Here is a 57671-nt window from a genome sequence, read left to right on the forward strand (position 1 = left end):
ACAGAATGAATCAGAGCATCCACTAAAAGAAGAACGTCAAACAACCTTGCATTTGAAACGGGTAACACCAAATGGTGGCCCAACCAGCTAAACATCGAATCGTCCTTGTGGAGTGACACGCTTTTTCACGGATAAGCCTCTACTATGGAAGGGATCCAGGAGGAATGCACATCTATCTCTCTGACAAAGAGATTATAGCACGATGTTTAAAAAATTCAATGTCTGGTGTCACTGATTCATCTGAACAATAGATTTAAAGTTGTCAAAGAACATTCGGGTGGGTTTTTGAGCCCTAACCCTATATTTATCTTACAAGGATGAAAGTAAAATTGTTTTTATTAATGGCATTTATAAGCATATTATTCACCCAGAATATTATTTTCCTCTATTGCATGTCCTCTAAGGTATTCATCGACGGTCATCCGCTTGCTGTTTTGAAATTGCACCACCTGAATATTTAACAACTTGTCCCCTGTGCATACAAGCAAACCGTCTTTATTTGCCTTTATAATTTGTCCAGGTTTCCCGTGACAATCCTGGTCTACAATCCTACTCTCCCAAATTTTAAAGTTTTCGCCTTTATAGGTAGTATAGGCAGTGGGCCAGGGGTTTACACCCCGTATAAGATTATAAATATCCATGGCCGACTTATTCCAATCAATTTTCCCCAGATTTTTATCCATAATAGGTGCATAGCTGCTCTCAGAGTCTATTTGGGGTATTCTATGTGCTATGCCCTTTTCAATCAATGATAGAGTCTCGCCTAGTAAATCTGCTCCTAATACTGCCATTTGATCATAGAGTTCTCCAGCTGTCATTTCTCCAATCATCAACTGCTTTTTCAGGATCATATCTCCCGTATCTAACCCCTGATCCATATACATCGTTGTAACACCGCTAATTTTTTCCCCATTGATTATAGCCCAGTTAATAGGCGCTGCCCCTCTGTATTGGGGTAGAAGTGATGCATGGACATTAATACACCCTAAAGGCGGTATTTCTAATATACTTTTCGGCAGTATTTGTCCAAATGCCACAACTACAATACAATCCGGCTTAAGCGCACGCAGCTGCTCTACGATCTCAGGGTCTCTCACTTTTTCAGGTTGAATAACAGGCAGATTATGCCGCAAGGCCAATTCCTTCACTGGCGGTGCAGTTAGTTTTTTTCCTCTTCCCTTTGGACGATCCGGTTGGGTTACAACCATCAGCACCTGATAGCCTCTTTGAATAATTTCCGCTAAACAAGGAACCGCAAAATCTGGTGTTCCCATGAATACTATTTTCATTTTAACCTCCTAATCTATAACCCTGTCCGTAAATAAAACGCCATCCAGATGATCAATCTCATGACATAGAGCCCTTGCCAACAGGTCTGTACCCTCGATTTCTATAGATTCTCCTTTGCGATTTAATCCCCTCACTTTTACACCTTGAGGCCGGCTCACATCCCCTGTAACGCCTGGAATACTCAGGCAGCCTTCAGTATCTATTTGTTCCCCCCAGGAATCTATCAACTCCGGATTAATCAATTCGATAATACCGTCACCTACATCCACTACTATGATTCGCTTCAGTACACCTACCTGGGGTGCCGCTAATCCGACCCCATCAGCTGCATACATCGTATCAATCATATCATCCATCAGGGTTACTATTCTGGTATCTATGTTCTCTACAACCCTGGATTTCTTTCTCAGTGTCGGATCCTCATCCTTTAAAATATTGCGAATAGCCATAAAGTTCCTCCTCATTATAGCATACTATAAGGGTTTATATCGATGCTGATGTTTACTCTTCTTATAATATCCTGTATCTTATTTTCCAATCTTATATTATTTATTATACCCGTTAACCGGCTGTGGTCAACAGCTTTGCTTTTTATTATTAGCTGCCACCGAAAGTTTTGCTTTATCTTAGAGAGATGGGCAGGCGCAGGGCCATAGATCCTTTTGAACGGCTCTATCCCTTCTAAAGAAAGAGAATTGCTAAGAATTGCAGTAAACTCCTGTGAAGCCTTTATCACTTCCCCTTCTTCAGCACCACTAAAGATAATATTAATTAAACGTGAAAAAGGCGGATACAAGAATGCGCTTCGTAATTGGATCTCTTGCTCATAGAAGCCTTTATAATCACTTTTGGTGGCATGCTGAATGGCAAAATGTTTTGGCTCGTAGGTTTGTACAATCACTCTCCCTGGCCGTTCTCCCCTTCCCGCTCTTCCAGAAACCTGTGTAATGAGCTGGAAGGTTTTTTCTGACGCTCTAAAATCCGGTAAATTCAAACTGGTATCCGCTGCAATGATTCCTACCAGCGTTACATTGGGAAAGTCCAGCCCTTTAGCAATCATTTGTGTTCCTATAAGCAAATCAATTTTGCCGGCAGCATAGTCTTTAAGTATTTTTTCCATGGATCCCTTACGACTGGTGGTATCCAGATCCAATCTGGCCACTACAGCCTCTGGAAAACAGTCCTTGGTTATCTTTTCTACTTTCTCGGTACCAATGCCAAAATATTTAATATACTTACTCCCACATTGCATGCAGCTTGTCGGCGGTTTTTGAGCCTGCCCGCAATAATGACAGGTTAGATGATGGGCATTCTTATGATAAGTCAAAGCAATCTCACACTGAGGGCATTTCACAACAAATCCACATTTTCTACAGGAAATAAAAGTAGAATAACCTCTTCGGTTTAAAAACAAAATGGTTTGCTCTTTTCTTTTCAAATTATCTTTGATTGCTTGGTAAAGAGCCTCACTAAATATACTCTTATTGCCCCGCTGTAATTCTTCCCGCATATCAACCACACTCACCGTAGGAAGGGGATTGGAGTTATAACGATTGATCATTTGGATTAATTTATATTCACCGACAAGCGCCTTGTTGTAGCTTTCAACAGAAGGTGTCGCTGATCCTAAAACTAATAAGGCACTGTTTTCCCTGCAACGTACCTCTGCCACTTCCACAGCATGGTACTTGGGACTGTAATCGGATTTATAGGAATGCTCATGCTCCTCATCGATAATAATCATTCCCAGATTGCGAAAGGGTGCAAATATGGCAGAACGGGCTCCAATGGCTATTTTAACCTCTCCATTATAAATTCTTCTCCATTCATCATACCTTTCTCCGAGAGAAAGCCTGCTATGCAATACTGCAATCTGATCACCGAACCTTGCCCGAAACCGCTCAATCATCTGTGTGGTAAGGGAAATCTCCGGTACCAGCAAAATCGCATCTCTTCCCATTCCAATTAATGCTTCTATGAGCTGTAAGTAGATTTCTGTCTTTCCGCTTCCTGTGATTCCATGCAGAAGAAAAGTTTGATGCTGTTGACTTTTTAGATATGGTGTTATTTCTTTCATGGCATGTTCTTGTTCCCTTGTCAGTTTGTAGGCCTGACTGGGCAGTACTTTCAGATCTTTATAGGGCTCTCTTCGCTTCTCTGTTTCATAAATCTCGATGAATCCCTTCTCCTGAAGGCCTCTGAGAGTGGTTAGACTTCCTCCTACGGCCTCTCTTAGCACGGTCCATGATGTAGGACCCTTTTGAAAAAGATAGTCTAATATTGATTTTTGCTTTACCGCTGTTTTTGGAGTGGACTTTATAATTTCTTCATAAGATTTATTTTCAGATAGCTGAATCATCTTTTCTCTTATGGTATTTACATCTTTTTTAAATAATTCTTCTACCCGAATCAATTTATGCTTAAGCAGCTTGCTTAGCTCTTTTAGAGCGTCTTCTACCTGAGATTGGAGCTGGCTTTCACTCAAGCTTCCATATTGGGCAAGAAGCTGCAGGATAGCCTGCTGTCTTTCCGTGGTTTTTTCTATTACAGACAAAAGATTCAAATTATCCTCAAGTCGATACACTTTTTCCTTCTTTAGGATTGATCCTGTAGGCAAAATACATTGAATTGCATCTACAAAACGACATAAATACTGTTGCTGCATCCACCGGGCTAAATGGATTAATTCCTTAGATAAGGTATACTCATCCTCAATAAGAGCATGTATGTTTTTTATGTATCTTAAATCTATATCTGCATGGTTCTTTAAAGCTACTACATAACCTTCAACAAGGTTATTGCTTTTTCCAAAGGGCACCATAACCCTAGAGCCAACACAAACCTTATCTGCAAGTTCTTCCGTAACTGCGTAGGTAAAGGCTCTGTCTGTATGGTTGCTTTTATGATTGATATATACTTCTGAAAAGTGCCCCTGCTTCATAATATTTCCTCCATAACTTTAGCATACTTCCATTATACCAAAAATTGTGTTCTTGTAGAAGAAAGGGGAAAGGAGCAGGTTTCCCTACTCCTTACTATAGATAGTTTTTGCCTTATCTAATATAATATCTGCCAGATCCCTCTTATCCATTTTTTCATAGTGCTGTATATTTCCAGATTTATCAATAATGGTAACGATATTGGTATCCCCTTTGAAACCAGCGCCATCCTTAGTAAGATCATTAGCCACAATAAAATCGAGGTTTTTTCGGTCTACCTTACCTTTTGCATTTTCTATAATGTCTTGGGTTTCTGCCGCAAAGCCTACCAGCACTTGTCCAACCCTTTTCATTTCACCCAGCTTTTTTAGTATATCAGGATTTCGCGTTAGTTGAATTGCAAAATCCGAGTCACCTTTTTTAATTTTATTCTCCGCAACCGTCTCAGGTCTATAATCTGCAACGGCAGCAGATTTTATAATAATATCTGCATCCTCATAGTTTTCCATGACCATACGATACATTTCATTGGTTGTATGTATGTCTAAACGTCGAACACCCTTTGGTGTCGGCAAATTGGTTGGTCCGGAAACCAATAGAACTTCAGCCCCTCTGGCAGCTGCCCTTTCAGCAATAGCATAACCCATTTTACCCGAAGAATGGTTGGTGATAAACCGGACAGGATCTATAGCTTCGCGGGTAGGCCCTGCAGTAACCAGAACCTTCTTTCCTTCTAAATCCCTGCCAGTAGATAAAAGCTTTAATAGTTCTCTTACAATAACTTCCGGCTCTGCCATTTTTCCTTTTCCAAAATCCCCACAGGCCAGTCTTCCTGAAGTGGGTTCAATGAAAAGATACCCCAGACTTCTTAGGGTTTCAATGTTCTTTTGAACAATTGGATTTTCATACATATTGGTGTTCATTGCCGGTGCTATGAATACAGGGGCTTTCGTCGCCAAAACAGTAGTAGTCAGCATATCATCAGCTATGCCTCCTGCAATTTTACCAATCACGTTTGCCGTGGCAGGTGCTATAAGAAATATATCTGCTTTTTGCGCCATAGATATATGCTCTACATCCCACGTCTTCGGCTCGTCAAACATATCCGTCACAACATAGTTCTGTGACAGAGCTTGAAAGGTTAAAGGCTGTACAAATTCTTGAGCAGATTTTGTCATGATGACGTTCACGTTGACACATTGTTTTCTCAATCTGCTTACAATATCAGCCACTTTATAGACTGCGATTCCCCCGGTAACACCAATGACTACGTTTTTACCAGAATACATTGTAACACCTCATTATTTTTCTGATTCTAATCTTCTATAGGTTATTTTATTTTCTGCAATTTCATGGGTAGCAATGGTAACAGGCTTGTTGGATGTAACTTTTGTTAACTTCTCATCTCCATCAATAATCTCCCTTGCTCTTTTTGCAGTAGCTACCACTAATGTATATCGGCTATCAACCTTTTCCATTAATTTATTGATCGGTGGATTTAACATAAACCTTCCTCCTTATATTTTAATATGATTTCTTCTATATCTTTTGTAACTTTACATTTTTCTGCTTTAATAATTGCCCTAACCCTTTCCACCGCTTGATCTAACTGATCGTTTACGACACAATAGTCATACTTCTTCACGTAATTGATTTCTTCAAAAGCACTTTGAAATCTCTTCTCCAGCGAAGCTTCTGTCTCAGAACCACGGTGAATAATTCTTCTTTTCAGTTCCTGCATTGAGGGTGGTAGAATAAAAATAAATACACCTTCAGGATACTTTTCTTTGATCTGAAGTGCACCTTGAATGTCAATTTCCAGAAGAACGTCTTTTCCCTGATTTATGTGATCCATTACGTATTTTCTGGGGGTTCCATAATAATTGTCATAAACCCTTGCATACTCCAGCAGATCATTTTTTTCTATTAATTCTTCGAAAGCGTTCTTTTCGACAAAAAAATAATTTTCTCCTTCAACTTCTCCTGCTCTAGGATTTCTAGTAGTTACCGAAACAGATAGTTTAATTTCAGAGGTTGTGTTCAGCAACTGGCGGCATATGGTTCCTTTCCCTGCACCTGAAGGCCCTGATACAACAATGAGCAGTCCTTTGTTCATCATTAGCTTATCTCCTTCTACTTAGTCATTCTTCAAACTCTCAGCATGGTCCTTTGCACCATCATCCTTAGCGGTCAATCGATGTGCAACGGTTTCCGGTTGTACAGCCGATAGTATAATATGATCACTATCCGTAATAATCACGGCTCTTGTTCTTCTTCCATAGGTTGCATCGATCAGCATACCCCGATCCCGTGCTTCTTGAATAATTCTCTTAATTGGAGCAGATTCAGGACTGACAATTGCTACAAGTCTGTTGGCAGACACAATATTGCCAAAACCGATGTTTATCAATTTAATACTCATTTTTCAACCTCCTACTCAATATTTTGTACTTGCTCTCTAATTTTTTCTAATTCACTTTTCAATTCAACCACATGGTTTACAATTTCTAGATCATTTGATTTGGAACCTATGGTATTTACCTCTCTGTTCATCTCTTGAATTAGAAAATCCAGTTTCCTGCCCACCGGCTGATTTTCTTTTAATGCTTTCTTTAACTGATAAATATGACTGTTCAATCGCACAATTTCTTCTGTTATACTGCTTTTATCTGCATAAATTACTACTTCTGTATTTAGTCTGCTTTCATCTAGTTGTATAGAGTCCTCCAGCAGCTCGTTTATACGCTCTCTTAATTTTTCCTTATATTCAAGTACCACCTGCGGAGCTCTCTTTTCAACTGCTTTTATAATATCGGCTATATAGGCACATCTGTTTTCAATATCCTCAGCCAGCTTTTTTCCTTCGTCACTTCGCATATTCATCAATAATTTAAGTGCCTTCAGAGATGCGTCCTTTAGTCCTAACCACATCTGATCCTCATCTTCTTCTGCTGTCTCTATTTTGATCACGTCTGGAAATTTTGCAAGCAAAGAAACGCTAATATCATCGGTTACCTGAAACTGATTTTGTATTTCCCTCAGACAATTTAGATATTTCTGAGTCAATGGCAAATTAAGTGCAATGTCTGTATCGCCTTCACCGATATTTTCCAAGCTTATATATAGTTCTACCCTGCCTCGCTTAATTTCATCCTTTACCAGTTCCTTTACTTTCTCTTCAAGATAGGATAACCGTTTTGGCATTCTTACTACAATATCATTGTATCGATGATTTACAGATTTCATTTCAACAACAAACTGTCTTACATTATCGCTAGCTTCACCTCTTCCGAAACCAGTCATACTTCTAATCATATGTTTCATCCTTCCGTTTTTGTATTGGTTTGCATATGAAGTACCTTTATATATTCTATAATGAGCCTCGTTCCATAGCTAATAATTATATCATTTTTATTTTAAAATTTTAAGGGTTATTTTCTTTTTTCTTCACCATTATAGGTAAAAAAGACCATCACAAACAAAAACAGCTTTGCCCTTCATCATCACTCGATGCTCATTGTCTATAGAAATTTGAAGTTCTCCACCCGGAACTTTTACATTTACAGCAGATCCGCAAAGTCCTAAGCGATGGGCAATGATCACCGATGCGCATGCACCAGTACCACAAGCCAAGGTTTTTCCTGCGCCTCTTTCCCAAGTATCGACTAAAATATGGCTTTCATTAACGACCTTAACGAAATTAACATTAATTCTCTTTGGAAATAGCTCCATTTTTTCGATAGCTGCACCTAAACGAATAGTTTCTGTTTCTTTGATCTCATCTACAAAAATAACTCCATGGGGCACCCCCATCAACACAGCGGACATCTCTAGGGTTTTACCCTCAACGGATATGGTTTCCTTAATAAATTCGTTTTTGTCTATTTTAACCGGGATTGCAGCGGTTTCATAATTCCAAGATCCCATGTCTACTGCCACTGCTTCAACTTCACCATCAACGAGCGTTAATTCTATTCCTTTTATGCCTGCCAAGGTTTCTACTTTGAAAGAAGGTTTCGTAACAATCCCTTTTTCAAAAACAAATCTAGAAAAACAACGGATCCCATTTCCGCACATTTCCCCTCGAGATCCATCAGAATTGTAATAGATCATTTGTATATCTGCTGTTTCTGAAGGAACTACTACCATCATGCCATCTGCTCCGATGCCAAAATGTCTGTCACATAGTTTTTGGGCCAATTCCGATAGATTTTTGAAAGACTGTTTCAATCCGTTAACTAATATAAAATCATTTCCTGCTCCTTGCATTTTAGAAAATTCCATCATATTGTACTACTCCTTTTCTATCCTGATCATTAGGAACTCACTTTACTCCCGTACCGATTTACAAAAAAAATGCATAAATTTCAATAAATATTATAATATAGGTTATTATACAAAAATATTCTATTCCCTGCTATTCATTTACTATTTTTTGTGATCTTTTTCATAATTATAACAACTTTTAAATGCTATAAAATAGTGATATACTTTACAAATAAGTAATTAGTGTTTGGAGGAATCGTTATGCCCTTTGACGGAATTGTAGTCTCAGCAATTGTTAGCGAGCTCAGACAATCCCTTTTATTTGGAAAAATCGAAAAGGTCTATCAACCAGAATCCGATGAAATTAGTCTTCTCGTAAGAGCAATGGGAAAAAATCAGAAATTGATTCTTTCTGCCAGCAGCAGTCATCCAAGAATCCATCTCACCCATGAGAACAAAATAAACCCGGAAACACCCCCAACGTTTTGTATGCTTCTGCGGAAACATTTGCACGGTGGAAAAATAATGGATATTCGACAAGTGGAATTTGAAAGAATTATTTCCATAATGATAGAGAGCTATGATGAATTAGGTTCACTGGCTAAAAAAGAGCTTTTGATTGAACTAATGGGAAAGCACAGCAACATTATTTTGATTGACCAGGCTCACAATAAGATTATCGACAGTATTAAGCGAATATCCGGTGAAGTAAATCGTCATCGGGAAATATTACCGGGGAAACCCTATATCGCCCCTCCTACCCATGATAAAAGAAATCCCTTAACTATCTCAAGGGAGGATTTCCAACTGCTGATAGAAAGCAACACCATGGGCACTTCAGCGCATAAAATGCTTTACATGAGCCTGCAGGGAATAAGTCCTGTTACGGCCCGTGAAGTCTGCTTTCGGGGAAAAGTAGATAGTGAACTAACCCTTTCTCAAATGAATACTGATCACATTCAAGCCTTGTGGAAAGCCCTAAATGAAATCATCCTTCTCATACAACAGGGCATATACCAACCGAATATCATTGTAACAAAACAGGAAAATCAATTTATTGATTTTACAGTTATTCATCTGCATCAATACATTGAAGTTTATAGTAGGTTATCCTTCGATCAGGTCAGCACGATGCTGGAAACTTATTATCACCATAAGGATCTCTCCGATCGCATCAGACAAAAATCGATGGATTTGAAGAGGTTTGTATCTCAAACCCTTGAACGTCTCTTAAAAAAGTCACAGAAAATCCAAGAGGAATTGCTGGAAGCCCACAATGCAGATCAATATAGAATTTTCGGAGAGCTGCTTACAGCAAATCTCCATCAGATAAAAAAGGGTGCTGTAGAAGCAGTAGTTTCAAATTTTTATGATGAGGCAGGATCCAAGGTTTCAATTCCCTTGGAGCCGAAACTATCCCCCGCTCAAAATGCTCAAAAATATTTTAAACGCTATGCTAAATTTAAAAATGCTGTCAAAGAAAAAAAGCTACAGTTAGAGGACACCGTGTCGGAAATAAGCTATTTTGAAAACCTGCTGCATGCCATAGAAACAACTGCTGAGATACAGGATCTAGAAGAAATTAGAACAGAACTAATCGACGAAGGCTATATTCGAAAGCGAAAAAGTAAAGCCTCCGGTAAATCGAAGACCCCTGCCTCTAACATATTATCCTTTATTTCCAGCGAGGGTTTAAAAATATATGTGGGAAAAAATAACAAGCAAAATGATTTATTAACTTTAAAGCTTGCATCAAAGAAGGACTATTGGTTTCACACGAAGGATATTCCCGGTTCTCATGTAATCTTAGCATGTGAACAAAATGAGCCCTCAGAGACAAGCATTCTTGAAGCAGCTGAGCTAGCAGCCTATTTTAGTAAAGGTCAGTCTTCCGGAAACGTCCCAGTGGACTATACCCGGGTAAAGAATGTAAAAAAGCCTAGTGGTGCGAAGCCTGGTATGGTGATCTATGAGGATTACAGAACCTTATATATTACCCCTCGCTATAATCTGCCTGAAATATTAGGAAAGCCCAAGTCAGAATAGACTTGGGCTTTTTTCATTTCCTGTAAGATCGATTTATTTATCCTTTGGTAGAATTCTATTTGCAATGATTCCAATTACGGCTGCTAAGCTTAAACCTGTCAGCTGGATATCCTCAGTAATTTTAATTCCTACTGGTATGTCTGTAACTACGGAAGCTCCAATTCCAACAACCAGTATCAAAGAAGCGATAATCAGGTTTCTGTTGCTGGTAAAGTCAATGTTACCTTCTGCTACAGTTCTCATCCCTACACTGGTAATCATACCGAATAGAATTAAGCTTATTCCACCCATTACTGCTACTGGTATGGTTTGAAGCATAGCCCCGAATTTTCCAATAAAGCTCAATCCGATTGCAATACATGCTGCGATTCTTAAGATAGAAGGATCATACACCTTAGTCACCGCTAATACACCTGTATTTTCACCGTAGGTAGTATTTGCCGGTCCGCCAATAAACCCTGCAAACATCGTAGCCAATCCATCTCCTAACAGGGTTCTGTGCAATCCTGGATCTTTGAAGAAATCCTTTCCAACTACTGCTCCATTAGTAGTTATATCACCAATATGCTCCATAAATACGACGGCTACAATCGGAGCAACTACTGCAATGGCCCCTAGGCTAAACTTTGGTAGTGTTATAGCTGGCAGAGCCAGAAAATCTGCTTGCTGAATCGCTGTCATATCCACTAATCCTATGCCTAGAGACAAAACATATCCTACAGTTACACCTGCAAGAATAGGAAGCAGCTTAAAGAAGCCTTTTGCGAATATAGAAACACCGATTACTGTCAGTACTACTGTGATTGCTATCGGCCAGTGATTGGCAGCCATACGAATGGCTACCGGGCTAAGGTTCAGGCCGATTACCATAATCATAGGTCCTGTTACGATAGGCGGCAGATAGCTTTTGATCTTCTCAACGCCAAAAACCTTTACAAAAGCTGAAAGTAAAACATACAAAGCACCGGCTACTACAATTCCACCCTGAGCGTAGGCCAAACCGCCATAGGCTTTGTCTACCAGCTGAATAACGGGAATAAATGCAAAACTTGACCCTAGGAAAACTGGTACTTTTCCCTCAGTAACATAGTGAAACAGCAGTGTTCCACATCCGGCTGCCAACAGCGCAACTGCCGGGTTCAGTCCTGTTAAGATCGGTACCAGTACTGTTGCACCAAACATGGCCAGTACATGCTGCATACCCAATACGAGTTTTTTCTCTAATCGTACACCTTCAAACTGATTCATGCCGCTTCTCAGCTCCATTGTTCTATCCGTCATAAAAATTCCTCCTTTAATTTAGTAAGGAGGGAGATAAGTATTGCTATCTCCCTTTTCAGCCTCGCCGGACTGAATTAAAAGGTTGATGCCTTTTAAATATGTTTTTCATTTATTGTAACATCATTGATGTTATCAATCTCATCAAAATGTACACAAATTATTTCTTCTTTTGAGGTTGGAACATTTTTACCTACAAAATCAGCACGGATGGGAAGCTCTCTATGTCCCCTGTCAATCAAAACCGCCAGTTGTATAGACCTTGGTCTGCCAATGTCCATGATGGCATCCATGGCTGCCCTTACGGTTCTACCAGTGAACAGAACATCATCTACCAGGACTACTGTTTTGTCCTTTAAATCAAAATCAATGTTTGTATCATTGAGTACAGGATTGTCTCCTAACTTGCTTAGATCATCTCGGTACAAGGTTATGTCTAAAGTACCTACATTTACCTTTACTTTTTCAATGGCTTCAATCTTATCTGCCAACCTAACGGCCAATGGAACACCTCTGGTTTTGATTCCCACTAAAATCACGTCTTCTACACCTTTATTTTTCTCAATAATTTCGTGAGCTATTCTTGTAATCGCTCTCTGTATAGCCTGCTCATCCATAATTTGTGCTTTAAAATTCATAGATCCACCTCGTTTCAAGTCGAATAAAAAAGGCCCACGGTGTGTGCTTCGCTAGGGGAACCTAGTTCCCCTTCGACGACTGCAAGGCAGTCTGAGCACCCCTCTTACTGCGGCAGGGGATTTCATCCCCTACAACCCCTACATTTTTTATTGTCTTAACTTAAAATGTTATAAAATGCCTTAAACTTTGAAATTACTTTTATTGAGGCTCCAGCAAATTTATACTTTCCTAGACAATAAAAAAACTCTCTACCTGTGGGCAGAAAGCTTTATCTACATGGCAAGTTGCCGTTAATACTGTTGTAGAATCCTTCTTAACCTCACAGGGTTACTTTAAAGGTTTACTCTGTATATAAGATTAACATAAATGACTAATTTTGTCTACTGCTATTTTCTATTATTTGCAATAGCTTCTGAAAATAGTCAGGCAAAGGAGATTTAAATTCCATGTATTTACTGGTTGAAGGATGTAGAAATCCTAGTTCTTTCGCATGCAATGCCTGTCCCTGCAGATGGTATTTTTCCTTTTTTAAGCCATACACTGGATCCCCTACAAGGGGATGCTGGATATAGGCCATATGTACCCGTATTTGATGGGTTCTGCCGGTCTCTAGCTTTGCCTCAATAAGGGTATAGTTTCCAAACCTTTGCTGTACTTCAAAGTGTGTAACAGCATTTTTACTGTTTTTGTCAGTCACTGTCATTTTAAGTCTGTCCACAGGGTGCCTGCCGATAGGTGCATCGATAGTCCCTTTTTCCTCTCTTATATTTCCGTGAACGAGGGCAGCATATACCCGATGGATAGAGTGCTCCTTTAGCTGCTCTGCCAAACTTCTATGGGCCTTATCATTCTTCGCTACCATGAGCAGTCCGCTGGTATCCTTGTCGATACGATGAACGATGCCAGGGCGTATAACCCCATTAATAGAGGATAAGGTTTTACAATGGTACAACAACGCATTTACAAGGGTCCCGGAATAATTTCCCGGTGCCGGATGAACCACCATTCCCTGCGGCTTATCAACAATTACCACATCTTCGTCTTCATAAATAATATGGATTGGGATATTTTCCGGTTTTATATCCAGCCTCTCAGGCAGTGGAATTTCTATCTCAACCACATCATTTTCTTTTACCTTGTATTTTTTTAATTTTTCCTGTTTTCCATTAATCTTGATTTTTTCCTGTTCAATCAATTTCTGTATGAAGCTTCTGGAAAGTTGATCTAACTGATTGGATAAGTATAGATCCAGTCTGGTATCTTCCTCCTGATCGTCTACAATGAACACTTGCCTTTCCATATCCGTCTTCCTTTCTTATAAAGAGGGTTCCACAAAAATTAGAAAATAACTGAGTAGACAGGCCCCGATGACAATCGCCATATCTGCAATATTAAAAACAGGCCATATTCTAAAGTCAAAAAAATCGATTACGTATCCGTAAGCCACCCTGTCAATAAGATTTCCCACAGCACCGCCTATAATCAACGATAAGCTCAACTTTACTATAGGATGGAGACTGGATTGCTTTCGAATAAAAATGATTATTCCAATTAATACGACACTCGTCAGGAGAATAAAGAATAGCTTCTGATGCTTTAAGATTCCAAAGGCTGCCCCGAAATTTCTAACATATGTAAGGTGAAAAATATTATCAATGATGGCAATAGACTCATTTAATATAAATCGGCTTTTAACCATATATTTTGTGATTTGATCCAGAACAAGTATTGCAGCGATGATAAAATAATTCATCCAACCCCTCCCTCATATTTATCTATATGATTATAACATAATTCCACTCTTCTTATAAGTAAAACAGCAAAATTGACTTCCTTAATATTATTTCTCCCCCAAAAAAATCCTATGATCCAATTGAAATTTCTTATAAACCAAATAAAAAGTGAAGCAGTGCTCCACTTTTATATTTCTCCACCCTTATCTTGTATTTGTCTTCTCACAGTCTCTTCCTCTCCATCCTCTACCATAACAGAAATCATAATGTTTGCGTCAGCAATTTCAGAAAAACCTGCCATGCCGCTTAATATATAGATTGTAAATACCCTGTCATTCTGATCATTTACTTTCACCTATTTTCACTTCTTTTGATGGTCTGGTATATCCTCACGTTCCAGTCCTGGAATTTGACTCTGATAATATTCTTGAGAAATCTGCTCGACCTCTTGAACAATACCCCGTTCGCCATCATCAAAGTCCCCTATATGATCGCCTGTGTTATGTGAGGGGTCATTGGGGATATCGTTAAATCTAGCTACAGCCTGCCAGCTGTCCTCTCCGTCAAACCCGTTATAGTTTTCGTCTTTATCCTTGTAGCTTCTTCCAAAAGGAGGATACAATACTTCTTCTTCAACAGGTCTTGTATCTACTTCCCGGTGAATAGAAAACCCTTTCTTATCACAATCCATGCATTGAATTGCAGTTGGGAGAATTTCCAGTCTCTCCTCGGGAATTTCTTGTCCACAGGTAATACAATTTCCATAGCTGCCGTCAGCGATCTTATCGAGGGCCCGTTCAATTTCCTCCAGACGCAGTTCCTCATTGTTTTTTAGATTGAAATTCATTTCCATTTCAAAGGTTTCCGTTCCAAGATCTGCAGGATGATTGTCATAAGCCGACAACTCGTCAAAATACTCCCGCTGAGAAGCATTAGGCTCGAACTCATCCATTCGGCGCAATGTATCTTCCACACCTTTTTTTTCACGCACTAGCAGCTCTTTATAATGATCTAGCTTTTTTTTGTCCAAATTCCTGCCTCCTCACCGATAGTTTTCAATAATATCTAACAGATCTGCTATGTACTTTCCAATCAATGGCAGATTGACAGTTTGCCGCATGATATAAAATAGCATGGCAGCCAAAGCAGTAAGCCCGATGGCTGTACCTAGGCCTCTGGCTAATCCTCCAATAAAGTTAGTATACAGCAATTTTCTGGGATTATTTATAATATCCACGTAATCGGCTAACTTCATACGTTCTAAATCTGTAGCAATTTTTTCTAGACGGCGTTCCAGATCTTCTATTTTTTTATGCTCATCCATAAATTCACTCCTCCACAAGCTATTCTTTCTCTATAGCAATTTAATATTGTAGCCAGTATATGATTATATTTTTATCCTGCATAGATTTCCTATACAGCGCTCATTCTTTTATTACCCCGTTTATGTATGGGAAACGACAGAAAAAATAGGATTCCAGTGCAGAATCCTATTTTGATAGATTTGTATGTATTTTTCAAAAAACATGAATTATATGTGCTGTATCATATCTATTACGATTTCACTAGAATGATTCGCTGCATGATGTACAAACTCATTAAAGTTTACATGAGCACTGCCATCGGCCTTATCAGACATAGCCCGGATGATAACAAAAGGCACTTGATTCAGATGGCAGGTATGTCCAATGGCTGCGCCTTCCATTTCTGTACAATAGCCTTGGAACTCTCTCCATAGAAAATCTTTTTTCTCCCGGGATGCTACAAAAACGTCTCCGGATAAAATACGCCCTACCACTGTTTTGTGATTTTTATTTTCTTTCTTGCTGGCATTCATTGCAATTTCTACGATAGTTTTATCTGCCTGGAATATATACTCATCCATTCTAGGAATCTGTCCTAGCTTATACCCTCCAAATCCAGTAACATCAAAGTCATGCTCAATAACATCGGAAGAAACAACTATATCCCCTACCGATAAATCGTCATGAACAGCTCCAGCTACACCCGTGTTGATAATTGCAGAAACTTGAAAATTGCTGATGAGTATTTGGGCACATATAGCAGCATTGACCTTTCCGATACCACTTCTCACCAGAACAACAGTTTTACCCATTAACTGTCCCTTATGAAATTTCATCCCCGCAAGCTCGATCGTTTCCGTTAACTCCATTCTGCCTTTTAAAATATGTATCTCCTCATCCATCGCACCAATAATACCAATAATACCCATATGTTACGCCTCCTTTATTCTATTTCAATGATTGCTCTGCACCATAGATTAGCTTTGTAATGATTGTTTAAAGATGAAATCCTCGTTCCATAATAAACGAGGACGTATTGTTATTCTATTTCTTCACTGTCATTTATAATCTCGGCACAGCTGGTAGTAACTGCTTCTAACTGAGCTTCCAATAATGTTTTAAATCTCGTCCTGAAAATTTGCATTTGCTTCTTAACTTCCTCATGCTCTCTTCGTGCTTTCATAATTTCCTGATTCGCCTGCTCGATAATTCTGCTGGCTCGATCTTCCGCTTCTTGAACAATCAATTCGGCTTTCCGGTGTGCATTGGTTGCTACTTCTTCTGCAGTGCTTTGTGCTACAATCAATGTATTGTTTAGGGTTTTCTCCAGGTTAGAATATCGCTCAATCTGTTCATTTAATAGGGTGATTTTATCTTTTAACTCTATATTTTCCTTATACAGCTTTTCATAGTCGATAATGACGCGATCTAGAAACTCATCTACTTCGCTTTCCTTGTAGCCTCTCATTACCTTTTTAAATTCTTTATTTTGTATCTCCAATGGTGTAATCATACGAATCCCTCCCCTAAATCAGCCTCTTGATTACAATTTTTATTCTATCCTTTTTGGTTTTATTTCCAATCTCTTCTAATATGATTCTTCCTTTTCCTTTTAAGGAGATCATATCTCCTTCTTTCACTTCATAGGATAATTGATTGACTGCCCGCCAGTTCACTTTTACATTATCATGGTGTATCCATTTCGAAATACTATTTCTTGATTCCCCGAAGCCTAGGGCCAATATACTATCTAGCCGCAAGGAACTAACTGTTCCACAAATGGTTTTGGATTGCTCATATGGCTTTTCAAGTTTATCAAAAGCAATGGACTCTAAACTGACCTTGTATTTTGATATCTTTTCTAAGCCTATATAAAGAAAACAGCAAATATCTTTGAAGCCGATAAAATCAATTTTTCCTTCCCCAACCAAAATATCTCCAATTTTCTCTCTTTTAATTCCTAATCCCAGCACTGCCCCCAAAACATCTCTGTGGGTAATCTCTGTTTGTGAAAAATTACCGGTAATTCGGAGTGCCTCTAGAGGGTTTTCGAGGTCATAACCAGACATACTCTCAGGATAGATGGCTAAAACATTTCGTTCCGCATTCTCTATTCCTCCAAAAGTGCAATAAGCGACCTCAGGAATATTGGCCAAAACACCTTTGCAAAGGGAAAGCTGGCAGGGATCTAAAAAGTCCGTATAATGGGGTACATACTGTCGTTCTGCTCTTTCTGCCTTATCTAATAATCTTAAAACCAATAGCTTGTCTTGAGCATGAATTAAATGTCTTGTCAGCTTTTCCTTATCCATGAGCCGGTATCCTCTACAGCAAAGTAATAATAATGTTTCGCAAAATGCCTAGCGTAAATACAGCCAAGATTGGAGAAAAATCAATAAAACCCCCACCAACCCCTAATCGGATCAAAAAGTTTCTAAAAGGCGCTAAAATGGGTTCTGTCAACTGATAAATCAGCTTATAGATGGTACCATATGGATTCAAGTTAATCCATGACATAATAATCCTTGCTATGATTAAAAAATCTAATACTCTAAAGAAATAATCTACAGACTGTCTTAAAAGCCACATCAACTTCACCGCCTAAAGTCTATTTTTGCCAAGGAAATAACCCCTTATTTCTCAATTCTTCCCTTAGGTTTCCAGAAATATCCACATTGTTTGGTGCTAATATAAAAATCCCCTTAGATACTTTTTGAATGTTTCCATCCAATGCGTAAACTGCACCATTTAGAAAATCAAATATCTTTTTTGCTATTTCCTGATCTAAGTTCTCCAGATTAATAATTACAGGTTTGCGATTCTTCAGATTATCTACTATACTGGGCGCTTCTTCGAATTCGCTGGGTTCATAAATCACTACCTTCATCTGTGTCGTTGTATGTATATTTACAATTTTATTTTTTTTACTGCTCAGAGGAACGATCTCTTCCTCTTCTTCCATAGAAGTTTCTATAAAATCCTCGTCATCCTCCTGATAATCATCTAAGCCCATAAAGTACTTTACTTTATTGAGAAATTTATTCGACATATACCTTCTCCTTTCATCAACGATAAATTCTACTTCCAAATATTGCTGTTCCTATTCGAATCATATTTGCACCTTCTTCAATGGCCACCTTATAATCATTCGTCATCCCCATTGATAGGTATTTCATTTCTATACCTGACAGCTTTTTAGCACGAATCTTTTCAAATATTTCCCGCATTGCCTTGAAGTAGATTCTAACCTTCTCCGGATCCTCTTCATAGGGGGCAACAGTCATAAGCCCTTTCACCCGAATATGAGAGAAGGTTTGTAATGCTTCGATAAAATTATGTACAGATTCAGGCTCAATTCCAGACTTGGTTTCCTCTTGACCTATATTAACCTGTATCAACACATCAATGGAACGATTGATTCGTTCAGCCCGTTTCTGTATCTCTTCCGCAAGACTTATGCGGTCTAATGAATGTATTAATTTTACCTTATCAATAATATATTTTACTTTATTCGTCTGCAAATGTCCAATCATATGCCAGTTTACCGGGGAAACAAGGTCATACTTATTTATTACTTCCTGAACCTTATTTTCACCTATATCCGTAATGCCGCAAGCAATAGCTTCATTGATTCGTTCTGGCTCAATTGTCTTTGTAACCGCAATCAAATGTACTTCTTCCGTTTTTTTTCCTAGCTTCATGCATGTTTTAGTTATTTCCTGTCTTATATTACTGATATTATCTGCAATCTGGGACATGACCTGCCTCCTTGTAGTGTTAATAAATCATCTGTCCTTCCTTCACACGTGAAGGATTCTTTACAATCTCATCATAAAGCTTAATGGTATCTACTGCTTTCTGCTGGTCACCTTCTTTTTCATAAAAGATATTACTATGCACTATGGCTGATGTCTCATCATAACCCTTTACCTTTACCGGTTTAAAGGTAGCATATCTGTTGATATCCAATACCAGAACTCCTTTTTTTCCATCCTTCTCCAATATACTATCCTTAGGCACTTTAAGCCCCTCATAGTTTAATACAATTGCCTCTAGATCTACACTTCTCAATTTCTGGAAATCGTCAATGTGTTCATCCATTTTAAAAAGAATGGCCACGTTATTATCATTTTCAATGATCTTAAATATCTGTCCCTTAACTTGTCCTTGTGGAAACTTGAATTCAACACTTCTACCCACTTTATATTGGTCCAGCAATCCCTTGTCCAGCCATGTAACCATATACCAGGTATTATTGTCCACTATTTTAAATAGGGGCTGGCCTCGAATGACCTTCTGCACCCTCAGATCTGTTATTTGGGGCTCTATTTTACGAATCTTTTCATATTCCAGTGTTGCCATATTGGATGAATTTAATATCGATTCATAACCATCAATCTGATAGCTGACAATCCCAGGCTCAGGACTGATCATCCAACTGATGGAGTTATTGATTTTTTTTTCTAACTGCTGCTGTTCTTGCTTCAATGCTTCCAGGTTTTTGCCTGCGAAGCTCTTATCACCTGCAATAATACGCTTTTTATCTAATTTGTTCGTTAGTTCCCGCTTCAGTTCCTCTACCTTTAGCAGGTCGCCTTTCTCATTATATTCTTTCAACTGGGATATGGTTTTATGAATTTCCCCATCCAGCTTTTCAATATCCCGCTCGAAAAGTGTCTCTTTATTCTCATTGAGATTCTCAATTCTTTGATTAATGACCTCCAGCTTTTTTCTGGTTGCATCATCTACAGCATCTTTGTAAATTTCAGCTATTTTGTAGCCTTTTTTAACCCGTTCTCCCTCCTGGGCAAAGTACTTGATTTCGCCTTCTTGGTTGGATTTTACCAATTTCTCGTTTCGTATAATATAACAAGTCATTGGATGAAGGATTTGTATGCTGCCGTATCTCACCACTTCCGTTTCTGCAGCAGAAGACATTACCATGGGCGCAAATCGGATCAATAGGTACAGCACAATAGTTCCAAAGAAAAAGTAACGAAAAAAAACTACTTTTCCTTTCTTCTGACTCTTTTTTTGACTCACTCGCTTCACCTACATTAAATTTGATTGGTTTCTATCACTGTATAATTCTTCATTTTCACATTTTTTCCTGCATATAACATGTATAAATTTTAATTAGTGACAAAGTCCTAAAGAATTAATGTCTTGTGTATTCAAAAAAAAATAGACATCCTCAGATGTCTAAATCATTTTGAAAAACTTCCCATATTTGCTGATAACTTTAAAATTTTTAATATCCTTAATAGATATGGCTTCAACTCTCTGGTGATCAGTAATGATTATAATACTGTTATCGGTCATCTTTGCTCCTAGAATCGTCCCTTGAAGTTTATGATTCTCACGAATACAAATTTTCATCTCATCACCCGCCATAATCTCTGCATTTCCCAGTTTAAAGTGCTTTAATTCCACCTCGTCTAAATCCTCTTGGGTTACGCCTTTGCAGTCAATCATAATTATATTATTCATCAAATAGTATTTTTCTTTAACTGTAACCATAAAATATCCTGATAGAGAAACAAAAAACAACATGCACAGTGAAAGCAGCAAATATTGTGTATACATGTCTACTCTCCTTTTAAAATTGATATAATAACTATATACTACACTTACCAGCCTAGATAATCAATACCTTTTCATAAACTTAAAGAGGAAAAAGGAAAATAAAAAACATTAAAGCTTCAAAAGCTTTAATGTTTTTTTATGGTCTGAGTGCCGGGACTTGAACCCGGGGCCTCTAGAACCCCATTCTAGCGCGCTACCAAACTGCGCTACACCCAGATGATCATATTGTCCTAAAGAAAATTTGTAATCTACAACTTTATTCTTGTGTCTTTCATGTATTTAATATTATAAATCAGAGATGTAAAAGATGCAATAGATTTTTCAATTTTATAAAATTCAGAATCAATGTCCACCGCCCCCCTGATCCATCCTTTTTATAGGATATACAACAACCTTGGATATTATTCGCCATATCTCCAAATTTTAGTAGAATATGCTTAAAAGAATCCATACACCCTAACATAAAATATAAAATAGATAGGTCTCCCTATCTATTTTACGTGCTTATAGGATAATACAGATGAGCCCTCCGCTCCCCTCATTGATTACCTTTTGCAAGGTTCTCTGCAGCTTGCTGCGTGCGTCTTCAGGCATCATGAACAGTTTATTTTGCAGCTGCTCTTTAACCATATCATGAAGAGACTTTCCAAACATATTGGTTTGCCAAATTTTCGTTGGATCAGCTTCAAACTCATTCAATAGATATTTTAACAGTTCCTCACTTTGCTTTTCAGTTCCAACCACTGGGGATACCTCTGTGGCGATATCAGCGCGAATTAAATGTAAAGAAGGAGCATTAGCTCTTAGTTTTACACCGAATCGATTGCCCTGCTTGAAGATTTCCGGTTCCTCCAGCTCTAATTCTTCTAATCTTGGAGGCACTAGTCCGTATCCGGTTTCTTTAACATCTTTTAATGCTTGCTCAACCCTGTCGTATTCCCGCTTAGCTTTTGAGAATTCTCGTATAAGCCCTAAAAGTTGATGATCTCCCTCTATTTTGTAACCAGTAACCTCTTCTAATATATTATAGAATAATCCTTCATTGGTTTTCATCCGAATATGAACGATACCATTACCTAACTGAATATCGCTAAGCAATGCTTCAGAAATTACATCGATTTCCATAAACTTGCTTGCCACTTCTCTAACATCATTAATTTTTGATACATCTTTTGCCCATTGTTTAACAGACTGCACGATCTTGCTCTTAAGCCAGTGACTGTTTTCAAGACCTTCTACCCAACCTGGCAAGGTAATGTTAATTTCCTTAATCGGGAATTCAAATAATACATTTTCTAGGATGTCGTTAATATGCTCCATGCTCATTCTTGCGCAGTCAGCTGCCAATACAGGAACTGAGTACTTCTCTTCCAATTGATCTCTCAATAAAAGGGTATCTTCCTGATTGGGTCGGGTGGAATTCAATAGAATGACAAAAGGCTTTTTCAGTTCCTTTAACTCCCTGATTACCCTTTCTTCTGCTTCAACATAGTTTTCTCTTTCTATATCAGTGATACTTCCATCTGTAGTTACTACAAGCCCGATGGTAGAATGATCGGTAATAACCTTCTTGGTTCCGATTTCTGCCGCTTCTTCAAAAGGAATCTCCTTTTCGAACCATGGAGTGGTAACCATTCTTGCCTTGCCATTTTCCTGATGGCCCATAGCTCCGTTTACTAAATAACCTACACAATCCACCATTCTAACTTTAAATTTAGCATTATCTTTCAAAGTCAATTCAATGGCTTCATTAGGCACAAACTTGGGTTCTGTTGTCATGATGGTTCTTCCACCGCCGCTTTGGGGCAATTCGTCCTTTGCCCTTTCCTTCCTGTAAGAGTTTTCGATATTGGGTAACACCAATAAGTCCATAAATCTTTTTATAAATGTTGATTTTCCTGTTCTTACCGGTCCTACAACCCCGATATAGATATCCCCCTGCGTTCTTTCAGCAATATCTTTGTATATATCGAACTTCTCCAAAATTTTCCCCTCCCTTATGGATTGAATTTTCATGTATTATTAATATTTATGTTTTTCACCTCAAAAAATGCTCACCCTTGCAGGGTTTGTTTAACAATATATATATATGACAAGGTACTTTCCATTATTCCAATGATTCAAATTGAAAAAATGAAAAAGATACCTCAAAATACGAGGTATCTCTTTGATTATGTATACTCTTACCACTCTATTTGCTGATTTCCTACAACTTCTTCCAGTTCGTGGGTTCTGCTTCTTAGCATAAGATTTATAACTGCTTCCCTTGCATCACTTTCCTGATATAAAATTTTATAGATCTCTGTGGTAATCGGCATCTCTACCTGAAACTGCTGCGACAATTCATAGGCAACCTTAGTAGTTACTACTCCTTCTACAACCATTCCAATAGATGCAATAGCTTCATGTGCTTTTTTTCCTTGTCCAATCTGTATACCGCACCTGCGGTTTCTGCTATGCATACTGGTGCAGGTTACAATTAAATCTCCTATTCCAGTTAACCCAGAAAAAGTGCTTATATCGGCACCCATTACTGCGCCTAATCGGGCAATCTCCCTGATTCCCCTTGTCATCAGCGCAGCTTTTGCATTATCACCAAACCCAAGTCCGTCACAAATTCCGGCCCCTAAGGCAATTACATTCTTCAATGCTCCGCCAAGCTCTATGCCAATAACATCTGGATTTGTATAGATTCTTAATTTCGGTGTTATAAAAATATCCTGTATAAACTCAGCAATATTTCTTTTATTTGCACCTACGACTAAAGTAGTAGGCATATCTCTGCAAACCTCTTCTGCATGGGACGGTCCCGATAAAACAGCAAAGGAGTTTTCCGGCAATTCTTCTTTAACTACCTGGGAAATCGTTAAATGGCTATCATTTTCTAATCCCTTGGCTGCATTGACAATGATCTGATCCGCTTTAATCACATCTCTAATGCTGTGGATCACCTGTCGGACCGCCTGGGACGCTACGGTTAACAAAAGTACTTCAGAACCTTGAACAGCTTCTTTTAAATCTCCATAGAGCCTAATATTCTCCGGCAGGATTACACCTGGCAGATATCTTAGGTTTTCTCTTGATAAGCGTATTTGTTCCAACTGAGCCTCATCACGCATCCACAATCGCACTTCATGCCCCTTCTTAGATAGCGAAATAGAAAGGGCAGTACCCCAGCTTCCTGCCCCAATTACACAAATAGTATTTTTCATTCCTCCAGCACCTCATCTATCTTGTTCTTGATTTTTGCCCTATTTTCGATTCTGTACCCTTCAGAAGCCTCTGTATGTTCTGTCTATGCTGAAATATGGCCATCAATGCCAATACCAATCCAAATAAAAAGTACTTAAAGCCAGAGAATATAAATAGTATAGGAAGCAAACTAATAGCTGTAATTGAACCAAGAGATACATATTTTGTTTTTACAACAATCATGATTCCTAAAGCAATACATATAAAAGCGACGATTTGATTTACTGCAAGGCCTACTCCGATGCTGGTTGCAATCCCCTTTCCGCCTTTGAAACCAAACAGCACTGGCCAGTTATGACCTATAATAGCAGCAATTCCGCATAAGAGAGCCGTATCTGTCCCTCCAAGCTTTCCTCCAATCCATACTGCAAGAATTCCCTTTAATGCATCTCCGATAAAGGTAACCAGAGCTGGTTTAAACCCTAGGGTTCTTAATACATTGGTAGAACCGGCATTACCGCTGCCATATTTTCGAATGTCAATATTTGCCCACAGCTTTGACACAATCATGGAGGTAGAAAAATTTCCAATAAAATAGCTCAGTAAAACAGCAATACTCTTCATAAACATCATTCATCCCCACCCTTTTCTCTATATTCAATAAAAATAGGTGTTCCTTCAAAACCAAAGGCATCTCGGATTTTGTTTTCCAGGTATCTGGTATATGAAAAGTGCGTTAACTCCCTGTCATTAATGAAAAACACAAACTTAGGCGGCTTAACAGCAACCTGAGTTCCGTAGAATATTTTCAATCGTTTTCCTTTATCAGATGGCGGCTGATTCAATAGAATAGCCTCACCAATGATATCGTTCAGTACTCCAGTCTGAACCCGTAATGCATGCTGATTCGATACGAATTTGATCATCTCTAGGATTTGTGGAATTCTTTGCTTTGTTTTTGCAGATACAAAGAGAATAGGCGCATAGGGCATGAAAGATAATTGATTTCGTATTCCTTTTGTATATGCATTCATTGTATTGGTTTCTTTTTCTATAGCATCCCATTTGTTTACAACGATAATACTGGCCTTACCTTGTTCATGGGCATAACCGGCTACCTTTGTATCCTGTTCTGTGACGCCTTCAGCCGCATCAATAACGATTAAACAAACATCAGCCCGTTCAATGGCTGTTAGTGATCTTATAACACTATATTTTTCGATATTTTCATTTATTCTACTTTTTCGTCTTATTCCAGCCGTATCGATGAAAACGTATTTATCATCACCCTGGGTGAAAGGTGTATCAATAGCATCCCGGGTTGTACCGGCAATATTACTGACAATCACCCGTTCCTCTCCCAGAATCGTATTGATAATGGAAGACTTACCTACATTGGGTTTACCAATCACTGCAACCTTTATCCTATCCTCTTCGTAGTCTGCATCATCATCATCTGGAAACCGCTCTACGATTTCATCCAACAGATCTCCCAAACCTAGTCCATTTACAGATGAGATCGCCATAGGATCCCCCAAACCTAACTGGTAAAAATCATAAATGTTTCCGATAAAATGATGAGCATCTATTTTATTGACTACAAGAAGCACAGGTTTATTCGTCTTCCGAAGCATATTGGCCACGTCTTGATCGGAGGCCGTTAGCCCCTCTTTTCCGTCCACCATAAAAACAATTACATCTGCAGTTTCAATTGCGATTTGAGCCTGCCTCTTCATTTGAGACAAAATAACATCATCGGATTTCGGCTCAATTCCGCCTGTATCGATCAATGTAAATTGGGTATTTAGCCACTCTACCTCTGTATAAATTCTATCTCTTGTTACTCCAGGCTGATCCTCTACAATGGATATCCTTTTTCCTGCTATTTTATTAAAAAAAGTTGATTTGCCTACATTTGGTCTGCCTACTACTGCTACTACTGGTTTAGGCATATCTACACCTCCATATTTCTTTCATCTATAATTTTTCTTAGAAAGTCCCGGCCATTGACTGCTGAAACAATTACAGGCACCTGCAACATCTGTTCTAAATCATCGGTGCTTTTATCATCCAAAAAAATATTTTCACCTGATTTGAGCATGCTTTCCGGGAGGATCAGCTTTTCTCCTAATGACATATACTGCAGGGCTTCTATGATATCACTTCCTGTGATTAAACCAGATACCGTTATGGTTTCCCCAAAAAAGCGGTTTGGTACGACACAGACCTGAATATGAATAAGCTTAAGATGCGCTTCTATTTCTTGACAAAGCTTTTTCATAAAGTCTCCTGCTGAACTACCAGTTACAACACTTAAGTTTTGTTCTTTCACGTTCTGTTTTTTCACGAAAGGCAAATAATCCTGTACCTCACGGTAAAATTTGGCCATAAGTCCTACGCCGTTTTCCAGCTGTGGAAAGCCCTCATATTCCTCAAAGGCTGGAATCTCTAATTTTGCCATAACATAAAACTCATCGGAAAGAAATACAAATCGAGACCCCTTATCTGATAATAACTTTTTTTGCCATTTCCCCACCTGGTCAATCACATTTCTGGCTTCTTCTGTATCAAAGCATCTTAGCGGATACAGATTTTCCCTAAAACCAGTAATTCCTACCGGTACTATGGCAATGCTCTCCATTTGCGGATATAAAAGAGAGAGATCCTCAATTGTTTTGTCCAAATTTCTCCCGTCATTAATCTCCGGGCATAGAACAACTTGTCCATTCATTCTTATCCCTGCATCTGCCAATCTTTCCAAGCGGTCCAGAATATTACCGGCTGTTTTATTGTTTAACATCCTCTTTCTCAAGTCCGGATCGGTTGTATGTATAGAAATATTGATAGGACTAATGCGATAGCGAATAATTTTTTCTATATCTTCATCAGACATGTTCGTCAATGTAATAAAATTCCCTTGCAAAAAGGACAACCGAGAATCATCATCTTTAAAATACAGCGTCTTTCTCATATTTTTTGGCAGTTGATCAATAAAACAGAAAATACATTTGTTTTGACAGCTTTTTGCCTCATCAATAATAGGATTTTCAAAAACAATTCCCAGATCTTCATCATATTCCTTCTTTATGCGGTAAACCTTCAAACTTCCATCTTCTTTTTCAATTTGAATTTCCAATTCTTCCTCAGCCAAAAGATACATATATTCAATAATATCTTCTATCGATTGATTATTGATTTTTAATAGCTTGTCACCTTCTTTAATGCCTAGTTTTGCTGCAATGCTGTGTTCCATTACTTCACAAATAAAATTTCCCCGTCCAGCCTCCTGCATTCATCCACCTACTTAATATCTAGTTTTAGTACCTGGTACTATATATTATATCATAAAATAAGATTTTTTTCACTGCTTCGTAATATTATCATCTCATACCTGCCTTTGTAAAGTCAATGTTTATCCGTCAATGTTTTACGACTACATAGCATCCATTTCCTAAATCATGAACCATGCCTGTAGTAACCTTTGATAAATAAAAAGCAATTGCTTCTTGCTGCTGTTCCGTTTTTGCATAAAATGTAGGAACCGTAGCTACTGATACTGCTTTTTCGTCTCTTGTTATAACTGCGATCACATTATCTTTAATTCCAAAGTCCATCAGGTTACTCCTCTCTTTTTACTGTCTTCGATCCTACTTTTGATTGCAGCGGCTTTCTCTTTGTGGTTTCTAAAACCGGTGTTCGTTTTACTGCTTCTATCAATAGGCCCATGTCTCTTTCCATGGGTACAATGCTCATAACAATATTTCCATTATCAAGATTTCTTCTAGCCATAGGTGTAAAATCCGGTTCTCCTATATCAAGCCTTATTCCTAGTTGAGCGGATACATTATGGATAATTGCCTGTCTCTGACCAATAGTAGCTAAAGTAGCAGAAGCATTGGGATCCTTAGGAATGATCTCTACCCCCATTCCCTTATCTAAGTAAAGCTGCCTTGACTGTTTAAGCCCTACGTTCATCAGCACAGTACCGTTTGCCTTAAGGAGGGGTCCGTCAAAATCAATCTCTGCAGGTATAACATCTGCGATTTCCGCAATATTTTGCCTTCCTAGCAGACCTTTTAATAGAAATAAACAAATAAATCCTACCAAAATACTGCCCCCATATACAACAAGCTTTGGAATATTCATTGAACCTAGGCTATGGATGGTAATGCTGCTGAACAAGGCCGTGATAATGACCATATAGTTTCTTGCCTCAAAGGCCTTCGCAATGTCTTCGATATATGCAGTTCCCCTCGGCACCAGCTCAGTGGGCTCAATATTATCCAGACTCTGTCTTTCCATATTTCTTACATCCCTAAACTGTTGTGCTGCCAGAGCTAAGAAAGTAACTGCAGCATATTCCTTTTTAATCAAGGCTGGTATAGCAACAGATCCTAATGCCGCTGCTATGACACCTAAGGTTAAATGGGAAACCAGACCTTGAGGATAACTGGGATACTGTCTAAAATCAATCCGCATCATATAAAGACGGGCAATAATTCCCATCATTAAAGGTATCAATATTGTCAATGTATATTCCTTCATAAATTTCCTCCTAAATCTTTTTTTGCCCTTTTTAATATTATTTACTTTCCAAAGTCTTTTATAAACATTTGAAAAATAAAAGACAGCCTTATCTTATAAAGCTGTCTGTCAACAGAATTATGCTGTTAATCCTACTTCATCCAATAGTCTCCTGTTTGAATATAAACTACTTTTTCACAAACATTTTTTGCATAATCGGCAATTCTTTCAATATGGGCACAGATAAACAAAAAGCTGGTAGATTGGGTTATTTTTCTTGGGTCCTCAATCATATAAGTTAGCAGCTCCCTATATACCTGGCTATAGATTTGATCAATTGTTATATCTAATGACCAGGTTTCCTTAGCCAGCTCAATATCCTTTTTAACAAAGGCGTCTAAAGATTTTTTCACCATATCTGCGGCCAGATCAGCCATTCTTGGTATATCAATCAATGCCTTCATATATTTCTCGTTAGCCAGTTCAATTGTAATTTTCGCAATATCAACAGAATGGTCTGCCATTCTTTCCAGGTCTACGATTAATCGTAGAATAGAGCAAATCTCCCTTAAATCAATAGCCATTGGCTGCTGTGTAGCAATCAGTTTTATACACTTATCTTCTATGTCTTCTTCGATTTGATTAATATACTTGTCGTATTCAATCACTTTATTGGCTAGTTTAACATCCTGATCCTTCAAGGATTTAATTGAATCTAAAATAGCTTCTTCTACCATACTTCCCATTTTCAATAAATCATTGTGCAATTTTTCCAGTTCATTGGTTAATTGTGATCTAGGCACTATCAACGACCTCCACTTATATTTTAGCCAAATCTTCCAGTGATATAGTCCTCTGTTCTCTTATCTCTTGGCTTAGAAAAAATGTTATCTGTCAAATCCGTTTCAACAACCTCTCCATTTAGAAAGAAGGATGTATAATCAGATACCCGTCCTGCCTGCTGCATGTTATGGGTTACGATTACGATAGTATATTCCTTTTTCAGATCTTCCAGCAAGTCTTCAATTTTCAATGTTGAAATAGGATCTAATGCAGAAGTGGGTTCATCCATCAACAGAACATCCGGTTCAACGGCCAGACATCTGGCTATACATAAACGCTGCTGCTGACCGCCGGAAAGACCTAGGGCAGGTTTATCTAAGCGGTTTTTTACTTCCTCCCACAATGCTGCTCCCCGTAAACTCTTTTCCACAATTTCATCTAGTTTATGCTTATCCTTGATGCCATGAATCTTAGGGCCATAAGCAATATTTTCGTAGACAGTTTTAGGAAAAGGATTCGGCTTTTGGAATACCATTCCTACATTCTTGCGAAGTTGAATCAAATCGCTTTTCTCACTATAGATGTTTATACCATCTAACAATATTTCTCCCTCAATACGTACGTTGTCAATTAAATCATTCATACGGTTTAATGTACGCAGAAAGGTTGACTTTCCACATCCAGAGGGTCCAATTAAAGCTGTAACCTTATTTTTACGAATAGGGATGTTTATATCTATTAAGGCTTGAAAATCCCCGTAATATAGATTTAAATGATTTACCTCAATTTTAGTCATACGAAAAAGCTCCTTTCCCATCTTCCGGGCAATGATTTATCCGATCTGTTGCAAACCTATGCTTTGGTTTAACTCTACTCAATAATTTTATTTTGATTTTTTTATATCCTGATTAAAAACGTGTTAAATCCATGTTAATTTTTTTAGTTATACATTTTGTCAGTTATAATCCAGCTCGTAAGAATGATAACAAGAGGATCAGATGAGATGCTTGCCTAATAACTTGAATTTTCTCGTCAAAAAAGACGGTGTATCCCCGTCTTTCAAAGCATTTGGTTACTTACTATAAAGGAATCCTGATGATAAACTCAGAGCCTTTGCCCAGTTCACTGTTGACTTTTATTTCTCCATCAAAGGACAGTACAATATGCTTTACAATCGCTAAACCTAAGCCGGTTCCGCCTGCTTTCTTTGAACGGGCCTTATCTACCCTATAAAAGCGTTCAAATAATCTGGGTATATCCTCTTTCGGTATACCAATTCCTGTATCTTTTACAACAATAAAAATATTTTCATATCGTTTGTAGGCCAAAACCTTAACAGAACCCCCATGCAGGGTATACTTGATGGCATTATCCACTAGGTTAATCATCATCTGCTTAAACCAATCAGGATTACCATAGATTTCAGGCAGCGATCCATCCAGCTCAAAGACAAGCTTAATTTCCTTTTGCGCCGCCAGCCCTTCTACTATATCCCCAATTTCTCTAATGGCCTCATTTACTTTAATCTTTTTTTTCGTAAAATGAAGACGGTCATGTTCTATAGCAGACAAACTTAATAAATCATCGATGAGCCGTGAAAGCCTCTCGGTTTCGATTTCTATAATATCTAAAAAGCGATTACGAACCTTTTCATTCTCAATAGCCCCATTCTTTAAGGTTTCAATGAACCCTGTAATAGAGGTAAGGGGTGTTTTCAATTCATGAGATACATTGGCAACAAAGTCCGAACGCATTTTTTCAAGCTTTCTCATTTCTGTTACATCCTGTATCAGCGCCATAACTCCAATAATTCGATTAGGATCCATATCCAACCGGATAAAATTGGTGTAAATCTTTAAAATTTTTTGTTCGGGATAATCAATGGTAATTTCCGTCTGTCCCACATTATTGCTGTTCAATATGTCTTTTAGCACATCATGAAGTCTATTGTTTCGTATGACTTCAAGAATGTGTCTACCCATTACCTGCTCGTCTTCGATCTTGAACAACGTTTTTGCTACAGGGTTCATCAGCATGATTTTATAAGATTTATCCACTGCAAACAGCGCTTCATTCATACTTGTAAGTGTTGACTGCAGCTTAGTATTTTTATCCCATAGTTCTGATATGGTAGCATTTAATTTTTCTGTCATAATGTTAAAGGTATCTGCCAGTATCTTTATTTCATCACTGGTATTTACATATACCCGGTTATTTAGTGAACCATTGGCAATGCTCTGGGCAGTCTTTGTAATTTCTTTAATCGGTTTGGTAACACTGTTTACATACCGATATCCTAAGATAGTAGCTACAATCATTCCACACAATGCAGCAATCATGACATTTTGCATAAGCATAAAATTGATACGATTGATTTCAGTAAGGGGAAACGCCAGCCTTGTAATTAAGTCTATCCTCTCGCCCATGATCAATGGAACAGCTACATAGATATAATTTACATCCGTTGTACTGCTCACCCGCTTACTTTTCCCTATTCTTCCACTTAGGGCCTCTTGAATTTCAGGCCGATGTAAATGGTTCTCCATTTTATAGAGATTTTCAGCGTTGACTTCCGAGTCGCCAATTACTTGACCACCGGGATTAATAAAGGTTACCCTAGCGCTGATTTTTTCACTGTATTCATGGGCTAATTTAGTAAAATCAATGGATTGGAGATCATCCTTCTTTATTCTCTCTTGCAAAAATAAATTAACGAGATTTCCATTTGCTATTAATTTCTCTTCTGTGTTTTCCATATAACTCTTTTGCATAAAGCCCAACGAAAGCAATCCCGTAATAATAATACCCACTAAAAACAAAAGGGTATAAGTTAAAAAAATTCTCCTTTGCATTGATTTCACCTATTTCATTTTATATCCGATTCCCCGAATTGTTTCAATATATACCGGATGCCGGTCATTATCCTCAATTTTCTTTCGTAAATGGCGGATATGCACATCAACTGTTCTAGTTTCTCCAAAATAGTCATAGCCCCAGACTTCATCCAGTAAAAAATTTCTTGAAAGAACTTTCCCTTTATTTTCAGCCAAAATCTTTAATAATTCAAACTCTTTTAAGGTTAACTCAAAAACCTTACCGTTTTTTGTAACTTCATGTTTCTCCGTATCTATGACGATATCATGGCAGCGAATGATTTTTCCTGTTTCCTTAGGTATTTCCTCAAATCGTCTCAATACAGCCTTAATTCTAGCAGTTAGTTCCCTAACACTGAAGGGCTTTGTGAGATAATCATCGGCACCCAGTTCTAAACCCAGCACCTTATCTGTTTCCTCCCCTTTGGCAGTGAGCATGATAATGGGAATTTTGCTGGTTTTACTATTTAGTCTTATCTTCTTGCAGGCTTCAAAACCATCTATTCCCGGCAGCATTAAATCTAATAATATCACGTCTGGAATCTCTTCATCTGCAATCCGAATGGCTTCCTCTCCATTATCGCTGGTTAATACGTCAAATCCACTACTTTCCAGATTGAACTGGATCAGTTCTATAATGTGCTGTTCATCATCTACGACCAATACTTTTTTCCTAGCCATAAAACCTCTCCCTCCGGTGTTATACTACCTCATTTTAACTGTAAGATTGCAGCCATTCTTCCAGTTAACCCTTTTTCAAAGCGATAGGAATAAAATAGATGATTGTTGCATTGAGTACATAAATTGCTCGTTGTAATACTTCTTTGTAAAACCCCCATTTCCTCCAATTGGTTTTTGTTTGCTTCCCATAAATCCAAATAATACTTGTTCTTTTCCTTGAAAAATACAAATCTATCGAGGTTTGTAAAATTTTGATTAAATTTATCAATTATTGTCTCATCTACTTCATAACAACAATTCCCGATGGATGGTCCAATAGCAGCCAGACAGTCCTTTGGTTTTGTACCAAAAAAATGTTCCATTTGGATGAGTGCTTTTTGTGCGATCCGAAGTACGGTTCCTTTCCAGCCTGCATGGACTAAGCCTATGGCTTGGCGGACCGGATCTAAAATATAGATTGGAACACAGTCTGCATGAAGAGTAACCAGTGCTATACCTCTCTCGTTAGTGATCATCCCATCTACTTCAAAAATATCACTGTCACTTATAATGCCCTTTCCTCTGTCTGCTATTGTGATTCGTTTTATTGTATCCTTATGTACTTGATCTGAAAGAACACCGTTTTCTATAGGGATATTGATAGCGCTAAAAAGCAAATCGTAATTTTTCTCAATATTCTCTTTGCCATCAGCTGTTTTGGTTCCCAGGTTTAAAGACTCATAGGGATTTTCACTGATCCCGCCAATTCGGCTTGTAAAACAGCTGTCTACAAGTCCGGTTTCTTCAAAAGCCTGTATGGTAAAGTAAGTTATACCGCTCACAACTTTTTGCTTAAATCCGCTCATTTCTCTCTCCTTATCACTAACAAAAAATTTTCAGCTTATAAATAATAGCAAGCGGCTTCCCGACTTGCTATTATTCTACCCTTGATTGGTAAGATCTATTTCTTTTATAAAAGTCCCATGGCAAGAGTTATTTTTCATTTAATAATTTTTTTAATTCTTCCATGAATGTATTAATATCCTTAAACTGTCTATATACTGATGCAAATCTTACATAGGCCACCTCGTCCAAATCCTTTAGATGATTCATCACCAATTCGCCAATGAGAATACTTGTAATTTCTTTGTCCATGGTATTATGGAGACTTCTCTCAACTTCATCTATTGTATGCTCAATATCCTTCATTGAAACAGGACGCTTCTCACAGGCACGAATCATTCCATTCAGTACTTTGTTTCTATTATAGGCCTCTCTTGTACCGTCTTTTTTAATCACGATCAACGGAATCTCTTCCACTTTTTCATAGGTTGTAAATCTCTTTCTACACTTGCTGCATTCTCTTCTTCTGCGGATAGCTTGTCCTTCTTCTGTAGGTCTGGAATCTACTACCTTCGTTTCAAAATACTCGCAGTATGGACAGTTCATCGCTTCTCCCCCTAAATGTGACCATGCCCTCACCTATACATATTGTTACTCAAATTATAATATTTCATATAGGGAATGTCTACAATGAATTTTTCTGCTCATAATAGTAAAAACCATAACCGTTTTCATCACTTCCTTCTCTGAAAGGGGTTTCTTATTCCTTTTCTTCTAATTCTTCGGGCAAAATGACATCTTTCAGTTCTACTAAAATCACATCCATACCTATTTTTCTGATTTCATGCCATGTGATAATAAAATCATTTTCTTTTCCGAAGAAGCTTAGAAATTTCCCTGGCCCAGGGACAATCAAAGCATCAATTCGCCCTTTCTCTAAATTGACTTCAATATCAGACACAAAGCCTAATCTCCTGCCATCTACAATGTTAATAATTTCTTTTTGTCTCAAATCCGATGTGCTTATCATATCATCACCTTCTCATCTCTTAATAATAATGTGTAAATAGCCTTTCTATATCTATGTATATAAAGCTTTAGAGCAATATATGATCATAAAAAAAAACAAAAGCTGAGTATTTTGCTTTTGTTTAAATATGTTTTCTCATATGTTTTAGTGCCGTTTTCTCTAATCTTGAAACCTGCGCCTGGGAAATGCCTATTTCTTCTGCCACCTCCATTTGAGTTCTTCCTTCAAAAAACCGTAAGGTAAGTATTAATTTTTCGCGGTCACTCAATTTTCTTAGTGCTTCTCTGAGAGCAATACCTTCTAACCAGGTTTCGTCTTCACTTTTTTCATCACTGACCTGATCCATTACAAATATTGCGTCACCACTATCATGATAGATGGGCTCGAACAATGAAATCGGATCTTGAATAGCATCTAAGGCAAAAACAACCTCTTCTCGAGGTATATTCAACTCTTTTGCTATTTCTGATATGGTAGGTTCCTTTGAATTCTTATTGATCAGCTGATCTCGGATCTGGAGTGCCTTATAGGCTGTATCTCGCAGGGACCTGCTCACCCTAATCGAATTATTGTCCCTTAAATATCTTCGAATCTCACCGATGATCATAGGTACTGCATAGGTTGAAAATTTCACATTTTGCGACAGATCAAAGTTATCAATTGCCTTGATTAAACCAATACAGCCAACCTGAAATAAATCATCCACATGCTCTCCTCTATTATTAAACCGTTGTATTACACTTAATACTAATCTTAAATTTCCTTGAATGAATTCCTCTCTTGCAGAAAGATCACCTTGGTGAATCAAAGTAAATAACTGTCTCATTTTCTCGTTGGTCAGTACGGGAAGTTTTGATGTATTAACGCCACAAATTTCTACTTTGTTGATATGCATGACAATTCCTCCATTCGATGGATTATTGCCCCCTTACATCAAAATTATTGCCCTTTTAAAAATCCTTTATACCATAAAGAGCGAAAACTAAAAAGCAGCTTAACAGCTGCTTAGATCATTCGATTGATCTCTTTTCGCAATCTGGTTATAATTCTTTTTTCCAATCTAGAAATATAGGATTGAGAAATACCTAACATATCCGCAACTTCTTTCTGTGTTTTTTCTTCCCCGTTATTCAGACCAAATCTTAACTCCATGATTCTTTTTTCCCGCTTCGTAAGCTTTTTTAAAGCGATTTCCAACAATTCTTTATCAATTTCTTCCTCTAAAAATTTATATATTAGATCATTGTCGGTACCTAAGATATCTGACAGCAGCAATTCATTGCCATCCCAATCAATATTTAATGGTTCATCAAAGGAAATCTCGGCTTTTGCTTTGCTATTTCTCCTTAAATACATTAATATTTCATTTTCTATGCATCGAGAAGCATATGTAGCTAATTTTATCTTTTTTTCCGGATCAAATGTATTTACAGCTTTAATCAGTCCAATGGTGCCGATGGAAATTAAATCCTCTACTCCAACACCAGTATTTTCAAACTTTCTTGCAATATAAACGACTAATCTTAGATTTCTCTCAATCAAAACGGTTTTCACTGCTCCATCGTCTTCCCTAAGCTGATCAATTAAAAACAGCTCTTCATCGCTGCTCAATGGTGGCGGCAAAGCTTCGCTGCCACCGATATAAAATATGCTGTCTTCCTCTACTATCCCTATTTTTCTTAAAATCCTAATTAGAATTATTCTATAGTTAAGTCTTAGCCTGGTAAAAAAGCTTAGCACTCTAACGACCCCCATTTGATGATAGATTTTAAGTCAGAACATCTGGATGCAACAATGCACGATAGTCCCCATTCGATGAAAGCTCTTTAGTATAGATACCTATAATAATATTTGTTATACTTCTTACTTCATTATTTTCTTCCAACATTACGCTATCAGGCTTAAATCCTATAAGCATCCCATTTTCTTTTCCTAAAGATTTAAAAGGAATGACCCGAAACCGATTCATCCAATCAGAGGTTTGCAAGATCTTGGACAATAAATCTAGATTTACTTCCTGAGACTGGTTAAAAAAGTTCTGAATATTCTCCGGCAACAGTTCTTTAATTGCTTCATATTCAACGATAATAACTGGATACTTTGAGAGCGGCTCCTGCAGCGAGTTGCCCGTATCTATCAATGCGCATATTTTACTTTTCTGGTCCCCAACAGTGATCCAAATAGAGATATATACTTTATTTCGTGATATTTTAACCTGGATATATTCCCAACAAAACTTAAGAAGAATATAGGATACAATGCCAGAGTATAGCAGCAACCGAATTGGAAAATTCGCAATGTAAAATACCCCATTGCTTACAAGCCCGTTGAAATCTGTAAAATAAAATAAGGCAAAAGCCGCGCCGCCAAACATAAAGGATATAAGGTAAAAAATAGCCAGCAGCTTTAGAAAGTCTTTAAAATGATAAGGTATAAAAGTAATAATAATTATCAGCATAGAGGCTATAATTTTCATAATTGTTGAATATAGAAAACTAAGGGAGGGAAAAAAGACAACAAAAGCATATAAAGCGCCCACTGCTGCACCAGTCACAAGCCTAGCTTTCGAAACCTTGAATTTGCTAAAGGTCGCGGTAAGGTAAAGAATAAGCCAATTCATCAGTAGATTCTCTAGAAACAAATATTCTCCATATACCTCAAACATAAGCATTCCTCCATTATGGAGATAATTCTACTTGATACACATTATTCAATTGTCCTATGATTTATGTCTATTATATTAGAATTCCCATTCATTTTTTGTCATTGTGTGAAGTCGAATCTCTCCTATCGGGAAAAAAAACTTCCCATAATACGACAAAAGACCGTATCCTGAATTGGATACGGTCTTAAATTATCTCTTTTTTCTTAAGAAAGTAGGAATATCTAAATCATCTTGAATCGGTTGGTGATCCTCATCCTTATGCTTGTTCAATCCGGTATCCTTATCTAACAAAGGTACCTTCATGCCACCGGGTTTTTGATTCTCGAAGCCTGTAGCAATAACGGTGATCCGGATTTCATCCTTTAGATCCTCATCAATTACAGCACCAAAAATAATATTGGCATCAGGGTCTGCAGCCTGAGCTACCAGTTCGGCCGCTTCATTCACTTCAAAGAGTCCTAAATTGGAACCTCCTGTAATATTCAGCAACACACCCTTTGCTCCCTGAATAGAAGTTTCTAGCAGTGGGCTATGTATGGCCTGCTTCGCTGCTTCAGTAGCTCTGTTCTCACCGCTTGCTCTTCCTATTCCCATGTGAGCCAAACCCTGCTCAAACATAATGGTTTTTACATCGGCAAAGTCAAGATTTACAAGACCTGGCACGGCAATCAAATCAGAAATACCCTGAACACCTTGGCGTAATACATCATCGGCCATTTTAAATGCATCCATGATAGATGTCTTTTTCTCGACCACTTGAAGCAGTCTGTCATTTGGGATCGTAACCAGGGTATCTACCTTTCCTTTTAGTTCCTCGATTCCTTGTTCAGCATGCTGCATTCTTCTCTTTCCTTCAAAGGTAAAAGGCTTTGTAACAACCCCTACGGTTAGTATGCCCATCTCCTTTGCAATCTGTGCAACAATCGGTGCAGCACCGGTTCCTGTTCCACCACCCATACCAGAGGTAACAAACACCATATCTGCCCCCTGTAATGCTTGATGTATATCTTCTCTGCTTTCCTCAGCTGCTTTTCTACCGATTTCTGGATTTGCTCCCGCACCTAAACCCTTTGTTAACTTCTCTCCTATTTGGATTCTATATTCGGCCTTAGATGTAAATAGGGCCTGTTTATCCGTATTAACAGCTATAAACTGGACTCCTTTTAGTTGGGATTCTATCATTCTATTGACAGCGTTGTTACCTCCACCACCAACACCGATTACTTTTATCTGAGCAAATTGCTCCATATCAACATCAAATTCTAACACAAAATTACCCCCTTCATACGGCTACGAAAATATTATGAGATCGTTAGTTCAAATCAATTCATTGAGTTTTAAGTGTTTTTATCTATATTTTGGTTCTCAATTCAGATCATTAATGTATCGGCATGTTCTAAAAAAACCTAAAATGAGAATAAATTCAAATAATCCTATAACATATTTCAACGTGCTATTAAAATATCCTTTTTTTTGTAACAAAAACTTTATTTTTTCGTGATTCTCTCAATGAGGTAACGCCTAATAATTGCAAAGTTTTGGAATAATCTTCCTCCAAATGCAAATATTGCTGCATAGTAGAGGGGGACACCTAAACGATCGCCGATATAGGCTAGAAAGCCCGCAAGAATGGCATTTCCGAAGAATCCTGACACAAAAATTGTTGAATGAAATTTTTCCTCCATATGAGACCGAATTGCACCAAAAACAGAATCCAGTGCCGCTAAAATGGCTACTGACATATAAAGCGAGTATGAGGATGGGTAAGTAATAGGTAAGTAGACACCCAGCAGTACCCCGATCATTAAACCTAAAATTGCAATAATCACATTATTCACCCTCTTCTGCTACTTTCAAGTAACGATAATTAATATCCTCTTGATACCTTGGAATCTTTACATTTACCACAGGTTTTACATCTATTAATAATCCTATAATTTCTTTAAGATAATGGCCTGACTGACCGGGTGCGTAAATAGAAGCTTCCAGTGTCTTTGGATCACCAATTGCCTTTATAATAAAGGGTTGCGCAAAAACCTGGTTGTTAATACGAATTGTATGGCCTGCACAATTGATCTCCGAGATTGAAATAATCCTCTGCCCATTAATAGATAGGGCTTCAGCTCCAGCAGCCTTTAAATCATTGATTAAATTTAACACATCAATATCATGGACGAGAACATTATTAGGGTTTTCATCTCCAATCAATTCCCTCGTTCCGTCATTTACCGTCAGTACAATCCCTGGCCCCTCTACACTCTTGAATCCACTGACTAGTTTTTGATTCTCTAACTCCTGTATTAGGGCATCTTTGAAGAGTCCTCCATCGCTTTTTAGCTTCTCGTAGTTCTCAATAAAGCTGCGCCGCTCTTCAATGACACTTTGGAGATTTTCCATCTCTTTTTTTTCACTCTCTATGGATAGTTTATAGTCATAGATCACCTTTAATGGTACATAAAGGTAATCACCGGTTACACTCTTTATCTGAAGTGCAATAAGGAAACCCAACAGAATGCAAAGGATTAAAATATTAAATTTCCAAACATTCATTTTCATTGCATCCACCTCAATGACTATTCCTTTTCTTCTACGGGTTTAGCATATCTAAATTTAATTATCTCATTATATCTAGGTATGGTTACTTCTTCTTGTTTCTTAATGGACACTTGTAATCCATGGCGCTCTCTCATTTCCCATACAATACCAAAACGAATGTTTAAGGTTGCCTCAAGGGTATCAGGATTCCCTATTGCTTTGATAATAAAAGGGGGTGCTGTTGGAACAGAATTAATATTCACATTATTTCCTGCAAGGCTGATTTCAGTTCGAGACACGATTCTTTGATCATTTACAGAGATTGCCTCTGCTCCTGCATCATTTAATTTATTCAGCAGACTCAACAATAAATCATAATTCAGCATAATCGTGCTATAATCCACTGGAAAGTCAGGGTCTACCGGCGGATCATCAACGGCTACTATAATGCCGGGGCCTTTTACACTTCTAAGGCCGGAAATAATTTTATATTTTTCTAAATCGGCACTTAAGCTCTTTATGAGAGCATCCTCTTTTGATTCAGCCTCCTGAATCTCTTTAATCCTAGCCTCTAAAGTATTTACTTCATTTAACAACTGCTGTTTTTCCTGCCTGATTTTTTTAAGTTCAGCAGCTAGCTCTTGGGCTTTCTGTGCCGGTGCAATCCCTTCCAAGTAATTGGTTTGTACACTCTTGAACTGGAGTGCCAAAACCAATCCTAAGACAATACACACAATACCTACAGCCAGCTGTCCTTTAATGCTTTTCATCCCCACATCCTCCTTAATCTACAGGTCTATAGGTCGGATTACCATCATAGCTGATATCAATAACCCCTCTAGTTATATCTTTACTCTCTAAGTCTTGTAAAATTTTCACTAAAAGGCTTAGCCTATAATCAATATTACTACCCTCTCCAATTCTACACAATAATGTATCTGTTAGTTTTATCGTATAGTTTTTAGGATCATTGACATCAAGATTTTTTATAGGCATCCCTAGTTGATTGATGCTTTTAATAATCTCCAAAGCTTTTTCCAGCTTCTGCGGATCCTTTACTTCTAAAGGCTCTCCCTCCATAAAATGGTCAAACTCCAAACCGTAAATGATCTTTAAGTTTTCAGGATGGGTTTCAGATTTTAGAATCATACCATTCTCGTCTATAAATACATAGGCTCCCATAAATGGAATTGCAGCAATTTCTTCCCGTTCTACGATATTTATTGAAATCCTGTTGGGAAGCTTTCTTTTTACTTCTACAGATTTAATATATGGATGTTGCGATAATCCAATTTTCACATCTTTTATTTTCTCCTTATAGATTTGATTCCCCAAGGTTATGCCTGAGGCTTGTACAATGTCTTCCTGAGACAGTAATACATTACCCTTTATCTCAATAACTTTTATACAAAAAAAGTCAGTTTTAAAAATAATGATGAAAGAAATAATACAGCATAAAAGCATAACAAATAATATCAATTTTTTTCTTTTTCTTTTTTTGTCAATAAGAGATTGATTTATGTACATGTTCTCCCACCTTACAGGTTGTCAGCTTCTCTTATTAAATTAAAGAGCAGCTGAAGCTGACTCTTAATTTATCCTATATATTTGCGCACCTAACTGTTCTAACATTTTGTCAAAACGATCATAGCCTCGCTCTATATGAATAATCTGATCTACAACAGTTGTTCCCTCTGCCGCTAAGCCAGCTAAAACTAAAGCAGCCCCTCCTCTTAGATCCTTGGCGCTCAGCTTAGCCCCTGTCAATCTTTTTACACCTTTAACTACAGCTACTCGGCCATCCACCTTAATATTGGCACCCATACGCGTTAATTCGCTCACGTGCTTATATCGGTTTTCAAAAATAGTTTCCGTAAATATACTTGTGCCCTTTGCTACTGTCATCAAAGCCATAAATTGTGCTTGCATATCTGTAGGAAATCCAGGATAGGGCAGGGTTTTAATCATATCGACAGCCCGGATCTGATTGGGTGTTTTTAACTTGATTTGTCTTTCCTTTTCTAAGATAAGGCATCCCGACTCTTTCAATTTTGAAAGGATTGGCTGTATATGCTCTGGCACAACATTGTCCAGCGTCACTTCTCCGCCGGTAATAGCTACAGCAGCCAGGAATGTACCCGCTACAATTCTATCAGGCATAATATGATGTTCGGCCTTCTGCAAGCGTTCAACCCCTTCTATAACAATCTCACTGGTACCTGCTCCAGAAACCTTTGCCCCAGTGACATTCAAATAGGTCTGTAGGTCCACAATTTCCGGTTCTTTTGCAGCATTTCTAATTTTTGTCGCACCCTTTGCCATGACAGCAGCCAGCATTGCGTTCTCTGTGGCACCTACACTAGGGTAATCCAACTGTATTTCGCATCCTCTCAAATCAGAAACTTCGCATTCTAAAAAGCCGTGGGCCTCATTGATGGTAACCCCAAGTTCCCGCAATGCTTTTAGGTGAAGGTCGATAGGCCTTGGCCCAATTTCGCAACCACCAGGGTAACTTATCTTAATTTTACCACATCTGGCCAACATTGGCCCCATTAAAAAAATGGAAGATCGCATTTCTCGTACCAAATGCTCCGGGATTTCATGACTGGAGAGGGTGCTAGAATCAACACTCAAAACGTTGTCCTCAAAAGAAACCTTACACCCTATAGATTTGAGAATCTCGATCATGGTATCTACATCCTTAAGGGCAGGGCAATCATATAAAATGCTTTCCTTTCCATTTAACACTGTAGCCGCTAAAATAGGTAATACCGCATTTTTGGCACCGCCTATACGCAACTGGCCTATGAGCTTATTTCCACCATTTATGACAAATTTACACACATATTCCACCTCCGAGATGTCTGCTGTTTATATATTAATTAAGCAATAATTAAATGTAATATATAACCATCATATGCAGTAAATCCCAAGGTGTTCCTTAAAGCAATCCGAGATTTAAGTATAGGGTATAATATTGTTATCTTTTTTGTAAAAGTTCAATAATATTAGAATATATCATATCTGTAGCATCAGTTTTCGCAAGCAGTCTGCTTTTCTCACCCATTTCTTCCAGCCGATACTTCTCCTTCATAAAACGATTGAGTAGTTCCACAATATTTTTATCATTTAATTCTCTTTCAAGCAATAATACGGCAGCACCCTTTTTTTCTAAAACCCTTCCATTATGTTCTTGGTGATTATTGGTTACATATGGAGAAGGAATCAATATAGAAGGCAGTCCCATAGCGGTGATTTCGGCCAATGTGATGGCGCCAGATCTGCAAATGATTAGATCACAAGCTCCCATCAAAGCAGGCATGTCATGGGCATAAGGTTTGATGATAATATTTTTTCCTATTAGAATATTCTCTTTCTCCAAATCCTTCATAAAGGATTCATAATGACTGCTTCCCGTGATATGGATCAACTGAAGTTCATCCTTATTATTTAACCTTTTTACAACAGACTTCATCACTTGGTTAATTTTTTCTGCCCCTCGGCTTCCACCAAAAGACATAACAAGCATACGATCATCCTGTATATTAAGATTGCTTCTACATTTTTTTCGATCAAAATGAATGAACTCTTTTCGAATGGGATTGCCTGTTACGACAATCTTGCTGCTATTATGAAAATGCTTTCTCGAATCCTCAAAGCTTACCATAATTCGATCTACAAATTTTCCTAGTATCTTATTGGTAACACCGGGTATCACATTTTGTTCATGGATAATGGTTTTAATCTGCATCATTGCAGCTATCCACAGGATCGGTCCACAAACATATCCTCCGGTTCCGATTACGATGTCGGGCTTAAAGCTCTTAATCACCCTGCGCGCATCCCTCAAACCGGCAAATAAATCCTTAACAGATTTTAGGGTGTCCAGACCCAGTTGCCGTTTAAAACCGCTAACTCGTACAATCTCGATTTTATATCCCGCTTCCGGAACCAGTTTATACTCCAATCCTCTTTTTGTACCGACAAATAATATTTCCCAATCTTGATGTTCTTCTTTAATTCTGTTTGCTATGGCAATGGCCGGATAAATATGTCCTCCTGTTCCACCACCAGCAATGAGGATTCTCATTTTTTCAACTCCTATCTAAGTTCGAATACCTTGAGATGTTTAGCAATACGCCCATAGCTGCCATGAAAATTGCAAGGGAATTTCCACCCCAACTGATAAAAGGTAAAGGTATCCCCGTAACTGGCATAGAAGATGTAGCAACAGCAATATTAATAATCACTTGTACACCCACCATTGCTGTAATGCCGGTTGCCAACAGACAGCCGAATAAATCAGGTGCATTGATGGCAATTCGAACGCCTCGCCAAATTAAAAGCAAATATAAAATAATAACTGTTAAACAGCCTACAAATCCCAGTTCTTCGCCAATGATGGCAAATATAAAATCATTTTGAGGTTCGGGTATATACAAATATTTTTGAACGCTTTTTCCTAGTCCTACACCAAAGACCCCCCCAGATCCAAGAGCTAATAAGGACTGAATTACTTGATAACCGCTGCCTCTAGGATCGGCAAAAGGGTCTAAGAAGCCTGTAATTCTTCTCATTCGGTAAGGTTCTAACAGGATCATGACCACTAATAAGCCGGCGCCGACTACTCCCATACCGGCAATATGTCCCCAGCGCATTCCTGCTACGAACATCATAGCTACAATAATAAAAGTTATGGTCATAGCCGTACTAAGATTCGGCTGCAATATAATTAAGCCAAAATAAATACCTATAATCAGTAAATTTGGCACTACTCCCCTTGTAAAACTTTTAATTTTTTCCGGACTCCTTGAAAGTCGAGAGGCTACGAAAAAAATGCCGAATATTTTAGCCAACTCTCCCGGCATAATAGTAAAACCGCCTATGCCCAGCCACCTTCTCGCTCCGTTAAACTCAATCCCTAAAGGTGTTAATACTAATACCAGAAGTACTAAACTGATAATATACCCATATGGAGCCATTTTCTTATACTTCCAATAGTCAAAATTCATGGCTGCAATCATACCCAGCAATCCCAAACTAGCCCACATGATCTCCCGCTTCAAGAAATGATAACCATCGTTCATTTTGAAGTATGCATAGGCATAACTTGAACTAAAAACCATGATAATTCCTATGGCTACAAGTATTAATACCGTCAACATAAGTGTGAAATCACTGGATTTTTTTTTGGTCATTCAATAGACCTCCTTAATTTTTCGATGCATTCTTTGAAGTGATTTCCTCTATGTTCATAGCTCTGATACATATCCCAGCTGGCACAAGCAGGAGATAATAGAATGGTGTCTCCTGCTTGTGCTACTTTATAGGCTGTTACAACCGCATCCTCCATATCCTTTACAATCTGGCAATGATCAAAGCCCATCTGCAGTGCTGTCTCTTTAATCTTATTTGCGGTTTCTCCGATTAATACCATATACTTCACTTTTCCCTGGAAAGCCTCTATGAATGTTTCAAAACTGTTGCCTTTATCCATTCCGCCAGCTATAAGTATAATCGGTTCTTTTACTGCTTCAACTGCTTTAATAGATGCATCAGGATTTGTTCCTTTTGAATCATTAATAAAACGAATACCTGATATTTCGTCAACAAATTCAATGCGATGCTCCACGCCCATGAAGGTATTAAGAGTCTTTGCTATAACCTTGCCGTCTATCCCTGCCCAGTAGGCAATAGCTGTAGCTGCCAAGGCATTTTCAAGGTTATGGGCACCGGGGATTTTTAACTCCTCAACGTGACAAATTTCTTCTTTTACGCCATTCTTGCGAACCACAATCTTTCCTTCCTCTACAAAGGCACCTTCCTCCAAAACCTCTTTTCTACTGAAGAAAATAACCTGAGACTTGGCTCTTACCTTAAGTTTACAGGTTTCCTCATCATCCCTGTTCAATACAAGAATATCATTAGCTGTTTGATTTATAAAAATATTTGCTTTAGCATCAATATAGTTTTTCATGGTTTTATGTCTATTTAAATGATCTGGTGTAATATTTAATATAGCAGCTATGTATGGCTTAAATTCAATGATGCTCTCTAACTGAAAGCTGCTAACCTCTGTAACCATTACAGCATCGCTGCTGGCCTCTAAACTTTTAGACACCGCTGCAACCCCTATATTTCCAACCACATAAGTTTCTTTTTTTGCATTTTGAAATATCTCTCCAGTTAATGCTGTAGTAGTGGTTTTTCCATTTGTTCCGGTAATAGCAACAAAATCTGCAGCACATAGCTGATAGGCCAGCTCTAGTTCTCCGATAACAGGAACTTCCTGTCCTCTAGCCTCGGTTAAAAAAGGTAGATCTGTTGGTACCCCTGGACTCAATACAATAAAATCATATTGGCTGACTTTTTCGGGGTGACTTCCAAGAATCATGTGTATCTGATCTGTTTGGATTTGTTCAAGTACTTCTTTTAATGCATCCTCTTGTTTTATATCATTAATTGTTATTTCAGCACCTAGACTTAATAATGTATTAACTGTTGGAATTCCTGATGTGGCCAAACCTACGACTAACACCTTTCTGCCTTTTATCTCCAAATTCTGACACCTGCTTTCATGAGAATATTTATTTTCTATTGGCTCAAACCGAATAATCCTACAATGCATAACAGCAGTGTAACGCTCCAAAATACCGCAACAACCTTTGTTTCCTTCCATCCTTTCAATTCATAATGATGGTGTAAGGGGCTCATACGGAAAACTCTTTTCCCCGTTAATTTAAAGGAGATTACCTGAATAATCACCGATAGGGCCTCAGCAAAGTATATCCCTCCAACAATTGGAATAAGCAAAGTAAGGTTCATCAGAATAGCAATCGCCGCCACTGCTCCCCCAAGTGCCATAGACCCCGTATCTCCCATAAACACTTTAGCCGGATGGGCATTGAATCTCAAAAATCCCAGACAAGCTCCTGTTAAGGCTCCACAGAAAACTGCAATACTTGAAAAACCCCAATTCATCGCTACGAGACTAAAAAAAGAGGATACAATCAGCGTGACCCCTGCAGCTAAACCGTCTAAACCATCGGTTAAATTGACACTGTTGGCTGTTGCTACTACTACAAAAGCTATATAGGGTACATAGAAGTATCCCAAATCCCAGTACTGATTCATGAAAGGGATTAAAATTTTCGTGCCGGTCACAGATATAGTAGATTGATATACTGCAATAATTACAGCCACTATAATTTGACCCAAAAGCTTTTGATAAGCTTTTAAACCCAAATTTCTTTTCAATACTACTTTTATAAAATCATCGATAAAGCCAATTAATCCAAAAGAAATGGTAGCAAAAAGTACAACAAATAAGTCCTTATTGATACGACCGGAAGTAATAGCAGTAATCAAAATTGCTGTGATCATAATCAATCCGCCCATCGTAGGGGTTCCGGATTTGGTCATATGTGATTTTGGGCCCTCATCCCGGATACTTTGTCCTACCTTGAGTCTTTGCAGTATTGGAATAACGATTGGTCCTAGGATTAATGTAATAAAAAAGGAGATCACAATCGTAACAATTAATTGTCTATATTGTATCATTCAATTAACTCCTCTCTTGTATGCCTGCTACAATTTCTTCCATTTTCATGCTTCGAGACCCCTTAACCAAAATCATATCATCTGCTTTAATGGTTTTTTTCAGATATGCAGTTGCTTCCTGATTATTGGTGCATACAATAATTTTTTCTCTGTCAAACCCATGATCTATAGCGCCCTCGACCATATGAACCGATGATGATCCTACTACAACCAAAAGATCAACAGATTTCTTGGCAATTTCACAACCAACCGTATAATGTCCCATTTTTGTATATTGACCCATTTCCAGCATGTCTCCCAATACTGCTATTTTCCTTTTTGCATCAGCTTTGCTCAGAACGGAAATAGCAGCTTTCATAGAATCTGGACTGGCATTGTATACATCGTTTATGATTTTTATATTATCGTGTATGCTTATGATATGTAGACGCATAGCACTACCCTGATACGCTTCAATTCCCTTTTGAATCATTGCGCTTTCCATATTTAAGCAACGTCCTACTGCAATGGCAGAAAGGGCATTGTATATATTATGGGTCCCTGGTACTTGCAGCCGAAAGTTAACCGGCTGACCCTCAAACAATACATCAAAAGTACTGCCGGCTTCCCCTAAATCCTTTATATTATCTGCCTTTAAATCACATAGGCTATGAATGCCCACAAAAAGATTCTGAAATCCCAATACTTGATCCTTTAAGCCATTTAAATAAGGATCATCTCCATTTACAATCAATACATCTTCCCGCTCTAAATAATTGGCGATCTCCATTTTTGCCTTGAATATATTTTCTTGGGAGCCCAGATGTTCTATATGGGATAAACCGATATTGGTAATAACAGATATGTTCGGCCTTACGATTTCTGCCAAAGTATCAATTTCTCCCAATGCACTCATCCCCATCTCAAAAATTGCTGCCTCATGTTCTTTCTGAAGCTGAAATACAGATAGGGGAAGTCCTATATGATTGTTAAAGTTTCCTTCACTTTTCATTACTTTATATTTTTGTTTTAAAACAGAATAAATCAAGTCTTTCGTTGTAGTTTTTCCAGTACTGCCGGTAACACCCACTATGGGAATATTGAACTTGCGGATATGATACTTCGCCAAATCCTGCAATGCCTTTAGGGTATCCTTTACGCTAATAACACAGATTTTCTCATTCATATAAACATCTTTATCTAATATTCTATGGGTCAATATAATCTTAGCTCCTTGCTGAATCGCTTGAGGAATAAAATCATGACCGTCAAAGTTTAAGCCCACAAGCGGAACAAATAACTCTCCACCTTTTATTCTTCTTGAATCTGTTATGATCTGTTCCACCGATTCAATAATATTTTTAAAGAGATATTCTCCTTGGGTAGCTTCTAATATCTCATCAATTGTCAACTTCATCCTGTAAATCCTCCCGTATGAGCTCTTGGGCAATTTTTCGATCATCAAAATCAATTACTCGATTCCCGATAATCTGATAGGTTTCATGACCTTTGCCTGCAATAAGAATTACATCCTTAGGTCCGCTTTGTCGGATCGCTTCCCGAATACCTTCCTTTCTATCTACTATCATTTTATATTTGCATGATGTCCTTTTTATGCCTACTTCAGCATCTTTTATAATGTCTTCTGGTTTTTCTGTTCGTGGATTGTCACTAGTAATAATACAATAATCTGATAAACGTCCTGCAATCTCACCCATGATAGGACGTTTTGTCTTATCACGATCTCCGCCGCAACCAAATACAGTAATAATTCTACCCTTGGCAAATTCCCTTATAGTTTTAATTGCATTTTCAATCGAATCTGGAGTGTGACTGTAATCCACAATCACAGTAAGGTCTTTATCGTTAGGCACCAGTTCAAATCTTCCAGGTACTACACGGGTCTCCTCCAATCCCTTTTTAATTTCCAGATAACCATACCCTGTCACATAACCTACAGCAGCTGCTGCTAGTGCATTATATACAGAAAACATGCCAGGTGTACCGATATTGATAACTCCTGAAAATTTAGGTGTTACCAGTTGGAAACGGGTTCCTTTAGCGGTTATTTCAATATCTTTCCCATAGATTTCTGCTGGCCCTTTGATGCCATAAGTTATACATTTAGCATCTAATTTGCTCAACTGTCTTGAAAGCTCTAAACCGAATTCGTCGTCTACATTTATAATGTTTGCTTGGGTGGTTTTATAAAAAAGCTTTCGCTTTGCGTTTTTGTAATTCTCCATGGTTCCATGAAAATCCAGATGATCCTGGGTAATATTCGTAAATACCCCAATTCGATACTGAATGTCTTCTACTCTATGTAAGTCTAAGGAGTGAGAAGATACCTCCATAACGCAAGTATTTACTTCACGGTCTAACATTTCCTGAAAAAGCCGTTGTAATTCAAGGGATTCGGGGGTGGTATTATTCGCCTTATATTCTTGATCCAATATTTTATAGGATATGGTACCAATAAGCCCCGACTGTACGCCATTTACCTCTAAAATGTGCTTAATTAGGTGGGTCGTAGTTGTCTTTCCGTTCGTTCCTGTAACGCCAATGACATTCATATATTTTGAGGGATGTCCGTAAAAGTTAGCAGCTATTGCCGATAATGCCTTTCTGCTATCCTCTACTCTAATGAAGGTAATCCCCTCCTGATCTTTTACTTCCTTTTCAACCACAATAGCCTTAATACCCTTAGCAATCACATCTTCGATAAATAGATGGCCGTCTGTTTTTGAACCGGATATGCACACAAAAACAAATCCTTCGCCTGCCTGCCTAGAATCATAAGCAATTCCCTTTATTTCTAATTCCTGTCTCCCATCTATATGCAACACATGAACACCTTTTAGCAACTCTTTTAAATCCATGGAAACATCTCCTTATTATAAATTCTTACCTTTATTTAGTATAGACCTAGTTTAATGAATATAGACAAAACTCGTTAAAAGGCAACTCGAACAAAGTGGTCAAAGCTTTGCTTTGAGTTGCCTTCATGGTTGCAATTATTTACATTATAACATAAATTTTTTATTTTATGTCCAACCCCATCAATTATTCCACTATTATTTTTTGCTTGCTTTGTCATTATATTATGGATTTTCCTTCTTTAAATATAATATGATAATGGATTTTTCGGGCACCTTTGCCCCTGGCTTTGGAAATTGGTCTACGATAACCGTATCGGGATTATCCACCGTTGTAGGCTCAGTATCATATTGGAGACTATGGGTTGCCAAAGTTTTTGCTGCATTCGTCAGCGTCATATTTCTAACTTCTGGAACTGTAACCTCTGCTTTTGCAAATTGTTTTGCTTCTTTTTCATTGTATTGTGGTTCAATATCCATATAGCGCAGACTATCTTTTAAAATATCATGAACTGCCGGTGCTGCAGTTAAGCTTCCGAATCGTACTCCCTGAGGTTCGTCCACTACCACAAGTACAGCTAAACGGGGATCGTCAATAGGCGCCAGTGCAACAAAAGAAGAATACACCTTTCCGGAAGCATATCGTCCATTTTCAATTTTATCCGCTGTACCGGTTTTACCGCCTATACGGTATCCGGGAATATATGCACTTTTGCCGGACCCATCGGTTACAACAGACTCCATGATTAATCTCAGCTCCCTGGCAGTCTTCTCAGAAACTGCTTGTCGCACCATTTTCGGTTCATAACGGTGAATAACATTACCTGCATCATCGACCAACTCTTTTACAATTCTCGGTTTCATTAATTTCCCATCATTTCCGATAGCCGCTATGGAATTCACCAGTTGAAGCGGTGTAACGGAGATTCCGTGTCCGAAGGATATGGTAGCCAATTCTACCGGCCCAACCCGTTCCTTATTTTGAACAATGGAGTTACCTTCACCAGGCAAATCTACTCCTGTGATTTTTGTAAACCCAAAGGCTTCGATATATTTGTAATACTTTTCAACCCCTAAGCGCTGACCGATCTCGATAAATACTGGATTGCAGGAGTTTTGAACCCCTACAGTAAAAGTTTGTGCCCCATGAGGGTTATAATATCTCCAGCACCGTATTTTCTGACCTGCAACCGTAGCATGCCCAGAGCAATAAAAAGGAGAATTCGGCTCCACTACGCCTTCTTCAAGCCCTGCTGCAGAAGTAATTAGCTTAAAGGTAGACCCAGGCTCATAGGTATCACTGATCATTGGATTACGCCACATTTCATTCCACAGTTTTTGCTTTTCCTTTGTATCTAGGCTTTCAAACTCCCTCTTTTTTTCCTCGCTTACAGGTACTCTTGGATTGTTCGGATCAAAATCCGGCTTTGTAGCCATGGCAAGAATATCACCTGTTTTAGGATCCATTACAATAGCAATTACTTTTTTCGCTTTCGTTTGTGCCAGCACATTGTCCAAAGCCTTTTCCGTAAAATGTTGAATGACTTCATCTATTGTTAAAACTACATTAAGTCCGTTTTCCGGCTCATAGTACTTTTCGACGCCATAAGGCAGCTGACGTCCTACTGCATCCGTGTTCTTAATCCATCTTCCAGGTAATCCACTGAGATATTTATCGTATTCCAGTTCTATGCCTACTAGTCCTCTATTGTCGTCGGTAGTATGCCCCAATATATGTGCTGCAAAGTTACCAAAAGGATAGTGTCTCCGGTTATCCTCTGCGATCCATACCCCTTCCATTTTTGCCTGGCGGATAGCATCTGCCTTCTCCTTGTTAATCCATTTCTCTATTTTAATTAAACCGACATTTCTTCTTGTCAGTTTTGCTTTGATATCATTTTCATCCTGCTCTAAAATTGCAGCTAGTTCTTTAGAAATCTCATCTACCTTGCCAGATCGTTCCACCTCTGCCGGTCTGGCCCAAACCGTACTGGTACTTGCGCTGATTGCTAACTTTTTCCCTTTACGGTCAAAAACAATACCTCGCTTTGCCGGAATTGGGATATCTCTTGTTTGCTGCATATGGGCCAGCTGTCGATATCTTTCCCCATCTACAATTTGTATCCAGCCGATTCTAAAAATTAGTCCAAATAAAATAAAGCTTACAGTAAATAATAAAAAAACTAACCTTTTTTTATTGGCAATACTGGGTGTTGACAACTTAATTGCCCCCTAACGAAACCATTCCTTTTATTAATCTAATAGTGCATACATTTTCACAAAAATACCCTTGAGTAAAAATAATAAATTGCCTTTTTCCGTTTTTGTAGTTTGGCCTGCAGGTTCTTTTAATGCCGTTATCGGTTGATCACCCATATCCAGGTAGACTGTCTGATCTTTTTGTGGATATTGCATCCCCAGCATTTCCTTTGCCTGACGCTCAATAATATCTGTCTTTTTTACACTTTCAAGTTCAATCTTGAGATTTTCAATTTGTGCACTTAGTTCTCTAGCCTCTTTATCAAGATAATAAATTCGGTATTTTGTCTCCGTCAACTGAACATACCCAAAAATCATTCCAATACAAAGTCCTACCAGTACTGCAATGCTTACAATAATTTGCAGCTTTTGAGAAGCCTTTACTTTGCTTTTTTTATTCATTTCGATGGTCTTTTTTTCTTTTTGAAGAAATTCCTTTGTCTGGACTTCCTCATATTGGAACTTACGCTGTGCTACTACCAAATTTATTCACCCCTTTTTGCTTTTAGAACTTTAAACCTTCTCGGCAACCCTCAGTTTTGCACTTCTCGAACGGGGATTGCATTCTACCTCATCGTCACTCGGTAATATGGGTTTTCGCGTTATAACCTTTAGTTGGGCCTTTCCACCACACATACACACAGGGTATTGAGGCGGACATTTACAGGCAGTACTCAAATCCTTAAAAATATTCTTGATGATTCGATCCTCCAGAGAATGAAAGGTGATCACACAGATTCTCCCGCCTTTATTTAAAGCTTTTGTGATGTCTCGAACAGTCTTCTCCAAAATCTCTAATTCTTGATTTACTTCGATTCTAATTGCTTGAAAAGTCCGTTTGGCGGGATGGGGTCCTTCTCTCCTAGCCGCCGCCGGAACGGCACTTTTTATGATTTCTACCAGTTCCCCTGTGGTTTTTATGGATTTCCTTTTTCTTGCTTCCACTATAAAATGGGCAATTCTTTTGGCCCATTTTTCCTCTCCATAATCCCGAATAATTCTGGTTAAGGACTCTTCATCATAATCATTTACTATATCTTCTCCAGTAAGGCTTTTATTGGGATTCATTCGCATATCCAGAGGTGCATCCTGCATATAGGAAAATCCTCTACTGGCTTCATCCAGTTGATGAGACGATACACCCAGATCCATCATCATTCCATCAATTTCGGAAATCTTCAAGTCTTCTAAAATATCTTCAATCTCAGAGAAATTATTATGTACAAATATCTTCGGTACAGTGTATGCAGACAATCTTTTTCTAGAAACAGCAAGAGCTGTAGGATCCTGGTCAATACCAATGAATAATCCATTTGGACCAAGCTTTTCACACACCTTAGAGGCATGTCCTGCTCCCCCTAAGGTACCATCCACATATATTCCTTCCGGCTTAATGTTTAAATGCTCTACAGTTTCTTTCAGTAATACTGTAACATGCTGAAAATCCAATCCTTTCACCTGCTTTCTTCTATCTTACCGCTAGTATCCGCATCTTGAAAAAGAAATATTATATGCCTAAATCTGCCATTTTTTCAGCAATGTCATCGTAACTTAGATCCGCTGCTTCATTATATCGATCCCATTCTTCCTTACTCCAAATCTCCACTCTAGTAGAAACACCGATGGTTATCACGTCTTTTTCCAGTTTTGCATGATCTCTTAAATTGTTTGGCAGCGTAACTCTGCCCTGTTTATCCAATTCACATTCAGCAGCCCCAGAAAAAAACAATCTAACAAATGCTCTAGCGTCTCTACTGGTTAATGGAAGCTGCTTCAATTTGTTTTCAAAGGTCTTCCACTCTTCTTGAGGATACACAAATAAACAGTTATCTAACCCCTTGGTTACAATAAACTTTTCGCCTAGTTCATCACGAAACCGAGAAGGAATGATAACTCGCCCTTTGTTATCGATAGCATGTAGATACTCACCAATAAACAAATTGCTCACCTCTTTAGGGAAAACCCACCACTTTTCACCACTTTCTACCACTTATTAGTTATTTCTATGGTTTCTTTAAAAATCCTTCTATTTTTTTCTTCTTTTTTAAATATTTTCGTAGGCTTATAGACCCATTTTCTATTGCTTAATTTCTCAAATCAAAAAGCTCTTAGAATCATCTTCTAAGAGCTTGGTTTTAGCCATTTTGAATATTATTATAAGATATATTATATGACAGACATCTGTCTGTAATAATCAATAATTAATTGATCCAAAGCAATGCTTACCTTGTAGATCTCATCATAATTTCCGCCTTTTTCCATTAAGTCATTTAAAACCTCTCTCATTTGTTCAATATCATATTTAAGCATAATACCACCTCTAATTATGTTCATTTTTGTTTACATATAGAAATAGTGGTAAAAAATGGTGTACTTACATAATATAATAAAAGTTGTCAAGTGTCAACATCATTATATGACAATTACATTGCAAGCCCATTACATTATTATAAATTTTCTTTTTATTCCCTCTTATTTCTATATAATTTACCAGAATAATTCGACATTTGTTTTTGTATCTGATTTACAGATTCGACATTTATATTTTCTGTATTTTACTCCTTTCCCGATAAATGATGAAAGATCCACCCAGAATAATCAGAATACTAATCACCTGTGCAGTCCTAAACGGTCCTACCATGAGACTATCGGTCCGCAAGCCTTCAATAAAAAATCTTCCTACAGAATATAAAACTCCGTAAAGGACGAGTAACTCTCCTTCAAACTTTTTCCTAGCATCATACCTTAGTAACAGAAATAAGACTGCAAAATTCCATATGGATTCATATAAAAAGGTAGGGTGCACTTTTATGCCATCCACCATAATTCCCCAGGGTAAATTAGTAGGTCTTCCAAAAGCCTCCTGATTTATATAATTTCCCCATCTTCCGATAGCCTGCCCTAAAATAATGCTGGGAGCACAAATATCTGCCAGTTTTCTAAAGGATAGTTTATGATACTTGCAAAAGAAATAGCCTGCAGTGATACCTGCAATCACTCCGCCATGAATCGCTAGGCCTCCCTCTCTGGTGTTGAGTATGCGCAGCAAGTCTCCACCATAATATTCCCAGTTAAAAATCACATAATACAATCTCGCGCCGATAATTGCCGCAGGAATAGCCACTAGCACCAAATCAAGAATTCTCTCCTCCGAAATATTCTCTTTTTTTGCCCTGCGCATTGCTACAAACGCCCCTAAAATCATACCTAATGATATAAGGATTCCATACCAACGTATAGATAAACCGAAAATTTCAAATGCAACTGGATTCACTGATATCACTCCTCACAAAATCAGTAGGTTGTCAGATCAACTGACAACCCATGTATTCATTATAATGAATTATCCCTCTACATACAATTTATTTTGAATGAATAACCGACAGAATACTTCTGGCTGGCTGAAAATGTTCTTTAAATCGGCGCTGTATATCTTCAAATGTAATACTTTTGATCGTGTCCATGTAGTCAAAAATATTAATATCTCTAAAATGATAGGCTACAAAGGTAGTGGCAATAAATTCTACAGAATTATAGGATCTTAAATGCTCTCCAATATATTTTCTCTTCATTCGCTCAAAATCCGTTTTATTCAATCCTTTTTCACCTAATGCCTCAATATGTTTCATCATTCTGTGATATACTTGATCGGGGTCCTTCGATTCGCCCCCAATCATCGAATGTCCATACCCTCTCTCACCGGTATACTCTCCTTCAAAGTTATCATTGATTAAGCCTTCCTCATATAATTCTTTGAAAAGTTCAGAGCTTCTCCCGAAAATCATCTCCAAAAGAATTTTCGTAATTAGTTCCTTTCTTAAAAGCTGTTCTCCCCCATATCCAATATCCGTATCCTTAAAGGCTACATTAAACAGCGGGATAGAAACTGAAAGCCTTTCTTCAATCCTATTTTGAACTATTGTGCCGGGTTCCTCGGGATAATACCTTACTATATCTGTCTGGCCCACTTCACTTTTCCATAGAATATTCTTCTCTATGGTGGTGAAAACTTTCTCCTCATCTAGATCTCCCACAACAAAAAGAATCATATTTTGTGGTGTATAGAAGGTATTATAACATTTATACAGGTCTTCCTTTGTAATCCGGTTGATACTCTCCACTGTCCCGGCAATGTCAATCTTTACAGGATGTTGATGGTATAATGCCTTCAGTGCGTTGAAAAACACCTTCCAGTTCGGATTATCTTCATACATTCGAATCTCTTGTTCAATAATCCCTTTTTCTTTTTTAACATTCTCTTCAGTAAAATGAGGTGACTGTACAAATCGAACAAGAAGTTCCAAATTTTCATAAAATCTGTCCGTAGAGGAGAATAGATAACAGGTGGATGTGAAATTTGTATACGCATTTACATTTGATCCCAAATGAGAGAACCGATCAAATATGCTGCCTTCTTCCTCTTCGAAAAGTTTGTGCTCAAGGAAGTGAGCAATGCCGTCAGGTACTTCAAAAACTTCACCATCAGACCCCACACGAAACTTGCTGTCAATGGATCCATACCTGGTGGCAAAAATAGCGTACTGTTTAGTATATCCCTCTTTTGGCATATAGTATATTTTAAAGCCATTGGACAATTCTCTTATTTTAATTTCTTCTTTTAAGAGTGTACTTTTCAAGTTTTTCGTTATCATTTTTCTGCAACCTCCTTCTTACCCTTAAGGAAGTAAATCGTATCTAATGAAATCTCCTGGGCAGCTTGAACAATCTCATCTTTTTTAACCTTTTCAATCTTTTTGATAATATCCTCTAAGCTGTCAAAGTTTTTGCTTAAGGTCTGCGTATAATAAAAA

The 57671-nt window shown here is 38.0% G+C and carries 62 protein-coding genes and 1 tRNA gene (1 of these 63 running past the window's edge); 1 reads left to right on the forward strand and 62 read right to left on the reverse strand.

What is annotated here, in order from left to right; all coding sequences use genetic code 11:
- Positions 1 to 359: 359 nt before the first annotated feature.
- The 9 genes from fmt to dapF all read right to left on the reverse strand — a co-directional run bounded on the left by fmt (position 360) and on the right by dapF (position 8516).
- Positions 360 to 1289 carry a methionyl-tRNA formyltransferase gene (gene fmt, locus BUB56_RS06470; RefSeq protein WP_110940560.1) on the reverse strand — a complete coding sequence of 310 codons (930 nt, stop codon included), beginning with the start codon at positions 1287 to 1289 and terminating at the stop codon, positions 360 to 362.
- 9 nt (positions 1290 to 1298) lie between these two features.
- The gene (def, locus tag BUB56_RS06475) at positions 1299 to 1739 is read right to left on the reverse strand and encodes a peptide deformylase (protein ID WP_110940561.1); all 441 of its coding nucleotides are present in this window, start codon (positions 1737 to 1739) and stop codon (positions 1299 to 1301) included.
- A gap of 14 nt (positions 1740 to 1753) precedes the next feature.
- A complete protein-coding gene (gene priA / locus BUB56_RS06480) occupies positions 1754 to 4231 on the reverse strand; it encodes a primosomal protein N' (RefSeq protein WP_110940562.1) in 2478 nt (825 codons plus the stop codon).
- 84 nt (positions 4232 to 4315) lie between these two features.
- Positions 4316 to 5518, reverse strand: a complete 1203-nt coding sequence (gene coaBC, locus BUB56_RS06485) for a bifunctional phosphopantothenoylcysteine decarboxylase/phosphopantothenate--cysteine ligase CoaBC (RefSeq protein WP_110940563.1) — start codon at positions 5516 to 5518, stop codon at positions 4316 to 4318.
- A gap of 12 nt (positions 5519 to 5530) precedes the next feature.
- Positions 5531 to 5734, reverse strand: coding sequence for a DNA-directed RNA polymerase subunit omega (gene rpoZ, locus BUB56_RS06490; protein WP_110940564.1), 204 nt, complete (start codon positions 5732 to 5734; stop codon positions 5531 to 5533).
- Positions 5728 to 6348: a guanylate kinase gene (gene gmk, locus BUB56_RS06495; RefSeq protein ID WP_110940565.1), complete on the reverse strand. Its 621-nt coding sequence runs from the start codon at positions 6346 to 6348 to the stop codon at positions 5728 to 5730. Before gmk ends, rpoZ begins: the two co-directional genes overlap by 7 nt.
- Positions 6349 to 6366: 18 nt before the next feature.
- Complete coding sequence (remA, locus tag BUB56_RS06500; RefSeq protein WP_110940566.1) at positions 6367 to 6651, reverse strand: extracellular matrix/biofilm regulator RemA; 285 nt, start codon at positions 6649 to 6651, stop codon at positions 6367 to 6369.
- A gap of 11 nt (positions 6652 to 6662) precedes the next feature.
- The gene (locus tag BUB56_RS06505) at positions 6663 to 7544 is read right to left on the reverse strand and encodes a YicC/YloC family endoribonuclease (RefSeq protein WP_110940567.1); all 882 of its coding nucleotides are present in this window, start codon (positions 7542 to 7544) and stop codon (positions 6663 to 6665) included.
- Between the two features lie 138 nt (positions 7545 to 7682).
- Positions 7683 to 8516 (reverse strand): diaminopimelate epimerase, encoded by an 834-nt coding sequence (dapF, locus tag BUB56_RS06510; RefSeq protein ID WP_242946236.1) that lies wholly within the window; start codon positions 8514 to 8516, stop codon positions 7683 to 7685.
- A gap of 240 nt (positions 8517 to 8756) precedes the next feature.
- On the opposite strand from dapF, the gene BUB56_RS06515 reads away from it, so the two are divergent.
- Positions 8757 to 10541: an Rqc2 family fibronectin-binding protein gene (locus BUB56_RS06515; protein WP_110940568.1), complete on the forward strand. Its 1785-nt coding sequence runs from the start codon at positions 8757 to 8759 to the stop codon at positions 10539 to 10541.
- Between the two features lie 33 nt (positions 10542 to 10574).
- Here the strand turns inward: BUB56_RS06515 and BUB56_RS06520 are convergent, their stop codons facing one another.
- The 53 genes from BUB56_RS06520 to yfmF form a co-directional block, all read right to left on the reverse strand.
- The gene (locus BUB56_RS06520; protein ID WP_242946237.1) at positions 10575 to 11789 is read right to left on the reverse strand and encodes a uracil-xanthine permease family protein; all 1215 of its coding nucleotides are present in this window, start codon (positions 11787 to 11789) and stop codon (positions 10575 to 10577) included.
- A gap of 125 nt (positions 11790 to 11914) precedes the next feature.
- Entirely contained in the window at positions 11915 to 12457 is a 543-nt protein-coding gene (gene pyrR, locus BUB56_RS06525; protein WP_110940570.1) for a bifunctional pyr operon transcriptional regulator/uracil phosphoribosyltransferase PyrR, read from the reverse strand.
- Positions 12458 to 12828: 371 nt separating this feature from the next.
- The gene (locus BUB56_RS06530) at positions 12829 to 13758 is read right to left on the reverse strand and encodes an RluA family pseudouridine synthase (protein ID WP_110940571.1); all 930 of its coding nucleotides are present in this window, start codon (positions 13756 to 13758) and stop codon (positions 12829 to 12831) included.
- A gap of 15 nt (positions 13759 to 13773) precedes the next feature.
- Positions 13774 to 14211 carry a signal peptidase II gene (lspA, locus tag BUB56_RS06535; RefSeq protein ID WP_110940572.1) on the reverse strand — a complete coding sequence of 146 codons (438 nt, stop codon included), beginning with the start codon at positions 14209 to 14211 and terminating at the stop codon, positions 13774 to 13776.
- 167 nt (positions 14212 to 14378) lie between these two features.
- A complete protein-coding gene (locus BUB56_RS19350) occupies positions 14379 to 14546 on the reverse strand; it encodes a hypothetical protein (protein ID WP_190014262.1) in 168 nt (55 codons plus the stop codon).
- Positions 14547 to 14552: 6 nt separating this feature from the next.
- Positions 14553 to 15221 carry a TraR/DksA C4-type zinc finger protein gene (locus BUB56_RS06540; RefSeq protein WP_110940573.1) on the reverse strand — a complete coding sequence of 223 codons (669 nt, stop codon included), beginning with the start codon at positions 15219 to 15221 and terminating at the stop codon, positions 14553 to 14555.
- A 12-nt stretch (positions 15222 to 15233) separates the two neighbouring features.
- A complete protein-coding gene (locus BUB56_RS06545; RefSeq protein WP_110940574.1) occupies positions 15234 to 15515 on the reverse strand; it encodes a DUF5665 domain-containing protein in 282 nt (93 codons plus the stop codon).
- 207 nt (positions 15516 to 15722) lie between these two features.
- Positions 15723 to 16424 (reverse strand): 5'-methylthioadenosine/adenosylhomocysteine nucleosidase, encoded by a 702-nt coding sequence (locus BUB56_RS06550; protein WP_110940575.1) that lies wholly within the window; start codon positions 16422 to 16424, stop codon positions 15723 to 15725.
- Positions 16425 to 16534: 110 nt separating this feature from the next.
- Positions 16535 to 17008 carry a DivIVA domain-containing protein gene (locus tag BUB56_RS06555; protein ID WP_110940576.1) on the reverse strand — a complete coding sequence of 158 codons (474 nt, stop codon included), beginning with the start codon at positions 17006 to 17008 and terminating at the stop codon, positions 16535 to 16537.
- A 13-nt stretch (positions 17009 to 17021) separates the two neighbouring features.
- Complete coding sequence (locus BUB56_RS06560) at positions 17022 to 17807, reverse strand: YlmH family RNA-binding protein (RefSeq protein ID WP_110940577.1); 786 nt, start codon at positions 17805 to 17807, stop codon at positions 17022 to 17024.
- A 13-nt stretch (positions 17808 to 17820) separates the two neighbouring features.
- On the reverse strand, positions 17821 to 18084 hold the full coding sequence (locus BUB56_RS06565) for a YggT family protein (protein WP_110940578.1): 264 nt from the start codon (positions 18082 to 18084) through the stop codon (positions 17821 to 17823).
- A 19-nt stretch (positions 18085 to 18103) separates the two neighbouring features.
- A complete protein-coding gene (locus tag BUB56_RS06570) occupies positions 18104 to 18544 on the reverse strand; it encodes a cell division protein SepF (RefSeq protein ID WP_110940579.1) in 441 nt (146 codons plus the stop codon).
- Between the two features lie 16 nt (positions 18545 to 18560).
- Positions 18561 to 19253, reverse strand: a complete 693-nt coding sequence (locus BUB56_RS06575) for a YggS family pyridoxal phosphate-dependent enzyme (protein ID WP_110940580.1) — start codon at positions 19251 to 19253, stop codon at positions 18561 to 18563.
- Between the two features lie 19 nt (positions 19254 to 19272).
- Positions 19273 to 20538, reverse strand: a complete 1266-nt coding sequence (locus BUB56_RS06580) for an HlyD family efflux transporter periplasmic adaptor subunit (protein WP_110940581.1) — start codon at positions 20536 to 20538, stop codon at positions 19273 to 19275.
- A gap of 159 nt (positions 20539 to 20697) precedes the next feature.
- Positions 20698 to 21081, reverse strand: coding sequence for a hypothetical protein (locus BUB56_RS06585; protein ID WP_110940582.1), 384 nt, complete (start codon positions 21079 to 21081; stop codon positions 20698 to 20700).
- Between the two features lie 139 nt (positions 21082 to 21220).
- A tRNA-Pro gene (locus BUB56_RS06590) sits at positions 21221 to 21297 on the reverse strand.
- A 288-nt stretch (positions 21298 to 21585) separates the two neighbouring features.
- Positions 21586 to 23064 (reverse strand): stage IV sporulation protein A, encoded by a 1479-nt coding sequence (gene spoIVA, locus BUB56_RS06595; RefSeq protein ID WP_110940583.1) that lies wholly within the window; start codon positions 23062 to 23064, stop codon positions 21586 to 21588.
- Between the two features lie 200 nt (positions 23065 to 23264).
- The gene (locus tag BUB56_RS06600; protein WP_110940584.1) at positions 23265 to 24293 is read right to left on the reverse strand and encodes an NAD(P)H-dependent glycerol-3-phosphate dehydrogenase; all 1029 of its coding nucleotides are present in this window, start codon (positions 24291 to 24293) and stop codon (positions 23265 to 23267) included.
- Between the two features lie 16 nt (positions 24294 to 24309).
- On the reverse strand, positions 24310 to 24906 hold the full coding sequence (gene plsY, locus BUB56_RS06605; protein ID WP_110940585.1) for a glycerol-3-phosphate 1-O-acyltransferase PlsY: 597 nt from the start codon (positions 24904 to 24906) through the stop codon (positions 24310 to 24312).
- A complete protein-coding gene (gene der, locus BUB56_RS06610; protein WP_110940586.1) occupies positions 24903 to 26225 on the reverse strand; it encodes a ribosome biogenesis GTPase Der in 1323 nt (440 codons plus the stop codon). The genes plsY and der overlap by 4 nt, the downstream gene beginning before the upstream one ends.
- Positions 26226 to 26227: 2 nt before the next feature.
- Positions 26228 to 27565, reverse strand: coding sequence for a DUF512 domain-containing protein (locus BUB56_RS06615; protein ID WP_110940587.1), 1338 nt, complete (start codon positions 27563 to 27565; stop codon positions 26228 to 26230).
- A gap of 127 nt (positions 27566 to 27692) precedes the next feature.
- Positions 27693 to 27887, reverse strand: a complete 195-nt coding sequence (locus tag BUB56_RS06620; protein WP_110940588.1) for a capping complex subunit for YIEGIA — start codon at positions 27885 to 27887, stop codon at positions 27693 to 27695.
- A 4-nt stretch (positions 27888 to 27891) separates the two neighbouring features.
- Positions 27892 to 28818, reverse strand: coding sequence for a YIEGIA family protein (locus BUB56_RS06625; protein ID WP_110940589.1), 927 nt, complete (start codon positions 28816 to 28818; stop codon positions 27892 to 27894).
- Between the two features lie 131 nt (positions 28819 to 28949).
- The gene (gene phoU, locus BUB56_RS06630) at positions 28950 to 29600 is read right to left on the reverse strand and encodes a phosphate signaling complex protein PhoU (RefSeq protein ID WP_110940590.1); all 651 of its coding nucleotides are present in this window, start codon (positions 29598 to 29600) and stop codon (positions 28950 to 28952) included.
- A 23-nt stretch (positions 29601 to 29623) separates the two neighbouring features.
- Positions 29624 to 30376 (reverse strand): phosphate ABC transporter ATP-binding protein PstB, encoded by a 753-nt coding sequence (gene pstB / locus BUB56_RS06635; protein WP_207650407.1) that lies wholly within the window; start codon positions 30374 to 30376, stop codon positions 29624 to 29626.
- Positions 30377 to 30659: 283 nt separating this feature from the next.
- On the reverse strand, positions 30660 to 32432 hold the full coding sequence (gene pnpS, locus BUB56_RS06640; protein ID WP_110940592.1) for a two-component system histidine kinase PnpS: 1773 nt from the start codon (positions 32430 to 32432) through the stop codon (positions 30660 to 30662).
- Positions 32433 to 32441: 9 nt separating this feature from the next.
- Entirely contained in the window at positions 32442 to 33134 is a 693-nt protein-coding gene (locus BUB56_RS06645; protein WP_110940593.1) for a response regulator transcription factor, read from the reverse strand.
- A gap of 29 nt (positions 33135 to 33163) precedes the next feature.
- A complete protein-coding gene (pgeF, locus tag BUB56_RS06650; protein ID WP_110940594.1) occupies positions 33164 to 33979 on the reverse strand; it encodes a peptidoglycan editing factor PgeF in 816 nt (271 codons plus the stop codon).
- A 127-nt stretch (positions 33980 to 34106) separates the two neighbouring features.
- Positions 34107 to 34562, reverse strand: a complete 456-nt coding sequence (gene nrdR, locus BUB56_RS06655; protein ID WP_110940595.1) for a transcriptional regulator NrdR — start codon at positions 34560 to 34562, stop codon at positions 34107 to 34109.
- Between the two features lie 154 nt (positions 34563 to 34716).
- Entirely contained in the window at positions 34717 to 34986 is a 270-nt protein-coding gene (locus BUB56_RS06660; protein WP_110940596.1) for a YlmC/YmxH family sporulation protein, read from the reverse strand.
- Positions 34987 to 35107: 121 nt separating this feature from the next.
- Complete coding sequence (gene sigG / locus BUB56_RS06665; RefSeq protein WP_110940597.1) at positions 35108 to 35881, reverse strand: RNA polymerase sporulation sigma factor SigG; 774 nt, start codon at positions 35879 to 35881, stop codon at positions 35108 to 35110.
- 110 nt (positions 35882 to 35991) lie between these two features.
- Complete coding sequence (gene sigE, locus BUB56_RS06670) at positions 35992 to 36726, reverse strand: RNA polymerase sporulation sigma factor SigE (protein WP_330392577.1); 735 nt, start codon at positions 36724 to 36726, stop codon at positions 35992 to 35994.
- Positions 36727 to 36754: 28 nt separating this feature from the next.
- Positions 36755 to 37651: a sigma-E processing peptidase SpoIIGA gene (spoIIGA, locus tag BUB56_RS06675; protein ID WP_110940599.1), complete on the reverse strand. Its 897-nt coding sequence runs from the start codon at positions 37649 to 37651 to the stop codon at positions 36755 to 36757.
- A 189-nt stretch (positions 37652 to 37840) separates the two neighbouring features.
- Positions 37841 to 38920: a cell division protein FtsZ gene (gene ftsZ / locus BUB56_RS06680; protein ID WP_110940600.1), complete on the reverse strand. Its 1080-nt coding sequence runs from the start codon at positions 38918 to 38920 to the stop codon at positions 37841 to 37843.
- Positions 38921 to 39138: 218 nt separating this feature from the next.
- The gene (locus BUB56_RS06685) at positions 39139 to 39480 is read right to left on the reverse strand and encodes a small basic family protein (protein WP_330392578.1); all 342 of its coding nucleotides are present in this window, start codon (positions 39478 to 39480) and stop codon (positions 39139 to 39141) included.
- A 1-nt stretch (position 39481) separates the two neighbouring features.
- Positions 39482 to 40207 carry a DUF881 domain-containing protein gene (locus BUB56_RS06690; protein ID WP_110940601.1) on the reverse strand — a complete coding sequence of 242 codons (726 nt, stop codon included), beginning with the start codon at positions 40205 to 40207 and terminating at the stop codon, positions 39482 to 39484.
- Between the two features lie 17 nt (positions 40208 to 40224).
- Entirely contained in the window at positions 40225 to 40956 is a 732-nt protein-coding gene (locus BUB56_RS06695; protein ID WP_110940602.1) for a DUF881 domain-containing protein, read from the reverse strand.
- A 13-nt stretch (positions 40957 to 40969) separates the two neighbouring features.
- Positions 40970 to 41713: a cell division protein FtsQ/DivIB gene (locus tag BUB56_RS06700; RefSeq protein WP_110940603.1), complete on the reverse strand. Its 744-nt coding sequence runs from the start codon at positions 41711 to 41713 to the stop codon at positions 40970 to 40972.
- Between the two features lie 63 nt (positions 41714 to 41776).
- Positions 41777 to 43030, reverse strand: coding sequence for a UDP-N-acetylglucosamine 1-carboxyvinyltransferase (murA, locus tag BUB56_RS06705; RefSeq protein WP_110940604.1), 1254 nt, complete (start codon positions 43028 to 43030; stop codon positions 41777 to 41779).
- 136 nt (positions 43031 to 43166) lie between these two features.
- Positions 43167 to 44276, reverse strand: coding sequence for an undecaprenyldiphospho-muramoylpentapeptide beta-N-acetylglucosaminyltransferase (gene murG, locus BUB56_RS06710; protein ID WP_110940605.1), 1110 nt, complete (start codon positions 44274 to 44276; stop codon positions 43167 to 43169).
- Positions 44277 to 44280: 4 nt separating this feature from the next.
- Positions 44281 to 45384 carry a stage V sporulation protein E gene (gene spoVE / locus BUB56_RS06715; RefSeq protein WP_110940606.1) on the reverse strand — a complete coding sequence of 368 codons (1104 nt, stop codon included), beginning with the start codon at positions 45382 to 45384 and terminating at the stop codon, positions 44281 to 44283.
- Entirely contained in the window at positions 45381 to 46745 is a 1365-nt protein-coding gene (gene murD / locus BUB56_RS06720) for a UDP-N-acetylmuramoyl-L-alanine--D-glutamate ligase (RefSeq protein ID WP_110940607.1), read from the reverse strand. Before murD ends, spoVE begins: the two co-directional genes overlap by 4 nt.
- Positions 46746 to 46780: 35 nt before the next feature.
- Positions 46781 to 47746 carry a phospho-N-acetylmuramoyl-pentapeptide-transferase gene (gene mraY / locus BUB56_RS06725; RefSeq protein WP_110940608.1) on the reverse strand — a complete coding sequence of 322 codons (966 nt, stop codon included), beginning with the start codon at positions 47744 to 47746 and terminating at the stop codon, positions 46781 to 46783.
- Between the two features lie 4 nt (positions 47747 to 47750).
- Positions 47751 to 49142, reverse strand: a complete 1392-nt coding sequence (locus BUB56_RS06730) for a UDP-N-acetylmuramoyl-tripeptide--D-alanyl-D-alanine ligase (protein WP_190014265.1) — start codon at positions 49140 to 49142, stop codon at positions 47751 to 47753.
- A complete protein-coding gene (locus BUB56_RS06735) occupies positions 49126 to 50604 on the reverse strand; it encodes a UDP-N-acetylmuramoyl-L-alanyl-D-glutamate--2,6-diaminopimelate ligase (RefSeq protein ID WP_110940610.1) in 1479 nt (492 codons plus the stop codon). The genes BUB56_RS06730 and BUB56_RS06735 overlap by 17 nt, the downstream gene beginning before the upstream one ends.
- A gap of 222 nt (positions 50605 to 50826) precedes the next feature.
- Positions 50827 to 52821, reverse strand: a complete 1995-nt coding sequence (locus BUB56_RS06740; RefSeq protein ID WP_110940611.1) for a stage V sporulation protein D — start codon at positions 52819 to 52821, stop codon at positions 50827 to 50829.
- Positions 52822 to 52854: 33 nt separating this feature from the next.
- Positions 52855 to 53343 (reverse strand): cell division protein FtsL, encoded by a 489-nt coding sequence (locus BUB56_RS06745; RefSeq protein ID WP_110940612.1) that lies wholly within the window; start codon positions 53341 to 53343, stop codon positions 52855 to 52857.
- Positions 53344 to 53373: 30 nt separating this feature from the next.
- Positions 53374 to 54309 (reverse strand): 16S rRNA (cytosine(1402)-N(4))-methyltransferase RsmH, encoded by a 936-nt coding sequence (rsmH, locus tag BUB56_RS06750; RefSeq protein WP_110940613.1) that lies wholly within the window; start codon positions 54307 to 54309, stop codon positions 53374 to 53376.
- 58 nt (positions 54310 to 54367) lie between these two features.
- Complete coding sequence (gene mraZ / locus BUB56_RS06755; protein ID WP_110940614.1) at positions 54368 to 54799, reverse strand: division/cell wall cluster transcriptional repressor MraZ; 432 nt, start codon at positions 54797 to 54799, stop codon at positions 54368 to 54370.
- A gap of 227 nt (positions 54800 to 55026) precedes the next feature.
- Positions 55027 to 55170 carry an aspartyl-phosphate phosphatase Spo0E family protein gene (locus BUB56_RS06760; RefSeq protein WP_110940615.1) on the reverse strand — a complete coding sequence of 48 codons (144 nt, stop codon included), beginning with the start codon at positions 55168 to 55170 and terminating at the stop codon, positions 55027 to 55029.
- A 229-nt stretch (positions 55171 to 55399) separates the two neighbouring features.
- On the reverse strand, positions 55400 to 56134 hold the full coding sequence (gene lgt, locus BUB56_RS06765; RefSeq protein WP_110940616.1) for a prolipoprotein diacylglyceryl transferase: 735 nt from the start codon (positions 56132 to 56134) through the stop codon (positions 55400 to 55402).
- An 88-nt stretch (positions 56135 to 56222) separates the two neighbouring features.
- Entirely contained in the window at positions 56223 to 57512 is a 1290-nt protein-coding gene (gene yfmH, locus BUB56_RS06770; RefSeq protein WP_110940617.1) for an EF-P 5-aminopentanol modification-associated protein YfmH, read from the reverse strand.
- On the reverse strand, positions 57509 to 57671 hold the 3' portion of the coding sequence (gene yfmF, locus BUB56_RS06775; RefSeq protein ID WP_110940618.1) for an EF-P 5-aminopentanol modification-associated protein YfmF. 1124 nt of this gene lie beyond the right edge of the window; only the last 163 of its 1287 coding nucleotides appear in the window; its start codon lies beyond the right edge, outside the window — the gene reads right to left on this strand; it ends in the stop codon at positions 57509 to 57511. The genes yfmH and yfmF overlap by 4 nt, the downstream gene beginning before the upstream one ends.

Source organism: Geosporobacter subterraneus DSM 17957 (assembly GCF_900142145.1).
Classification (GTDB): Bacteria; Bacillota; Clostridia; order Peptostreptococcales; family Thermotaleaceae; genus Geosporobacter; species Geosporobacter subterraneus.

Coding starts and splice junctions, on each gene's coding strand:
- fmt (WP_110940560.1), bottom strand. CDS start 1,289: ATGAAAATAGTATTCATGGGAACACCAGATTTTGCGGTTCCTTGTTTA.
- def (WP_110940561.1), bottom strand. CDS start 1,739: ATGGCTATTCGCAATATTTTAAAGGATGAGGATCCGACACTGAGAAAG.
- priA (WP_110940562.1), bottom strand. CDS start 4,231: ATGAAGCAGGGGCACTTTTCAGAAGTATATATCAATCATAAAAGCAAC.
- coaBC (WP_110940563.1), bottom strand. CDS start 5,518: ATGTATTCTGGTAAAAACGTAGTCATTGGTGTTACCGGGGGAATCGCA.
- rpoZ (WP_110940564.1), bottom strand. CDS start 5,734: ATGTTAAATCCACCGATCAATAAATTAATGGAAAAGGTTGATAGCCGA.
- gmk (WP_110940565.1), bottom strand. CDS start 6,348: ATGATGAACAAAGGACTGCTCATTGTTGTATCAGGGCCTTCAGGTGCA.
- remA (WP_110940566.1), bottom strand. CDS start 6,651: ATGAGTATTAAATTGATAAACATCGGTTTTGGCAATATTGTGTCTGCC.
- BUB56_RS06505 (WP_110940567.1), bottom strand. CDS start 7,544: ATGATTAGAAGTATGACTGGTTTCGGAAGAGGTGAAGCTAGCGATAAT.
- dapF (WP_242946236.1), bottom strand. CDS start 8,516: ATGATGGAATTTTCTAAAATGCAAGGAGCAGGAAATGATTTTATATTA.
- BUB56_RS06515 (WP_110940568.1), top strand. CDS start 8,757: ATGCCCTTTGACGGAATTGTAGTCTCAGCAATTGTTAGCGAGCTCAGA.
- BUB56_RS06520 (WP_242946237.1), bottom strand. CDS start 11,789: ATGAATCAGTTTGAAGGTGTACGATTAGAGAAAAAACTCGTATTGGGT.
- pyrR (WP_110940570.1), bottom strand. CDS start 12,457: ATGAATTTTAAAGCACAAATTATGGATGAGCAGGCTATACAGAGAGCG.
- BUB56_RS06530 (WP_110940571.1), bottom strand. CDS start 13,758: ATGGAAAGGCAAGTGTTCATTGTAGACGATCAGGAGGAAGATACCAGA.
- lspA (WP_110940572.1), bottom strand. CDS start 14,211: ATGAATTATTTTATCATCGCTGCAATACTTGTTCTGGATCAAATCACA.
- BUB56_RS06545 (WP_110940574.1), bottom strand. CDS start 15,515: ATGGATGAGCATAAAAAAATAGAAGATCTGGAACGCCGTCTAGAAAAA.
- BUB56_RS06550 (WP_110940575.1), bottom strand. CDS start 16,424: ATGGGTATTATTGGTATTATTGGTGCGATGGATGAGGAGATACATATT.
- BUB56_RS06555 (WP_110940576.1), bottom strand. CDS start 17,008: ATGATTACACCATTGGAGATACAAAATAAAGAATTTAAAAAGGTAATG.
- BUB56_RS06560 (WP_110940577.1), bottom strand. CDS start 17,807: ATGGATAAGGAAAAGCTGACAAGACATTTAATTCATGCTCAAGACAAG.
- BUB56_RS06565 (WP_110940578.1), bottom strand. CDS start 18,084: ATGTGGCTTTTAAGACAGTCTGTAGATTATTTCTTTAGAGTATTAGAT.
- BUB56_RS06570 (WP_110940579.1), bottom strand. CDS start 18,544: ATGTCGAATAAATTTCTCAATAAAGTAAAGTACTTTATGGGCTTAGAT.
- BUB56_RS06575 (WP_110940580.1), bottom strand. CDS start 19,253: ATGTCCCAGATTGCAGATAATATCAGTAATATAAGACAGGAAATAACT.
- BUB56_RS06585 (WP_110940582.1), bottom strand. CDS start 21,081: ATGTATACACAATATTTGCTGCTTTCACTGTGCATGTTGTTTTTTGTT.
- BUB56_RS06600 (WP_110940584.1), bottom strand. CDS start 24,293: ATGAAAAATACTATTTGTGTAATTGGGGCAGGAAGCTGGGGTACTGCC.
- plsY (WP_110940585.1), bottom strand. CDS start 24,906: ATGATGTTTATGAAGAGTATTGCTGTTTTACTGAGCTATTTTATTGGA.
- der (WP_110940586.1), bottom strand. CDS start 26,225: ATGCCTAAACCAGTAGTAGCAGTAGTAGGCAGACCAAATGTAGGCAAA.
- BUB56_RS06615 (WP_110940587.1), bottom strand. CDS start 27,565: ATGCAGGAGGCTGGACGGGGAAATTTTATTTGTGAAGTAATGGAACAC.
- BUB56_RS06620 (WP_110940588.1), bottom strand. CDS start 27,887: ATGGACTTTGGAATTAAAGATAATGTGATCGCAGTTATAACAAGAGAC.
- BUB56_RS06625 (WP_110940589.1), bottom strand. CDS start 28,818: ATGAAGGAATATACATTGACAATATTGATACCTTTAATGATGGGAATT.
- pstB (WP_207650407.1), bottom strand. CDS start 30,376: ATGACTAAAATTGAGGTAAATCATTTAAATCTATATTACGGGGATTTT.
- pnpS (WP_110940592.1), bottom strand. CDS start 32,432: ATGCAAAGGAGAATTTTTTTAACTTATACCCTTTTGTTTTTAGTGGGT.
- BUB56_RS06645 (WP_110940593.1), bottom strand. CDS start 33,134: ATGGCTAGGAAAAAAGTATTGGTCGTAGATGATGAACAGCACATTATA.
- pgeF (WP_110940594.1), bottom strand. CDS start 33,979: ATGAGCGGATTTAAGCAAAAAGTTGTGAGCGGTATAACTTACTTTACC.
- nrdR (WP_110940595.1), bottom strand. CDS start 34,562: ATGAACTGTCCATACTGCGAGTATTTTGAAACGAAGGTAGTAGATTCC.
- BUB56_RS06660 (WP_110940596.1), bottom strand. CDS start 34,986: ATGATAAGCACATCGGATTTGAGACAAAAAGAAATTATTAACATTGTA.
- sigG (WP_110940597.1), bottom strand. CDS start 35,881: ATGCATATCAACAAAGTAGAAATTTGTGGCGTTAATACATCAAAACTT.
- spoIIGA (WP_110940599.1), bottom strand. CDS start 37,651: ATGTTTGAGGTATATGGAGAATATTTGTTTCTAGAGAATCTACTGATG.
- BUB56_RS06690 (WP_110940601.1), bottom strand. CDS start 40,207: ATGAAAATGAATGTTTGGAAATTTAATATTTTAATCCTTTGCATTCTG.
- BUB56_RS06695 (WP_110940602.1), bottom strand. CDS start 40,956: ATGAAAAGCATTAAAGGACAGCTGGCTGTAGGTATTGTGTGTATTGTC.
- BUB56_RS06700 (WP_110940603.1), bottom strand. CDS start 41,713: ATGTACATAAATCAATCTCTTATTGACAAAAAAAGAAAAAGAAAAAAA.
- murG (WP_110940605.1), bottom strand. CDS start 44,276: ATGAGAATCCTCATTGCTGGTGGTGGAACAGGAGGACATATTTATCCG.
- spoVE (WP_110940606.1), bottom strand. CDS start 45,384: ATGACCAAAAAAAAATCCAGTGATTTCACACTTATGTTGACGGTATTA.
- mraY (WP_110940608.1), bottom strand. CDS start 47,746: ATGATACAATATAGACAATTAATTGTTACGATTGTGATCTCCTTTTTT.
- BUB56_RS06730 (WP_190014265.1), bottom strand. CDS start 49,142: ATGAAGTTGACAATTGATGAGATATTAGAAGCTACCCAAGGAGAATAT.
- BUB56_RS06735 (WP_110940610.1), bottom strand. CDS start 50,604: ATGGATTTAAAAGAGTTGCTAAAAGGTGTTCATGTGTTGCATATAGAT.
- BUB56_RS06760 (WP_110940615.1), bottom strand. CDS start 55,170: ATGCTTAAATATGATATTGAACAAATGAGAGAGGTTTTAAATGACTTA.
- yfmH (WP_110940617.1), bottom strand. CDS start 57,512: ATGATAACGAAAAACTTGAAAAGTACACTCTTAAAAGAAGAAATTAAA.